The following is a 46002-nucleotide window of genomic DNA, read 5'->3' as shown; positions in this document are numbered from 1 at the left end:
GGGATCATGTATCCCTGACTGGAATAGGCTCTTGAGGCGCCGGCCGAAGTGTTCCCATGCCGGATGGCCTTCTGGAATTCCTGCCTCTGTGCAATAGTCGTTGAGAACCTTTGTCAGCATTGCAAGTTGCTCAGAATCGAGATGATCGTCGGATGACATCGCTTTATCCCTCGTGGGGGCGAAAGCGTGATCGACTCTTCCAAGCGCCAGGCGCCCGTTCAAATTGGCCAGCGACGTTCCTTCAGTACGCTTTAGTCAGGGATTAGCGAGTCAAATCGGGCGTGGAGTGGAGCTTGGGAAATATCTTTCAGCCGACGGAACGTTTGTGCTCGCCCGGTGTTATCACCCTGATCCCCGCATAGGGATCATAAAGGGCCTTGCCCCTCCTGGCCCTAGTTTGAGTCCGCTGTCTCCCCGGCAGCGGACCCGACGCATTTCATTGATCGTCGGCATCCTGTTCCATAGCCTTACGAATCAGTAAGTCGTCGGTCCGCGCAAAGCCAGATAACCATCACCGTTGGCAGCGAACGGCACTTTGCTGCCCGGCGGGCCTCCACCTGCCGAAAATCAAAGGCCCGCTGCCCGCTCTCAGTCTGCTGGCGGCGGGCTTTTCGCCCAAGGGGGCATTGGTGGTGACTACGCAGCGGAGGCGGAACGACTTCATAAAAGCATAGTCCAGCCGAGCATTACCGGGCGCTGCAGCGCACCCACGAAGCGCTGTTGAAGACGGTGAAGGACGTCACCGGCAAGGATTCGCCGTTCATTCAATGGTTCGGGACAGGGCCTGTGCGGCCTCCCAAGGGTGGTAGCGCCATCCATGACCATGAAATATCCGTTCGTCGAAGACACGCTCGGCAAGAAGCTGCAGATCGGGTCGGGGCTTGCCGTCGACTGCATGACGTGTCGCCGGCAAGTTGACCGTCTCGGCGAAGACCATGGCTGTATGCACTGAGATCTAATCAAGGTGCTGTTTTGCCAGCCCTGCCGTAACGCTGGGCGCCCTGACCGAAACATCTCGTTCACCAGCCACCCGAAGACACCGGGGCAGCGACGCTCAGACTAAGCGGCCCGGCATCTCCGCACGGCGGGGGGCCAGCAGACTGTCGGGCCTGACCGGCGCGGGTTGGGGAGCGTGCCGGCTGGTGAAAATATACGCTTTCGCTAATATGTTCGGGACCTATCCGTAAGAACGATGGAAGCAGCAAAAGGTGGAGCACAAACCGGTAAAGATCTAAACGGAAGGCCAAAGCGATGGCGAAGGGGTTCGACGACAAAGGGAGGGAGCACAAATGGCCGCCTATCTTATCGCGGATGTAGACATAAAAGATGCTGCCGCGTTCGAGGAATACCGGCGGGATGTTCCGGCCACCGAGGCGCGCTACGGCGGGCGATACTTAGGTCGTGGCGGTGCGACCAAGGTTCTGGAAGGTGACTGGGAGCCACACCGTTTGGTTATTATCGAATTCCCCGATATGGCGTCGTTGATGGGCTGGTACAATTCGCCGGAGTACGCCCGCCTGATCGAGATTCGAAAACGTTGCGCCAACACCAGGATCATTGCGCTGGAAGGGATCACGACACCCATTGTCTGACGGTGCCGCGCGAAGCGGGCCTTTAGGGCCGGCAGAACAAGGACTTCAGTCTTAATTGCACGATATCTAATATACGATAAACTTAACAGCGCGGGGGGCTTTTCCCGCCAAGGTGGCCGGTGCGGCTTCGCTTCCCCAAGCATCCCCTGCGCCGGCCATTCGCGTCGATAATCGGGAATTGTCAGATTGGATGCTGCACGCGTTAGCTTCGAGGCCAGGCGACGGGCAGACACGGTTGCGCCGCCGCCAAGATTTGATCCTATCAAGGGAAGTGTGGCAGGGGCGGCGATAGCCGGCAGCGTCGTTGCGGTTTTCTATTGGCTTGCAGGCGGAAATCACATCGCGGGTCCGATCGGCCTAGTCACGATTTTGGCGTTTGCGCTGCCGTATCTTCACCTCCGGAGAAAGGAGCGGAAGAACAGTGAGGCCTTTGATACCTATTACATCAGATTGTTGGAACTTGAGAGGGCAAGAGAGAAAAGCTCGGCTGCCGTCAAACCAAGCACCGCTCCCGGTAAGCCCTCATCGCGCCTGGCGCCGCCGCCCCTACATCCTGATCGAGACATACGACAACAGGTAAATGATCGCGATGGAACCCGTAGCGAGTACGACCCATACTCCTAAGCTGCTCATGCTTCCTCGCTTCCCGCCGGCGCACTCGTTGGGCAGGGTGTTGGGGTGGTGGACGCCGTCCCAGACGGAAAAGGTCCTCAAGCACAAGCTAATATAATTGAGATGCAGACGCCTATGGTGTGATCGCGGAACCCATGGCCTAAGCGCTCCCGTCGGTCTCGCCTTCCTCGTCGATCATCCGGACCCGCAATGAAGGCTGATGCCTGATGCCAATGAATGTTTCGCAGAGGTGGATCTTCCCGCGCTTTATCGAAATCCCGATCGGGATTTTCCGAGTCTTTGGTTTGAAGGGCAGCTTTGACAGTCCAGGCCACATCCGTTGCCGAGCCAAACGTCTGCCCACCCACTTCTCACACCCACTGGCGCTCGGAGCGACCAACGCAGCAGCCGCAACGTGGCGGGTTTTTTTGCATTTTAGACGAAACTAATATTATGGCGTCACGTTTGTATACCGGCCAGCTTGTGCCCCTCTCTGGCCTCTCTAGAGAAGCTCGTCATCTGCCCGCAAGGTGGCGGGCTTTTTGTTGTTGCGGCGGAATTGGCTGCGTTGGCCGAAGTTAATTTCCGGCCAAACGCTCCTCCCGAGGTGACAACTGGATTCTCGAGGTCAAGTTCGACGGCTACCGCTCGAAGATCTATCGGCGCGTGAAGGATTCCCATTTTCAGAAGTTGCTGGCACATGTTAGCGCCAGAGCCCTATACTGCGACTCCGAGCGACCGAGCCTTGGCTGTTTGGAAATTAGACGTCCGCGAATGATCTCCGGCTTTGTTAAAGGTCTAAACTAGTGTCTCCAGCAGAACGCAAACGGCGAGAGCGTGCTTATACTGAAGGTAATATGACTTGGTCTTGGAGGGTTTCTCGGCCGATAGTATTGCGAGGCTTGGCGCTGGTTCACGACGGCATAATGGGTGCTGTCGCGATGTTGCTTTCGCTCGTGTTGAGGCTTGATTTCGATATTGTCGTTCAAAACCTGACGTATTTCCTTGGTGCAGCGGCTCTATTCGGGGTCATTGTCAGCGGCGTCGGTTTCTTGTTTGGACTGAACCGTGGTATTTGGCGCTATGCGTCGCTGACGGATCTCCTAGCAATCACCTATGCTGCTAGCGCGTCCGTCGCTAGTTTCACAGTGGCCCAATTCCTGCTGGATCGACTGGGCTCGATTCCCCGTTCTTCGATCTTGATCGCCTGGGCCTTCCTGATCGTGCTGCTAGCCGGGCCGCGTGCCGCGTATCGGCTCTATCGCAATCGCCACGACACCGGTCGCTTGTTCGATCGCGGCACCTGCAAGTTCGTGCTGCTGGTTGGAGCCACCGACAACGCCGACGCCTTCCTGAGGACCACTAAGGAGAGAAATAATGCGTCATTCAATATCCTTGCGATAATCGACGAACGAGGGCGCAGGACCGGACGTTCTATTCGCGGGGTTCCAGTGTTGGGTCCGCTGGAAAGACTACCGCAGATCCTCAATCGATTTGAGGCCCAGGGGCGCCGACCCGAAGCGCTTATCCTGACGCGTTCCCGCGAGGACTATCAACGGCACGCCAGCATCGAGGCGTTGGTTGAGATTGCGGCACAGCAGAAAGTCGAAATCCTGAAGCTCCCGAACCTTCTCGACATGCAAAGCGTCGATGCTGAAATTGAGCCGCGTCCGATCAAGTTGGAGGATCTCTTGCATCGGCCGCCCGTTACACTTGATGCGCCCAAGATCGCGTCGATGATCGAGGGCAGGACCGTCATGATCACCGGCGCGGGCGGTTCGATTGGATCCGAGCTGGCACGTCAGGTTGCGGCCCTGAACCCACGCGGCCTCATTCTCGTGGACGCCAGCGAGCACCTTCTTTACTCTATCGAGACTGAACTCGCTGGCACCCGCCCGAGCCTCAAGTTGCATGCTGGCCTCTGCAACGTGCGCGAAAAGGACGCCGTCAACAGAATCGTTGCCGGCCATAGGCCCGACGTGCTCTTCCACGCAGCAGCACTCAAGCATGTGCCGATCGTTGAGGCTCAGCCGCTTGAAGGCCTTTTCACCAACGCGATCGGAACGCGTAATGTCGCTGAGGCCGCGCTTCGTGCCAACGTCTCCACGATGATTATGGTGTCGACCGACAAGGCTGTGAATCCCTCTAGCGTTATGGGCGCGACCAAGCGGATGGCGGAGATGTTCTGCCAGGCGATGGATCTGGACTCGGCCGTCAACGGCACACGTTTCGTCACCGTTCGGTTCGGCAACGTCCTGGGCTCGGCCGGATCCGTGGTCCCGCTGTTCGAGAAGCAGATCAGGGCCGGCGGCCCTGTGACAGTTACCCATCCAGAGATGGAACGCTTTTTCATGACAATTTCGGAAGCTTGCCTCCTCGTCCTGCAGGCGGCGGCGCATAGCCGCGAGCGGCAGCAGGAGCGCGGCCGAATTTACGTTCTCGACATGGGCTCGCCGGTGAAGATCGTGGATCTTGCTCGAAATCTCATCCGTCTCTCGGGGCGCCGCCCGGACACCGACATTCAGATAGTCTACACCGGGCTTCGGCCTGGGGAAAAACTTTGCGAGGAACTTTTCGACAACAAGGAAACCTTGAGCGGGACCGGTGCGTCGGGGATCCTGGCCGCATCTCCGCGGTCGATCGAGGGAGCGCTAATCGTGCGCATCTTCGACGAAATGAAGCGCAGGATCGACGCCCAAGATTTGCCCGGCGCCCTACGGCTTCTGAAGTCGACCGTCGGGGAGTTTACTCCGGGGAGCGAGATTCACCTGCTGATGAGCGGGGAGGACTCGGGAAAGCACTGATCCTTTTCGCGGGTGCCACCGCCACAAGCTAAAAGCGTATTGCCATCCTGACTTTGTGCAAAGCGTCCCTACCATGTTCGCGTCCATGTCGCCTGGACGCAGGCCTAATCCCTCTAAGCTGCCGGCCGGCCGCCAAGGCACCGGCGCCACAATATTGCCCGGTTCCGGCCATAATCGATTAATACCGTGATAAACAATTCCTGCGCACAAAGGATCGGGGTTCACGGTGTCATTGGTATTGTCGAGTGAGTGCTTTGCTCCTCTGACGGTTAGATGGCGGCGTCTTTCATTGAGACTGTAGGGGACATCTGAAAAAATGCAGGCTGTGACGCACCCGCGTCTTCGTCGCGCTGCTACAGTCGCGTTGTTGGCGGTGTCGGCTGCCTTACTGGCGGCTTGTGCATCGCCTGAACCCAAAGCGATGGTCTACAAAAAGACCCGCTCCAAGGAATATTTCTCCGAATCCGAATACGGCGTGAAGGCAAGCCCGCGTGTGGCCTTCCGGGGCGGGCGGCTGCAGCGTGGCGGCGGCCGGGACCAGCTCGGCAAGCCCTATCAGGTCCGGGGCAGGTGGTATTACCCGAAGGAAGACAAGCACTACGCCAAGGTCGGTCTGGCCTCCTGGTATGGCGATGCCTTCCACGGCCGGCTTACCGCCAATGGCGAAGTCTACGACATGACACACCTGACGGCGGCGCATCCGACCATGCCGTTGCCTAGCTATGCCCGTGTCACCAATCTCAAGACCGGCAGCTCGGTCATCGTTCGCGTCAACGACCGCGGCCCCTATCACGAAGGCCGGATCATCGATGTGTCGGAGCGCGCCGCCCAAATGCTTGATTATGCCAATATCGGCACCGCTCAGGTGAAGGTCGAGTATGTCGGCCGCGCACCGCTCGACGGCGATGACGACCAGTATCTGATGGCCTCCTACCATCCCGGCAACAGGACGCCGGACCCGTCGGATGGACTGCCGACCGGCGTCATGGTCGCCATGAACGGACCGTCGCCGAGCCTTCCCGTTGGTGCCGCCGCCGTACCGTTTCCTGGCCAGTTGACCGATTCGGGGACGGCCCAGGCGGTTATGCCGGCGCAGTCGCCGGCCTATGGCGACCTGGCATTGCCGGATTTCGGCCCGATCGTGCCGGAGCGCCCGGAGATCAGCCTGCCGCCGCAATCGCCGTTTGCGGTGGCCTCGCTCTCCTATGCGGACGAGCGCGTAGAGCGCGCCTCCAACGCCTTCGCCGCACTGGGTGGCGGCGACGGCATGTCACCGGCCGACCTGCTGCAATCGTGGAAGCGTCAGTCGCCGTCGGCCGGTTCGCCCACCGACTATGTTGCGGCAGGTTCGTTCGAGGATGCGGCGGAGGCCAAGCGCGTTGCCGCCCAGCTTGCCGCATTCGGCAAGATCGAGATCCAGCGTTCCGAACTCGACGGCGAGGATTGGTATTCGGTCAATCTCTATCCCGATGGCCACCGCAATCTGGATGATTTGCTGCAGGCGGCCTGGTCGCATGGCGCGCCGGATGCGCTGGCTGTGCGCAACTGAGCGCAAGCAAGGTCGGATCTCCACTGCGCGGTTGATCCGCCACGGAAAAAGCCTGATACTTTTCGCGGGCTAGCCGGACGTGCCGGCCAACGGGTCGAATTTCATGCAATTTCGCTTGCTCCAGCCTTTCGCCGGGCTTCTGTTTTTTTGCCTGCTATTGCTTTCCCTGGCTCCAGCCAGCGCGCAGCTTTTCGAGACCAAGGCCGCGCAGGTCTTCATGATCGACGCCGAGACCGGGACGGTGCTGTTTTCAAAAGATGCCGACAAGCCGATACCGCCGGCTTCGATGGCCAAGCTGATGACCATGGAAGTGGTTTTCAACGCCATAAAGTCCGGACGCCTGAAGCTCGACGACACGTTCGTGGTCAGCGAAAACGCCTGGCGCAAAGGTGGTGCGCCTTCGGGAACTTCGACAATGTTTGCCAAGCTCAAATCGTCGATCCGGCTCGAGGATCTCATTCAGGGCGTAACGGTTCAGGCGGCCAATGACGGCTGTATTGTCATTGCCGAAGGCATGGCCGGCTCGGAGGACAATTTTGCTGCGCAGATGACCGAGCGCGCGCGCCAGATCGGGCTCAAGACATCGACGTTCGTCAATTCGACCGGCCTGCCGGCGGACGGCCAGCAGACGACGGTGCGGGAGTTGGCGCTGCTGGCCGTGCATCTGTGGCGCGATTATCCGGATTTCTATCACTACTACGGCCAGAAGGATTTTGCCTGGAACAAGATCTCGCAGCGGAACCGCAATCCGCTTCTGGGAATGGACATCGGCGCCGACGGCCTGGCGGTCGGCGCGAGCGAGACGTCAGGCTTCGGCATCGTCGGTTCGGTCAACCACAACGGCACGCGGGTGATCGCGGCGATGAGCGGACTGGCCAGCGACAAGGAGCGTGCGGAAGAGGCGCGAAAACTGCTCGACTGGGGTGTTCGCTCTTTCGAGAAGACCGAAATCTTCGCCAAGGACGAGGTGGTCGGCGAAGCCCAGGTTTTTGGCGGCGCGAAATCCGGCGTGACGCTGAAGGCCAAGGGTCCGATCGCCATCTTCCTGCCGATCACCAACCGCGACAAGCTGACGGCCAAGATCGTCTACACAGGCCCGGTTGCCGCTCCGGTGGAGGAAGGGCAGCCGGTGGGCGCGCTGCGCGTCTGGATCGGCGACACGCTCAGCCAGGAAACGCCGCTTTTCGCGGCCGAGTCGATCGGCGTCGGCACGTTGCCGCAGCGCGCGCTCGATGCCGTCAAGGAACTGGCGATCGGCTGGCTGCGCTAGAGCGATTCATCGCTTCACGGAAACGCAGAACCGCTCTATCTCTTGGCTTTGACGCAATTCCCTAGGGAAAGTGCTGCGCTTTTCCCAGGAAAACCGTTTCACACTTTTCCTGGAATTGCGCTAGCGCCGACGGCATAGACGTTTGCCCCGACGCGGACTATCTAGAGCGCTATAACCACCCGCAAGCATGGCAAAGGCTTTTCGATTGGCGCGCGGATTTTTCATCACCTTCGAAGGCGGCGAAGGAGCAGGCAAGTCGACGCAGATCGAGCGGCTGGCCAGGAAGATGCGCGCCAAGGGATATGATGTCCTCCCCACCCGTGAACCTGGCGGCTCGCCTGGCGCCGAAGCTGTCAGGCATGTGCTGCTTTCGGGCGCGGCCGAACCATTCGGGCCGAAAATGGAGGCGCTGCTGTTCGCCGCCGCGCGCTCCGATCATGTCGAGCAGGTCATCCGTCCGGCGGTCGAGCGTGGCTCCATCGTGCTTTGCGACCGCTTCTTGGATTCATCACGCGTCTACCAGGGAGTCACCGGCGGTATCGACCCGGCGTTCATGGATGCGCTGGAGCAGGTTGCCATCAACGGCATGATGCCGGACATGACGCTGATCTTCGACATCGATCCGGCGGAGGGCCTCAGGCGCGCGACGTTGCGGCGCGGCACCGAAGCAATCGCCGACCGCTTCGAAAAGGAGAGGCTGGCGATCCATCAGGCCCGCCGCGAGGCGTTTCTGGCAATCGCGGCGGCCGAGCCGGAACGCTGCATCGTCGTTAACGCCGCCGCCGATCCCGATACGGTCGAGAATGTCGTCACCGCCGCCGTGTTCGCGGCGCTGGAGGCAAGAACGCCTTCGCGCAACAGGCAGGCGACGCCGGCATGATCTTCGAACGCATCGCACCCGAGCAGCACGACACGCTGGACGGCGTGCCCGAGCCATCCGAAACACCGCGCCTGGTTGGACACCGGCAGGCCGCGGGGATGCTGACCGCCGCCTATCGTGCGGGAAAGCTGCCGCATGCGCTGATCTTCTCCGGGCCGGTCGGCATCGGCAAGGCGACGCTTGCCTTCCATCTTGCGCATCATCTGTTGAAGCACCCGGACTTCGCGCAGGCGCCGGAAAGCCTTGCCATTCCCGATCCGGCCTCGTCGCTGTTTCGCCAGATCGCCACCGGCGCGCATCCTTGCGTGCTGCACCTGACCCGTCCGCCCAACGACAAGACCAAGAGCTTCAAGACCGTCGTCACCGTCGACGAGATCCGCAAGGTCAGCCGCTTCCTGTCGCTGACCTCGCATGACGGCAGCTACCGGGTTGTGATCGTGGACCCAGCCGACGACATGAACACCAATGCCGCCAATGCCTTGTTGAAGAATCTCGAAGAGCCGCCGGCACGAACGCTGTTCATCCTGATCGTCCATGCGCCGGGCAGCCTGCTGCCGACGATCCGGTCGCGCTGCCAGGTGGTGCGATTGACGCCGCTCGATGCCGACGACCTGATGGCGGTGCTGGAAACGACCGAACCGCCACCGCCGGACGATCCTGCCGCGCGCGCGGCGCTGGCCGAGCGGGCAGGGGGCAGCGCGCGCAGCGCGATCCTGTTGACGCAGTATGGCGGGCTGGAGATCGCCTCAACGCTCGACGCCCTGGTGGCGGCAAGAAAGAACGATGTCGGCGGCGCGTTTCGCCTTGCCGAGGCTGTCGCCGGCCGCGACCAGGCAATCCAGTTCGACATCTTCAACCGCCGGGCGCTGGAGCTGTTGTCGGATGCGGCAAGCCAGGCAGCGCTGGCGGGTGACCTCACACGGGCCAAAACACTGTCGGACACTTGGCATGAGGCGCTCGACGCTATATCTGAGACGGACACCTACAATCTCGACAAGAAGCAGCACGCCTTGACCATGATCGACCGCCTGAATTCTGCAATGCGAATGTGACGGTTTCTCCATGCATGCCGTGCCCCAAATCCGGGGCCACTTTTGGGCGGCATGCATTGGCCCCGGGATGGCAATCGCCGCCCCGATGCGATATCCACCGCCACGCCTTTCCATTCAGACATTCATGACGGTTCATTCATGTCACGCGACAAGTTCTACATCACGACGGCGATTTCCTATCCGAACGGCAAACCGCATATCGGCCATGCCTACGAACTGATCGCAACCGATGCGCTTGCCCGCTTCCAGCGGCTCGACGGCAAGCAAGTCTTTTTCCTCACCGGAACCGACGAACACGGCATCAAGATGCTGCAGACCGCCAAGCGCGAAGGCATTTCGCCGCGCGAACTGGCCGATCGCAACTCGGCTGAGTTCAAGCGCATGGCGGAGGCGCTCAACGCCTCCAATGACGATTTCATCCGCACCACGGAAGAGCGGCATTACGCGTCGTCGCAGGCGATCTGGAAGGCAATGGCCGCCAATGGCGACATCTACAAGGGCGGCTATGCCGGCTGGTACTCGGTGCGCGACGAAGCCTACTACGGCGAGGAGGAGACGGAGGTCCGCCCGGACAATGTCCGCTACGGGCCACAGGGAACGCCCGTCGAATGGGTCGAGGAAGAGAGCTATTTCTTCCGCCTCTCGGCCTATCAGGACAAGCTCGTCGCGCTCTATGAAAACCAGCCCGACTTCATCGGCCCGGCTGAGCGCCGCAACGAGGTGATGAGCTTCGTCAAATCGGGACTGAAGGACCTGTCGATCTCGCGCACCACCTTCGACTGGGGCGTGCCGGTGCCGGGCGACGAGAAGCACGTGATGTATGTGTGGGTCGACGCCTTGACCAATTACATCACAGGTGTCGGCTATCCCAATGAAAATGCTGACGATTGGCATTTCTGGCCTGCGGATGCGCACATCATCGGCAAGGACATCGTCCGATTTCATGCGGTGTATTGGCCGGCCTTCTTGATGTCTGCCGGCATCCCGCTGCCGAAACGTGTCTTCGGCCACGGCTTCCTGTTCAACCGCGGCGAGAAGATGTCGAAATCGGTCGGCAACGTCATAGACCCGTTCACCATGATCGAGCACTACGGTCTGGACCAGGTGCGCTACTTCTTCCTGCGCGAGGTGCCGTTCGGCCAGGACGGCAGCTACAGCCATGAAGCAATCGTCAACCGCACCAACGCCGATCTTGCCAATGGCCTTGGCAATCTGGCGCAGCGCTCGCTGTCGATGATCGCCAAGAACTGCGGCGGCGTGGTGCCGCAACGCGGCACCCTGGCGGATGAGGACAAGGCGATCCTCGATCAGGCAACTGCCGTGCTCGCCGTGGCGCGCAAGACCATGGCCGAGCAAGGCATCCATCTGGCGCTGGCGGCGATCTTCGGCGTGGTGGCGGAAGCCGATCGTTATTTCGCGGGCCAGGCGCCATGGGCGTTGAAGAAGAGCGATCCGGCGCGCATGGAAACCGTGCTGTGGACGACTGCCGAACTCGTCCGGCGCGTGGCGCTGTTGTGCCAACCCTTCATTCCGGGATCGGCCAACAAACTGCTCGACCTGCTGGCGGTGTCGGCGGACAGCCGCGATTTCGTGCATGTCGCGGCAGACCACGCGCTTGTCTCCGGGGTTGCCTTGCCCGCGCCGGAAGGGGTGTTTCCGCGTTACGTCGAACAGCCGGATGCGAACGCCTGATGCTCGTCGACAGCCATTGCCATCTGGATTTTCCAGACTTCGCCGAGGAGCGGGCGGCCATAGTCGCCCGCGCCAGGGCGGCCGGTATCGGCCGCATGGTGACGATCTCGACGCGCGTGAAGCGGTTTCAGCAAATCATTGAAATCGCTGAAACCTTCGACGAAGTGTACTGTTCGGTCGGCACCCATCCGCACAATGCCGCCGAGGAACTCGACGTCACCGCCGCGGACCTTGTGCGCCTGTCAGCTCATCCGAAGGTGGTGGCGATCGGCGAGGCGGGGCTCGACTACTTCTACGACAAAGCGCCGCGCGATGCCCAGGCGCAGGGGTTTCGCGCCCACATCGCCGCCGCTCGGGAAACCGGTCTGCCGCTGGTCATCCATTCGCGCGATGCCGATGACGACATGGCGGCCATCCTCGAGGACGAAACAGGGAAGGGCGCCTTCCCCTTCATCCTGCACTGTTTTTCGTCCGGGCGCCGGCTGGCGGAAATCGGCGTTGCGCTCGGTGGCTATGTATCGTTCTCGGGTATCCTGACCTTCAAGAATTCGGCCGAGTTGCGCGCCATCGCAGCCGATGTGCCGCACGACCGCTTGCTGGTCGAAACCGACGCACCTTATCTGGCGCCCGTACCGTTTCGCGGCAAGCGCAACGAGCCGGCCTATGTCGCGCACACGGCCAAAGTGCTGGCCGAAACAATCGGCGTCAGCGAGGCTGACATCGCTGATCTGACGACGAACAATTTCTTCCGCCTGTTCGGCAAGATGCCGCGACCTCCCGAGCAAACTGCTTGGCCCAAGCAAAGTGCCTGAACGATGACCGACCGGCTGCGCCTCACCATTCTCGGCTGCGGCTCGTCGCCAGGTACGCCGCGCATCACCGGCGACTGGGGCAATTGCGACCCAGATAACCCGAAGAACCGGCGCACCCGCGCCGCCGCACTCGTCGAACGGATTGCTGCGGATGGCGGTCGCACCAGCGTCGTCATCGACACTGGACCGGATTTCCGCCAGCAGATGCTTATGGCCTCCGTCAGGCGCATCGATGCGGTCGTCTACACGCACCCGCATGCCGACCACATCCACGGCATCGATGATCTGCGTGGTTTCGTCCTCGATCAGCGCCAGCTGATCGATATCCATGCCGACGAGCCGACGATGCTGCGCCTGCGGCAGGCCTTCGGCTATTGTTTCGAGACGCCGGCGGGCAGTTCCTATCCGCCGATCGTCGACGCTCATATCATCCATCACGCCAAGCCGGTCGTCATCGAAGGAGAGGGGGGTGCCCTCACCCTTGAGCCGCTGCCGCAGGTGCATGGCGACATCATATCGCTCGGTTTCCGCATCGGCACGCTCGCCTATTGCCCTGATATCAGTGACTTTCCGGAGGCCACCGTCGAACGGCTGCGCGACCTCGACGTGCTGATCATCGACGCGCTGCAGTACCGGACGCACCCCAGCCATCTGTCGCTTGGCGAAGCACTGGAATGGATCGAGCGGCTGGCGCCACGGCACTCCGTGCTGACGCATATGCATGTGCCGCTCGACTACGCCACGGTGATGGCCGAGACGCCAGCCAACGTCGAGCCAGCCTATGACGGCATGGCGATAGATATCCCATATGATTCATGGTGATGAAGCCAATCCTTCATCGCTGGCCGCACTGGAATTTCGACAATGAATGACGCCCGGCCAAATCGTCTGGTCAACGCGGATTTCAGCTGCCGTGCATGCCGGATCGACTTGCCGCGATAGACACGACGCAATCGAAGAGATCTTGAGGTTGCGGGTTGGCGTGACCGCCATAGCGTTGTGGGCATCATCTATTTGCTGCAGCCGGATGGGCGCCAAACGGCTGATAATGCGGGAAAATCACCGTCTGCCGTCATACGCTTCAGTTCCATAATCTATCTTATGCGACTTTCTGATGTGCGGTAATGCCACCCAGCTAGAGCAATTGGCCGCAGCGCAACGAGAACGCCGCAAGCCAATTGACCAGTCACCGACTGGCGATGCACACCGCCCGCGCTAATCAAGCACGACCACGGCCTCCACCTCGAACAGCATGGGGTCAATTGCAAGCTTGGGAACGGGAACCAGAGTCTGCGCCGGCAGCGCCTCGCCGAACATTGCCTTGACGTTCTCGGTCAGCACCTCAAGCTTTGACATATCGTGATCGACCACGAAGACCGTCAGCTTGGCGACCTGACCCGGTTTCGCGCCGATCCCGTCCAACGCGGTACGCAAATTTGCGTAGGCCTGCTTAACCTGGATGGCGAAGTCGGGCGACAGCGCTCCCGCGCTGTCCTGGCCGCCCTGCCCGGAGATATAGGCGACCCGGCCTTCACGGGGTGTGATCACCGCTGTGCTGTAGCCATTCGGCGACGGGTCGTAGAGGTTTTGGGGATTGACGATGGTCAGCTTGCGATCGTTCTCATTGGCTGTAGCCGCCGTGGGAACTGCGATGGTCATGATGATTAGCCCTCCAATAAGCAGACGCTTGATTGCGCGTGACATGATTTTCTCTCGGCTCCGCGGACTGCGAGCGACCTACCCTCGCAGCCGGCATGATTGAACTTTAACCACATCGCCCTTACGATGACTCGTGCGATGTACGAGCAGTCGTATGGTACGTCGTACGAGTCAATCGTTCAAGATCGACATTCGTCGCGTTGCCGGTCAAAATCGATGTCCTGAACAGCGAGGAAAGTTGGATGGCAGCCAAGCGTAGCGGCGCCCGGAGCAAACGACCTCAACAGGTCGGTGTCTCGCACCAGCCCGTGCAGGAGGCGAGCAGTGAACCGCCTCTCACGCGGGAACGTATCGTGGCGACGGCGGTAGAACTGCTGGACGCCCAAGGCGTCGACGGATTGACGATGCGTCGGCTGGCCGATCGCCTCGGCTCGGGCGTGATGAGCCTATATTGGCACGTCGACAACAAAGAGGATGTCTTTGATCTGGCGCTCGACTCGGTGCTCGAATATCGCGAACCGCCGCAAATGGCTGAGTCTCAAGACTGGCGCGGAGAAGTCGTCCATATGCTCGAAGACTGGCGCACCGGCATGCTGCGCCATCCCTGGTCGGCATCGTTGTTGCCGCGCAGGGCGCTCGGCCCGGGCATCCTCAGCCGCCTGGAGCTGCTGAGCAAGACCTTGTCCAGCGCCGGCGTGGCGGACGCAAATCTGAACGTCGCGATATGGTCACTCTGGAACTATGTGATGGGCGCAACCATCACCCGGGCGAGCTTTGACCTCTCGGACGACAACAGGGCCGCCGCGCAGCAGCGCCTTGCGCATCTCAGCGGACGCTACCCGACAATCGAACGCTCTCGTCTGCTGTTGGATGACGATTGGCTCGGCGCTTTCAGGAAAGGCCTCGACTTCCTGCTTGATGGCCTCGCTCCACGATAAAGTTCCGCCGGCCGACTTTTATTCCTCGCCTTCCTTGGCCTTAGCTTCCGCAATCTGTTTGCGTACCACCGCATCCCTGGCGGCAGCCGCACTTGCCCCATGGTCCTCATTGCCGGCTGCGACCTGCACTGTGGGCGAAGCAAACTCGATCCCGTTTGCCGCGAACGCTTCGCGGATCATGACATAGGCCCGGCGACGGATCGTGAATTGGTGTCCCGGCTTGGTCGTCATCGCGAAACTGAGGTTGATGCCATAATCGCCGAAAGCCTCGACGCCCTTCATCTTCAAGGTCTCGATGATCTGCGGACCGAATTCCTCATCTGCCAGCAGTTCGGCGCCGACGCCCTTGACCAGTTTTTTGACCTTGGCAATGTCCGTGTCGTAGTTGACCGAAATGAAGAACTTATCGATCACCCAGTCGCGGCTCATGTTCTGGACGGCGCCCAACGAGCCGAATGGAACTGTGAAGATCGGGCCGCGGTGATGGCGCAGCTTGACCGAGCGAATGCTGAAGGACTCGACCGTGCCCTTGTAGGTGCCGCTCTGGATATACTCTCCGACGCGAAACGCATCGTCGGTCATGTAGAACACACCACTGATGACGTCCTTCACCAGCGACTGCGATCCGAAGCCGATGGCAACGCCGAAGATGCCCGCGCCCGCGATCAATGGACCAATCTCGACGCCAAGGCCGGAGAGAACCATCATGATCGCAATGGCGGCAATGAGTGCGGCGAGAAAATTCTTCAGGATCGGCAGCAGCGTCAAAAGCCGCCCGCTGCGGGCAAGCGCTGCCTCGTCGCCGCCCTCGGTGCGGGCACGATCGATGCGACCGCCAATAAGACCCTTCACAAGTTGCCAGATGAGATCGGCGGCGAGCAGCACCACGATGCCGCTCAATACACCTCGGACGATGCGGTCTACACTTTCGTCGCCCATCATTCCGCTGGCGCGCAAACGCACGACGGTCGCAAGCCAGGCGACAGCGAGCCCGATGACGATCGCCCTCGCCCCACGCTCAACGAGCACTTCGAAGATGGCATTGTTCGACTTCGTCGTCTCGTCGGAGCTGGCGAAAAACGACTTGGTGATTGAGCTGGTGGATCTCAGGATTGGTGGGAGGATCAAGCCATAGATGCCAATCCACAAAAGCGTGCTCATCCCCACGACCCACAAGAGCCAGAGCACGCAAAGGAAAAATGTCAGCAGCCATTCCTTGAGCCGATAAACCTTGGAAGGCTCGATCGCCGCCGGCCGCCGCCATACGGATTCGATCGACACCGCGAGGAGACCGAGACCGAGTATGTAGACGATGAGATTCCTGACGTTCGGCGTGAAGTGGAGGATGTTCATCTCGCCTGCGAGCGCCCATCCAAGGAAGAATATGCCAGCAAACAACGCGACGCGGCGGCGCCAGAAAGCAGCGGTGACATCGTCCATCGGAATAAGCCGGACCTTCGGCTGGTCTCCAAGGTTCAAATTGCCGTCCGCCGTGCCGAGAATAACTGACGTGATCCGCATGATCACGCGCCAGGCGATGACAGCGATCAGCAAAGGCAGCACCAGCGCAGAAAGCAGTGGTGGCCAGGTAAACGCCAGGAAGGCGCCGACACTGGCCATTGCGAACACGACGAGCGGCGCGATGGCGACGAACAACGTTCGGGCGATCACATGATGTCGGGCGGGTGCGCCCGATTCCGGGCTTTGAGCTGGGTTGCGGCGGTGAGCCCTGCCGACGATACGGCGGAAGATGAACTCGGCACCTAACCCAAGCGCCACAAAGGCCGCGAACAGGACGAGGATCGCTCCCGGCCCTCGCCCGTGAATCTCGGTCATAATCGTCGAGCTTGCGCCGGAAATCTCGTCAGGGACCTCAGGAATCGCATTGCCAATGCCCTGCAAATGCTCGCGAATGGCATTGGACCAGACCATGAAGTCAGTGGCGGAAGCGCCCATTGGCATTGCCGAATCGGCCGCGGGTGCCGCGCCCTTCTCGGCGATCCACGCCTTGACTTCGGGATCGTTCAGCAATTTCAGCAACTGCTCGACTTTTTCAGGTGGAGGGGGCGGCGCCGCAGTCGTCTGCGCCCGGGCGATCGCAGTGAATGCGATCAGGGACGCCATCAGCATTGCAAACAACACGCCGGTTCTGCCAGCCCGGAAAACCATCACACTCATCTGCTGACCCCCGATGGACTCACTTTCACTATGCCCACAACATACTGCCTCACGAACAAAATAATGTAGCGATGCAATACGCCCGAACAGGGCCGGAATTGTCCGTCGAGGCGGAGCGCCAAGGGAGCTCGGCCATCAATCGCCAGTCCCCGCTCAGGTAAGGCAATTTCGCGTTTCAGCTGGGGTGGCGCGTTTCGCTCCACAGAGCTTCGCCAAACTGATACATCCGCATTCGACAAAATTTCAGCCAGACCATCATGAAGACCAAATGACAGCATCTCTCTTTCTCGGCTTTCCCGATCGCCTCGCCGGTGGCCGCATCCCCAGTGCGGTGATCTTCGGAGCCGGTCACGGCAGCACCTATCCCGGCAAGGACAGCAGCGGCCATGCCTTGGCCGCCGATGCCATCCGCGCCGCGAGCCAGGGCGATGCCGCGCTCGTCGAGCACTGGGATTTCGATCTCGGCGGCCCGCTGTTCGACGGCAAGCCGGACAACTGCATCGACACAGGCGATATCCCGACCATTTTGCATAACAATGCCGGCAACCGGACCCGGATCGAGGCGAAGACGCGCGAGGTCCTGGCATTGCCGGCCGTACCGATCCTGCTGGGTGGCGACTGTTCCGTGACCTTTCCCTTCCTCGCCGGCTTTGCGGATCACGGACCGGTCTGGATCCTGCAGATCGACGCCCATATCGATTGGCGCGACGAGGTGTCTGGCGAGCGACACGGCTATTCGAGCCCGATGCGTCGCGCGAGCGAGATGCCGCATGTCGCCGGCATGGTGCAGGTCGGCCTTCGCAGCGTTGGCAGCGCAGGCATAACCGAGATCGAAGCGGCGCGGCGCTATGGCAGTCGCTTCGTGACCGCCCGCGAGATTCACGCCCAGGGCGTCGAAGCCGCGCTGCGGCATATTCCGGAAGGATCGCAGGTTGTTGTCACGCTCGACTGCGACGCCCTCGATCCCAGCATCATGCCGGGTGTGGCGGCGCGTACGCCCGGCGGCCTCACCTACACGCAGGTGATCGACCTGATCGCGGGCCTCGGCAGGCGGGCCAGGATCGCAGGATTCGATCTTGTCGAATTCTATCCTCCCGCCGATATCGACAGCCTGTCGGCCCTGACCGCGGCGCGCCTTCTCGTCAATGTGATCGGCACCATCGTCCGGCAGGTTTGAAAGCCGGCTTCCTCTCGTAGCATGACGGCCCGACAAGGTTCCCTCCGCTGCCGAGAGGATACCCAGACTCGGGCCTCACCCTCGGACCGGCAGCAATTCAGGCGCATCCGTTGGGCTTCCCAGAGGGAAGTCCTCCCTTCGACCAGATCTGCCCGGACTTCCCTAGAGTTGCTATAGGTTCCGGCCGCGTGCGGCTACATCCGCCGGCGCCTCATCCGCCAGATAGCCGAGATCCTTTTGTTCCGGCAGAGACAGGCCGGCAAGTGCCCTGCGCTGCCTGAAATCCTGATATCGGCGTCGAAACCTTGCGAAGACACGCGCGATATGCCCGGCGAGCAAAACGGAAAAACGGGAGGTCGGCTGGAAGGTCCTGAGGCTGGTGGAGGTCATTTCATTCTCCCTCGTTCGAATTCATGAGGGCAGTGTCCCACCGGCGCGCTTTGTCGATGTTCATCTAGGCGTTAAACCGGAGGAGAAACCACTGCCGAAGCCGCTAAATCGTCGTTAAGTCGGCGCGGGGAAGTGATATTCTACCCGAGGCTGCTACAGGGGGGTCGGGGTGCACATCGGATTGCTTGGCGGTATCGAGGTTGTTTCTTCAGGCGGCCAATCGCTGCACTTCGCGACGCGCAAGACGTCGTTGCTGTTTGCTCCGCGCTCGTTCTGGCCGGGCCCAAGGGCCTTCGCCGCGAGAGGGTGGCGGCGATGCTATGGGCAGACAGCGGCGAGCAGCAGGCGCGGAACAGCCTGCGCCAAGCGTTGGTGGACATCAGGCGGCTGTTTCCGCCCACCGGCGACGAGGCCATACGTGTCGAAGGCAATGCCCACACCATATGGCTGGCGGCAAATGCCGATGAGGCCGACATCTGGATGTTCGACCGGAATATCCTAGCCAGTGACGGCGCCAGCCTAGCGACAGCGGCGAGCCTCTACCGGGGAGACTTGCTCGACGGTCTGTCGTTTCCCGGCGAGATCGACGAATGGCTTGCGCCGCTTCGGGCGAACTATGCCCGCAAGGCGCTGGACCTCGCCGAGCGGCTGAGCCTTCTGCCGGAGACGGACGCCAGCGAGGAAATGGCTTGCGAAAGGCTGGCGGAGCGGCTGGTGGCGCTCGATCCATGCGCCGAGCAGGCCCACCGGGCGCTTATCCGCATCTTCCGCCGTCGCGGCAAGACCAACGACGCCTTCCGCCAGTTCCTGGCCTGCGAGGAGGCGCTGAAGCGCGAGCTCGGCGTCGCCCCTGAAGAGGCGACGCAGGCGCTGGTCGAGCGTATCGAGGCGCCTGAGGCAAAGCATCGGCACGAGCAGGCGTCCAGCAGCTCCGGCCCGCCCGAAGCCGGGGCGCCGCGGCGGGAAACGGTGGCCGAACCGGCGCGCCCCGTCGTTTCCATACCGGAAAAGCCGTCGATCGCGGTGCTACCGTTCCAGAACATGAGCGGCGACGCCGAGCAGGACTATTTCACCGACGGCGTGGTCGAGGAGATCACCACGGCGCTGTCTCATGTGAGCTGGCTGTTCGTGATCGCGCGGAATTCCGCTTTCGCCTATAAGGGCCAGGCTGTGGATATAAAGCGCGCGGCGCGCGAGCTGGGAGTGCGCTACGTGGTTGAGGGCAGCGTGCGCAAGGCGGGTAGCCGGCTCCGCGTTGCGGGCCAGCTGATCGAGGCAGCAACGGGCGTGAGCCTGTGGGCCGACCGTTTCGAGGGCGACGTCGCCGACGTGTTCGAACTGCAGGACCTCGTCGCCTCCAGCGTCATAGGTGCGATTTCGCCCAGGCTCGAACAGGCCGAGATAGCGCGGGCCAAGCGCAAGCCGACCGAGAGTCTCGACGCCTACGACAATTACCTACGCGGCGTGGCGAGCCTTTACCGCTGGACGAGAGCGGGATTGGAGGAGGCGCTGCCGCATTTCTACAAGGCAATTGAGCTCGACCCTGACTTTGCCGCGGCACAGGGCGCTGCCGCTTGGTGCTACTTCTGGCGAATGGCGAACGGCTGGATGACGGACCGGCAGAAGGAGGCCGCCGAAGTTTCCCGGCTGGTCGGCAACGTCACCATAGCAGGCCAGGACGACGCGGTAGCGCTGGCTTTCAGCGGCCTCGCACTGGGCTATGTCATCGGCGACTACGAGGCCGGTTCGGCACTGACCGACCGGGCGCTCGTGCTTAACCCCAACTGCGCCGCCGCATGGAGCGCCAGCGGCTGCCTAAAAGCCTGCCATGACGACCCGGACATCGCGATCGAGCATCTGTCGCGGGCAAGGCGGCTGAGCCCGCTCGATCCGCTGACTTTCTTCATGCAGTGCTTCACGGCCTTCGCCCATTTCGTGGCCGGCCGCTATGATGCCGCCTGGCCGATCGCGGAGGCGGCATCCCGCGCGCAGCCCTATTATCTCACCGGTCTACGCGTGGCCGCAGCCAGCAACGCCATGGCCGGCAGGCTGGATGCCGCGAGCAAGCACATCGCGCTGTCACTGCAGCTCGATCCCGAATTGACCCTCTCCAACCTCAGGCACCGGGTGGGGCAGATCAGGCCAGCCTATTTCGTCAGATATGTCGAGGCACTGCGGCTAGCCGGCCTGCCCGATTGAGCCGGGCGGCGTGAGCCCGCTCCCTGACCGCCCCGCGCCTTCTCGTCAATGTGATCGAAACCATCACCCGGCAGGTTTGAACGCCGGCTTCCTCTCGTAGCATGACGGCCCGACAAGTTTCCCTCCGCTGCCGAGAGGATACCCAGACTCGGCCTCACCCTGGGACCGGCGGCAATGCGGGCGCGTCCAATCCCTTGAAGGGATCGCGCCAGGCCTCGATCTCTTCAAGCCGACGATACCAGCGGCCGACAGAGGGATAGTCATCCAGCGGCAGTCTGGCGGCCTCGTTGAACGGCAGAAAGGTCGCCATGCGGAAGTCGGCGTAGGAAATCGAATTTCCGACCAGCCATTCCCGTGCGAAAAGCTCCGTATCGAGTATCGCGGCGGCCGTGCGGAAATGCGTCAGCCCCTCCTCCACGCGTTGTTGATCAATCGGGCCTATGCCGTACCGCTGTTTGGTGCCACGTTCGAAATGCACCGTGTCGCAGGCGAATGCGAAGTGCTCCTTGCCCCAACTCAACCACCGGTCTCGGGCTCGTCATCGCCGGTGCGCCAGAAATCCGAACGCACGTCGCGCGACAGCCGGCAGGCTATGGCGTCTGCCTCCCAGAGGCTTTTTCCGCCGTCGTCCACAAGTATGGGCAATGAGAGATTGGGGTTTAGCAGGCGATATTTCTCGGCCTGCCCCGGAGCGAATGGCGAGGCGAATTCAAATTCGACATTCGCGTCGAGATAGCGTGCCACCGCGACGGCGAGCCGAGGATTGGGATTGCGGCTGAAGTATAGCTTCATTGGACACCTCCGGTGTGGCTGGCCAACGCTATTGCCTCAGCTGTCAATGACGGGCGTCACAAAAGCCGGATTTGATAGCTCAGCACCCGCTTGGCGGCCGGCGCGATCAGCATCAGGCCCGGCTTGTCGACAAGATCGCCGTCGAAGCCCACCGGACTTGCGATGCCGTGCCAGGGCTCGATACACAGGAACGGCGCGCCGCCCGGCTTTGACCAGACGCCCAATTCCTGAAATCCCTGCCAGGCCATCTCGATCGCCGGACCACGCTCGCCGGCATAGCGCACGCTGGTGCTGGCGGGGTGGTCGAGAATGACCGCGTCCTGGTCGAACAGCCGCTCGGAGAGCGCGAGGATGTTGCCTTCGACGGGCGTCGGCTGCGGCGTCTTCAACAGCAGGCCGTCTTTCAGGCGACGGACCGGAGCAGGTTCGGCAGCAGCGAAAGTCAGCTGGTAGTCCGTCTTGGCCAGGTCGGGCAGCAATGGCCAATTGAATGCCGGATGCGCCCCGATGGACGCCGGCATCGGCTCTTCGCCGGTGTTCGTGATGTCGAAGGTGACGCCAAGCTGCCGGCGGTCCAGCGTGTAGGTCACGGCGAGACGGAAGGCGAATGGATAGTGCGTGCGGGTCTCGGCATCGTCGGTGAGAACCAGCGTGCAGGATCGTGGCCCGCTCTGCGCCCAGGCAAACGGCTTGTCGCGCGCGAACCCGTGCTGCGTCATCGGGTAGGTCCGGCCGCGATGGCGCAGCCGATCTCCGTTCAGCCGGCCGACGATCGGAAACAGCACCGGCGAATGGCGCCGCCAGGCCGGCCCGGCCTGCCACAGGAACTCAAATCCTTCGGCATCTTGCAACGAAACCAGTTCGGCGCCCTGGGCGACGATGGTCGCCGAGATGCCGTCGCCCTGAAGCGTCTGGCTGTCTTGTGCCACATATCCTCGCGCGGTCGGTATTGAAGGGCGGTGCGGTGGCAGACTAGCAAAAGCTCTTGAGGACTCAAGGTGTAGCCGGTCCTGCCAGAACGAATTGTGGCCGGAGGATCTCCCTCCGGCCACCTCCCCGCATCAGGGGCGATAGTCCTCGCCCCTGCCCACAGCGGACAGTCGTTACTCGCGTTCGCCGGTGAAGTTCAGCAACAGCTGGAAGATGTTGATGAAATTCAGATAAAGCGAGAAGGCGCCGAAGACGGCCAGCTTCTGGCGCGATTCCGCGTCGACATTCTCGGCATACTGCTCCTTGATCGTCTGCGTGTCCCAGGCAGTCAGGCCGATGAACACGGCGATGCCGATCACCGAGATGGCGAACTGCAGCGCGGTCGAGCCGAGGAAGATGTTGACGATGCTGGCGATCACCACGCCGATCAGGCCCATGATCAGGAACGACGAGAACTGGGTCAGGTCACGCCTGGTCGTGTAGCCGTAGAGGCTGGTGGCGCCGAACATGGTGGCGGCGATGAAGAAGGTGCGCGCGATGCTGGTTCCGGTGAAGACCAGGAACACCGAGGCCAGCGACAGGCCCATGACCGCGCAGAAGGCCCAGAACATCGCCTGGGCGCTGGCCGCCGACATGGTCTGCATCTTGAACGAGAACAGCATGACGAAGGCGAGCGGCGCCAGCATCACCACCCATTTCAGCGGGCTGGAGAAGATCGGCACGTAGAGCGCGGGCGTCGATGAGATCATGAAGGCGACCAGGCCGGTGACCACCAGGCCAACGCCCATGTAGTTGTAGACGCGCAGCATGTGCTGGCGCAGGCCCTCGTCGTAGACCGCGCCGGTTTGGGCGCCGGCGCCCACGCGGTATCCCAGATTGGGGGTGTTCATATGAATTCTCCTTTGTGTATCGGTCAGCAAAGCGTGGGTCGGTCAGTAAAGCGTTTTGGCGAGCGTCTCGGCGGCGCGGTCGAGATCGCGGACCTCGCTTCGTCCGACCACCGCATAGGCGACCTCGCCGATCTGGAAATAGGCCGAAGAAATGTCACCCGTAGGCGCGACGGTCGGCTTGACGACGTCGAAATTGCCCGGCCGGATCGCAAACAGCGAGACCAGGCCCATCTCCTTCGTCTCGACAGCCATCTCGACGCTCGGACCGAAGCGCGACGGATAGATCTGCACGTCGCGCACCTTCCAGTCCTTGGGCAGCGACGGCATGACGATCGCGGTTGCGGCGCGGATCTCGCCGGCATTGTAGTTGGGTGCCTCGGGCTGCGACGGCATGGTCTCGCGCACCAGCGTCGTTCTATGGGCGCGCACCGCTTCGTCGACATAGGCGGGCGGCTGCGGCGAGGCGACGACCTTGGTCACCGACATCGGCCCGATAATGCCGTTTGCCAGCCAGCCGGCAGCGACGAAGGCGGCCACTGCCGCCGCACGCTGCAGCACACCGAAGATGCGGCCGCGGAAAAGCCCCCTCTCCAGCCGCCGCGCGGCGTCGGCGGTCGCCGGCCGCGCCATGCCCCCGGACCCGGCAAGAGCCACACGCAGTTCGTCGCGCGTCCGCAGATCCGACATCACGCGCGCCGCCGCCTCCGGACGGGTGGACAAAAACGCCTCGACCTCGATGCGACGGGTGACATCGAGCTGGTCGTCGACATAAGCGTCGAGCTCGGTATCGGCCACGGGATCGACAGTTCCAGTCATGRCGGTCCTCCAACGATCCTAAGGTGGTTTTTCGTCTTCGAGGGCGCCGCGTCCTCCATCTTGCGCAGTGCGGCGCGCGCCCTGCCGATGCGCGACATCAGCGTTCCCAGCGGCACGCCGCTGGCATCGGCCGCCTGTTGATAGGAAAGCCCTTCGATGGCGACGAGATGCAGGGCCGAACGCTGTTCTTGCGGCAGGCTGAAGAAGGCTTCGCGAACCTGGGCCAGGCGCACGGAGTGTTCCTGCGGCGCCGGTGTGCTGGCTTCGGCAAGATATCCGGCCTGTTCGAGGCGAGCGGCTTCGGATTTGCGGGAGCGCATTTTGTCGATGAATGTGTTGTGCACGATCGACAACAGCCATGCGCGCAAATTGCCGCTAGAGCGGAAAGTGGCGCGCCGTTCATAGGCCCGCACCAGCGCGTCATGCACGAGATCCTCGGCGTCCGTGCTGTCATGCGTCAGCGAGCGCGCGTAGCGGCGCAGCGAACCGAGCTGTCCTATGATGTCAAAGCGCGGCATCGACCGTTTCATGTCCTGTTTACGGAGCATGTGGGGATTTTAATCCCAGCCGCGCCATCTTTTTCGCGGATCGCTGGAGGACATCGTTCGCAACCGCCCTCGCCTCGCCGGCAAACCGGGCAATCTCGCGATACCGGCGCAGGGTGCTGCAATGCAGGTGGCACTCGGCCGAGTGAACGATCAGGGCCTTTCGCCGCGCCGCAGCTTGCCTTCAATCGCGGCAATCACGGGCAGCAGATCGGCGAGGCCCTTGACGACGAAATGCGCGCCGGCGGCCGTGAGCTTGGCCGATGCCTCGGCCCGTTTCATCCTGAACACATCCGCAGCCATAGCCTGCGTCTCCGCCAGCGTGTGACCAAAGACATTGCCGGTCACCGCCACTCCGACGGTCCAGGCGCCCGCATTGATCCCCTCGCCGATGCCGACCTCGGTGTCATCGACCTTGACACACAGCCACGGCGGATAGACGCCGAGTTCGGTCAGCGCCTTCCAGAGCATGAACGGCGTCGGCCTGCCGTCGGGTGTATCGCCGGTGCAGACCAGGCAATCCGGCGAAAAGCCCTGCGCGGCGGCAACCGGCAGTATCTCCGCCATGATGTCGCGCGTATAGCCAGTTGTCGTGCCGATCTTGAGGCCGCGCTTCCGCAGCGCCTTGACCACGTCGACAACACCGGGAATGACATCCGAGAACCGCGCCGCCAYAGCCCGGTTCCTCGGCACAAATACGTCATAGATGGCGTCGATGTCGGCATTCGTCGGCGCATGACCGTGCTGCTCCGTCCAGGCGGCGGCGATCCTGGGCTGTGCCAGCAGTGCTGCGATGTGCGGGCGCTTGGCCATTCCCATTGGCCCCCTCGCCTCGTCGACGCTGATCGCCACGCCGAATTCGGCGAAGGCCTCGACAAAGACACCCATCGGCGCCAGCGAACCGTGATCGACAAYGGTGCCGGCCCAGTCGAGGACGACGGCGCGAAGCAAACCTTGAGTGGGCATCATGCGATCTTCCTGGCGTCGGCCTTGGTTGAACCGAAAAGCTCGTCGACCACCTCTTCGGCGATCGCGAACGAGGTGCTGGCGCCGGTACCGCTGGTGATCATGACCAGCCGCACGCCCTCCCGCGGCGCGTCGGCGAACATTGTCTGGCCGGTTGCTGAGGCATAGATGCCGGTCCAGCGTTCCAGCGCGGGCGGCGGCGGGCCACCGAAGACGGCGCTGAACTCCTCAAGGATGAGGTCGTCGACACGCCCCGAGGCGAACGGATCTGGCGTTGTCGCATAGTGGTGTGAATCGCCCACCACGAGCGTGCCATCGGCACTCTGGACGACGATTAGATGCACGCCGTTGTCGAGCGCGTCGCCTTGCTCGACTTCCAGCCGGCTTCGCAAAGCGGCGGCTTCTGGCAAAGCGGCGTAACCGCTGTAACGCGCCAGCCCAAGATCCGACATCACCGCTGCCGGCAACCGGAAGCCGGGATCGGCAAGGCGCATCATCTGCAATTTGCAGCGCGTGACGCCGTATCGCGCGATGCGATCGGGGTACAGCGTGGCCAGGTCGTCGCCCGGGCAGACGATCACCTTGTCGGCGAAAACCGGACCCCGGCTTGTCTCGATATCGGGCGGCTCGATAGAGCGTACCGCCGTCTCGCGCCGGAATTCGACGCCATGCTTTTCGGCGAGGAAGGTTGCCAGTTGCGGGATGGCCTGGCGCGACTCGACACGCACATCGTGCGGGCTCCACAGGCCGCCGGCAAAATTCCGGCCCGCCAGTTCGGGATGGTCGCGGCGAAGCACATCGGGTTCGAGCAGCAGGCAACCCTCGCCCATCTCGGTTTGAAGAAACGCCTCGATCACCGAGAGCGCTTCCGGACGGCGCGCGACGACGACCAAGCCGTGCTGGATGACCTTGATGCCGGCGGGCGCGGCCAGTTCCAGCCAGATGTCGCGAGATCGCATGGCACGGCGCCATACCTGGCCGCGTTCCTGACCACTGACCGTAACAAAGCCGAAATTACGCACTGAAGCGCCGTTGGCCTGAGCGTCGCGGTCTATGACGACGACGCTGAGACCACGACGGACGGCGGCGAGCGCATGGGCGAGGCCGACAATGCCGGCGCCAACGATGGCGAGGTCGAATTTTTCTTGCCGGCTCATCGTTGTCTCACACCATCATTCTCAGGCTTCGTGCTGGAAAGGCTATTCAGACTACGCCGATGTGACAGTAGCGTGTAGGTCCTGATGGCCTTGTCGTCTCGGACAACGTCCATGCACAGCCACGCCGAGGCGGCAGGAAAAGCTCTGGCGAAATACGTTCGATTTGCGTATCACTCCGCCGCGTCAACGGAACCTTTGCCAATGTTCGAAGATCTGCAGCCCGCCCCCGCCGACAAGATCCTGGCCCTGATCGGCCTCTATCGCGCCGATCCGCGTCCCGACAAGGTCGATCTGGGCGTCGGCGTCTACAAGGATCGCGATGGCAAGACGCCGGTCATGCGCGCCGTGCGCGAGGCCGAAAAGCGCCTGCTGCAGGGCCAGGACACCAAGACCTATCTCGGCCTGGCCGGCGATGTCGGCTTCAACGCGGTGATGGCCAAGCTTGCCTTCGGCCCAGGCGCCGACATGACGCGCATCCGCGCCGCACAGGCGCCCGGCGGGTCCGGTGCGCTGCGGCTGGTGGCGGAATTGCTGAAGCGGACACGTTCGGACGCGACAGTCTGGCTTTCGGACCCGACCTGGCCGAACCACATGCCGGTGATGCGCGCCGCTGGCCTGCAGATCCGCGAATACCCCTATTTCGATGCGGCTTCGGGTGCCGTTCGCTTCGACGACATGCTGGCAGCGCTGCGGACGGCAAACAGCGGTGACGTGGTGCTGCTGCATGGCTGCTGCCATAACCCGACCGGCGCCAACCTGGACAGCGCGCAATGGGCCGCCGTTGTCGATCTGGTGGTCAAGCGCGGCCTGCTGCCGTTTGTCGACATCGCCTATCAGGGCTTTGGCGATGGCCTTGAGGCCGATGCTCTCGGCTTGCGCCTGCTGGCCGCGAAGGTTCCGGAAATGGTCGTCGCGTCGAGCTGCTCGAAGAACTTCGCCGTCTACCGCGACCGCGTTGGCGCGGCGATGATCCTGGCCAAGGACAGCGCCCAGGCCGATCTGGCGATGGGTCAAATGCTATCGGCGGCGCGCGCCATGTACTCGATGCCGCCGGATCACGGCGCTGCCGCTGTGCGCATCGTGCTGGAAGACACCGCGTTGCGCGCGGACTGGGAGGCCGAACTCGAGGAGATGCGGCTGCGCATGCTCAGGCTTCGGGTTCAGTTCGCCGACGCGCTGCGCCGGCAGTCCAATTCCGACCGTTTCGATTTCGTTGCCAGCCACCGGGGCATGTTCTCCCGCCTTGGCCTCACGGAAACGCAGGTCGAGCGGCTGCGTGCCGAGCACGGCATCTACATGGTCGGTGACAGCCGCATCAATGTCGCGGGTCTGCCCGAGGACGGGATGGACGAACTCGCCAAGGCGATCGTTTCCGTTCTTGATTGACAGGCCGGGTACCCAGCGCCTGTGGACAAGGCCCCCTCGCCGGCTGACAACGTTGGCCGCGCGAGTGGCCGCGCGGTAGCATCGGTCGCATGACGCCATCGAAAGACATTTCGCGCCTGATCGAGATCATGGCGGCGCTGCGAGCGCCGAAAACCGGTTGTCCATGGGACATCGAGCAGGATTTCTCGACCATCGCGCCCTATACGATCGAGGAGGCCTACGAGGTGGCGGATGCCATCGCGCGCGGTGACCTCGACGACCTGCGCGACGAACTCGGCGACCTTCTGCTGCAGGTCGTCTACCACGCGCAAATGGCCGAGGAGGCCGGTGAATTCGCCTTCGGCGATGTGGTCCGGGCCATCACGACGAAGATGATCCGTCGCCATCCGCATGTCTTCGGCGACGAGGAGGCCCGCAGCGCCGGCATGGCCAAGGGCATGTGGGAAAAGATCAAGGCCGAGGAAAAGGCGGAAAAACGAGGCGCCCGCCTCGCCCGAGGTCTCGACCCCGAGGACAATGGCAAGGGGTTTCTGGACAGTGTTCCGGTCAACCTGCCCGCGCTGACGCGAGCGCTGAAACTGCAGGAGAAGGCCGCCCGCGTCGGCTTCGATTGGAGCGAGGCAGCGCCTATCCTCGACAAGATCGAGGAAGAGATTGGTGAGTTGCGCGAGGCGCTGGCCAATAGCGACACCGCGTCGATCAAGGACGAGTTCGGCGACATGCTGTTTGCCGTCGTCAATCTCGGCAGGCACCTCAAGCTCGATTCAGAAGCCGCGCTGAGCGGCACCAATGAGAAGTTCCGCTCACGCTTCCACTATGTCGAGCAGGCCCTGGAAAAGTCGGGTAACACGCTGGACAAGGCGAGCCTGGCCGAGATGGAAGCGCTCTGGCAGGAAGCAAAAACCGCGAAGTAAGCGACGTTACCCTTTGGTTTTGGTGCGCAATCTGCTTTCTATCTCTTCGCGGGCGCTTTGTGTCGCCTTGAGCGAGATGGTGGCGCTGCCGTTGTCATTGTCGGTTCGCGAAACGACGTCGCCATTGCGGTAAAGCCAGTCGACAAGACCGAACTGTGCCGGCTCGATCGTCACCGTCAGGTCTTCGAGTTCGCCCGCCATGCGCGTTTCGATGATCGCCTTCAGCGCATCGATGCCCTCGCCGGTCACCGCCGACACCGCGACCGGCGGCGCCTTGCTGGCGTCAGTGCCATCGGCAAGCAGCCGGTTCCTGTTGCCTTCGTCGAGCCTGTCGATCTTGTTCCACACTTCGATGACCCGCTTGGCGTCGCCGGCATCGACACCGAGGTCGGCCAGGATGCGCTCGACATCCTCGGCCTGTGCGGCTGTATCGGGATCGGAAATGTCGCGCAGGTGGATGACGAGGTCGGCCTCGACCACCTCTTCCAGCGTCGCGCGGAAAGCGGCGATGAGATGCGTCGGCAGGTCCGAGATGAAGCCGACCGTGTCCGAAAGGATGATCGACGTGCCGTGCGGGAGGCGCACGCGGCGCAGCGTCGGGTCGAGGGTGGCGAACAGCATGTCCTGAGCCAGCACGCCGGCTCCGGTCAGCCTGTTGAACAAGGTCGACTTGCCGGCATTGGTGTAGCCGACGATCGCCACCACCGGAAACGGCACCTTCTTGCGCTTGGCGCGGTGCAGGTCGCGGGTGCGGCGCACGGTTTCCAGCTCGTGCTTCAGCTTGATGATCTTGTCCTGAAGGACGCGCCGGTCCGATTCGATTTGCGTTTCACCGGGACCGCCGAGGAAGCCGGCGCCGCCGCGCTGGCGCTCGAGGTGGGTCCAGCTGCGCACAAGACGGCCCTTCTGGTAATTGAGATGGGCAAGCTCGACCTGCAACGTGCCTTCCTTGGTGCGCGCGCGCTCGCCAAATATCTCAAGGATCAGGCCGGTGCGGTCCAGCACCTTGGCATTCAGTTCCTTTTCGAGATTGCGCTGCTGCACCGGGGTCAGCGGATGGTCGACGATGACCACTTCCGCATGACCTTCTTTGACGATTTCGGCGAACTCGGCGACTTTGCCGCTGCCGAGCAACGTCGCCGGGCGCGGATCGTTGACGGTCACCACCGCCGTGTGGATCAGGTCAAGGTTGATGGCGCGGGCAAGGCCGACGGCCTCGTCGTGACGAGCGTCAGCCGAACGCGTCAGCCGCGGACGGTTAGTATCGTCGTCACCGCGCGGCTGGCGCGTAAGCACCGGCACGATGACAACGGCCCGGGTCGGGCCCTTGGCTTCCGTCCCGGGATGATGTGCTGGTTTTCCGCGAACTGGTGCGTCCGCGTCTTTCTCACGTGCCAATCAGGCGCCCTGGCTTTCCTCGCCATCGAACATCTGAACCGGCTGGCTCGGCATGATCGTGGAAATGGCGTGCTTGTAGACGAGCTGGGAATGACCGTCGCGGCGCAGCAGGACACAGAAATTGTCGAACGAAGTGACCACGCCGGTCAGCTTCACGCCGTTGATAAGGAAGATGGTGAGCGGGTTCTTGCTCTTGCGAACTGAATTCAGGAACAGGTCCTGAAGGTTTTGCGATCGTTCCGCCATTGTTCTTGTCTTTCGCCGATCCCCTTCGGTTTGCAAGCCAATGCGCCAAATTAACGGGCACATGTCAAGCGCGCAAACACCCTCTTGTCGTCAGTAACGACAAGCAGAACGAGATAAATTGATGTTCATTCCACCTGTGCGGTTATCAGGCTGGACTTTTTTCCGCAATGTCAAAAAAGGCCTTACGCAAGGAAAGTGTTACTGAGCCGGGGTGTCCATTGGCAACCGGATCGCCGTCGATGGCCACCACCGGCATGGCAATTGTCGTCGCGGAACTGATGAACGCCTCACGCGCTGCCTTGGCCTCGGCGACGGAAAAGCCACGCTCCTCGATCTTCAAGCCGAGGCTGGCCGCCACCTCGAACATGGTCGTGCGGGTGATGCCGCGCAGGATACCATGCTCGGCCGGTCTGGTGACCAGAACGCCATCCCTGGTGACGATCCAGGCGTTCGACGAGCCGCCTTCCTTGACCATGCCGTCGCTGTCGACGAACCATGCCTCCTGSGCGCCGGCTTCCTTGGCCTTCTGCTTGGCCAGCACGTTAGGCAGCAGTCCGACGCTCTTGATGTCGACCCGATCCCAGCGATTCTCMGGCACTGTGATGACCGCAATGCCGGTTTCAGCCCGCTTTGCTCCGGCGGCAGGATCGGCTTTCCTGGCTGTGACCACCAGGGACGGCCTGGTGTCCGCCGACGGGAAGACAAAGTCGCGGCTGGCGACGCCACGCGTGACCTGGACATAGACCAGGCCATTGGCGACATGATTGCGGTTGACCACCTCGCGCAGGATGAGCGGCAGGACACCGCGCGTGACCGGCCAGGCAATCGACAGTTCGGTCAGCGAGCGGTTCAGCCGGGCCAGATGGCGCGGCATGTCGACGATGAAGCCACGCGCCACCTCGCAGACCTCGTAGACACCATCGGCGAACTGATAGCCGCGGTCCTCGATATGCACGGAAGCGTCCGCGTGAGCGACGTAGCGCCCGTTGACATAGGCAATGCGCGGCATTGGCGACCCCTGGATAATTCTCGGGCTTTCTTATGCGATTCCGCCGCTGCCGTAACGGGCAAATGGTTGGCCCAAGCGCGGCCGATCGGACGTCGCGGCGGTCAGACGCCCAGCGACTTCAGCTTGCGGTGCAAAGCGGAGCGCTCCATGCCGATGAACTCGGCGGTTTTCGAGATGTTGCCGCCAAAGCGGTTGATCTGGGCGATCAGATAGTCCTTCTCGAACTGTTCGCGCGCCTCGCGCAGCGGCAGCGCCATGATGTGCTGGTCGGATTGATTCGGCGTGCGCGGCATGACATCGCCGATCTCGGACGGCAACAGGTCGGCGGTGATCGGCGCATCGACGTCATCGCCGCGCGCCAGGATCATCAGGCGCTCGACATTGTTGCGCAGTTGGCGGACGTTGCCCGGCCAGTTGTGCGCCTGCAGCACGGCCAGCGCGTCATCGCCGATGCGGCGCGGCTTGATGCCGGCCTGGCGGGCGATCTGCTTCATGAAATTGTCGACGAGGTAGGGAATGTCCTCGCGCCGCTCGGCCAGTCCCGGCACCATGACCGGAACCACCGCCAGGCGATGGTAAAGATCCTCGCGGAAACGGCCGTCGGCAATCATCGCTTCGAGGTTCTGCGAAGTCGAGGAAATGATGCGAACGTCGACCTTGACCCGCTTGGTGCCGCCTACCCGCTCGAACTGCTGCTCGACCAGCACGCGCAGGATCTTGTTCTGCGTCTCGCGCGGCATGTCGGCCACTTCGTCGATGTAGAGGATGCCGCGATGCGCCTCCTCAAGCGCGCCGACCTTGCGCTCGACACCGTTCGATTCGGTGCCGAACAGCTCGATCTCCATGCGTTCCGGCGTGATGTTGGCGGCGCTCAATGTCACGAACGGCGCGCCCTTGCGTGCCGACAGCGTGTGGATGGCACGCGCGGCCAGTTCCTTGCCCGAACCTGACGGGCCGATGATCATGACGCGGCTATTGGTCGGCGCGACGCGCTCGATGGTCTGGCGAAGCTGGCTCATCGCCGACGACATGCCGATCAGATCGAAGGTTTCGCCGCTGCGCAGCTTGAGGTCGGAAACCTCGCGCCGCAATTTCGAGGTTTCGAGCGCACGCTCGGCAATGAGGATCAGCCTGTCGGCCTTGAACGGTTTTTCAATGAAGTCATAGGCGCCGCGGCGAATGGCGGAGACCGCGGTTTCGATGTTGCCGTGACCGGAGATCATCACCACCGGCAAGGTCGGGTGCATCGTCTTGATCTCGTCGAGCAGCGCCAGGCCGTCCAGACGCGAGCCCTGCAGCCAGATGTCGAGGAAAATCAGCCGCGGCGCCCGGTCGGCGATCGCCGCCAATGCGCTGTCGGCATCGAATGCCGTGCGGGTTTCGTGACCTTCGTCGCTCAGGATGCCCGCGACGAGTTCACGGATGTCTTCCTCGTCATCGACGATGAGAATATCAGACGCCATTACCGACCTTTTCAGTTTCTCGTTCGTTTTCCGACCTGCTTTCGCCACGCGGAAGCGCGACCGCCACAGGCGGCAAGATGATGCTGATCATCGCGCCGCGCCCGCCGTGGAAATCCGCGGGCGCATCATGAAGTTCCAGCCTGCCACCATGGTCCTCCACGATCTTCTTGACGATAGCGAGACCGAGCCCGGTGCCCTTCTCGCGTGTGGTCATATAGGGCTCGAGCAGCCGTTGGCGATTCTCGCGCGGCAAACCTTTGCCATTGTCGATGACGTCGATGCGAATCGCGCCATTCTGGCGGCCGGCTTGAATCCGGATTATGCCGTGCGAACCATCCTTCTGTTCCAGCCCATCGATCGCTTCGGCGGCGTTCTTGATCACATTGCCGAAAGCCTGCGCCATCAGCCGGCTGTCGAACGTGCCCTTGAGCGGCTCGCTGCCGAATACCCGTTCGAAGGTGATGTCGGCGCGGCTGACCTCGACCAGGAACGAGGCCTCGCGCAGCGATTCGCGCAGGTCGATGGCCTTCATTTCGGGCTTCGGCATGCGGGCGAACGCCGAGAACTCGTCGACCATGCGGCCGATGTCCTCGACCTGCCGGATGATGGTGTCGGTGCACTGGTCGAAAACCTCGCGGTCCTCGGTGATGACCTTGCCGTAGCGGCGCTTGATGCGCTCGGCCGACAGCTGGATCGGCGTCAGCGGGTTCTTGATCTCATGCGCGATGCGCCGCGCCACGTCGGCCCAGGCGGAGGAGCGCTGCGCCTGAACCAGATCGGTGATGTCGTCGACCGTCACGACATAGGATTTTTCCTCCGCGCCGTCGTCGCCGGCCTCGATGGTGATCTGCACGTTGAAGGTCCGCTCGGCACCGGCGCGATAGAAAGTGACCTGTTCGCGGTAGACCGGTTTGCCGGACTTGCGGCCGATCTCGAAGACGCGGCCGACATGCGGCAGCACGGCGGAGAGGTTCTGTCCAAGTGCCGCGTTGGCGGATATGGCCAGCATCGCCTCGGCCGAGCGGTTGACGATGGTGACGATGCCATAGGGGTCGACGCCGATGACGCCGGCGGTGACACCGGCAAGCACCGCTTCAGAGAAACGGCGCCGTTCGTCGATCAGGTCCTTGGCGGACAGAATCTCGTTGCGCTGTGATTTCAGTTCGAGAAGCATCTTGTTGAACGTGTCGCCGAGCGAGGCGACATCGCCGTCCGATGGCCTGACAGGAACCGCGACGTCGAGATTGCCGGTCGCCACCTCGTCGGCGGCGCCGATAAGCTGGCGAATCGGCCGCACCAGGCGATCGGCAACGGCAATGCCGGTCCAGATCGCGGACAGGATGATGATCAGCGTCAGCGACAGATAGGGCAGCGCGAAGGCCACCTGCGAAGTGCGCCTGTTATCTTCCAGCCCGCGATATTCGTCGGTGTTGGATCTGACGATCTGCCGCGCCTTGATCACTTCGGGATCGACGAGGCGAATGGTGTAGAGATAGAGCCCATCGATCTCGCGCAGCTTGACGATGGCGCCCATGATGTTGCGCGTTTTCGGCTCGATCAGCACCGGCTTGCCGTCGGAGGCACTGGCCACGGCGCCTTCCGGCGGCTCGGGCATGGCGAAATCTGTGTCGGTCTTGGCGCTCATGACGAACGAGCCGTCGGGTTTGATCAGCGCTGCATGGGCCAGCGACCGGCCCACGGCTTCCTTGTTCATCAGGTCGAGAAAGCCAGTCCGATCAAGGCCATAGAGCGTCCTTGACGCGTCGAGATCATAGGCCATCGACAGCGTCGTGCCCTGGAGGTTGCGGGCATTTTCCTGGACATACGCATCGGCGATCGACAATGACGAATTGACGATCGTCTTGGTGCGGATTTCGAACCAGCGGTCGAGGCCGATGTCGAGCGTGATCGAGGCGATGATCGCCACCATGATGGCGGGAATTGCGGCGACCAGGGCAAACATTGCGACTATGCGCACGTGCAGCCGCGAGGCCGCCTTGCCGTGCCGGCGCGCCATCAGGATGCGGTGCACTTCGCGTCCGACCAGCGCGATGAGGAACAGGACGAATATGGCATTGAGGGCGATCAATGCGAGCGTCGTCGACTCGTTGGGCGTAATCGGCGTGGCGCCGACGAGGATGGTGAACGAGATCGCCGCCGTCACCAGCGCGCCGCCGACCGCGACCACACCGGGCAGCGCAAGCAGCCTGCGCCCGTCGCGTGCGCCGGGTTCGCTGAAAAGCGGTTGGTTGAGTGTCGGTGCCTGCGGAGCCATGTCGCCGTCTAGAGCCATCATTGCGTCGGATGTATGCAACGCATTGTGGCGATTATGCAACAAGTGTGACCGAGACGGAAATCTTTCGCGAGATGGTCCCCTGAAAAGAGCCCGGGCTCGGGTCAGGGCTCAGGGCTGTCGCGATGATTTGTAGACGTTGACGCCGAGGTCGCGAATCTTCTTGCGCAGCGTGTTGCGGTTCAAGCCCAGCAGTTCGGCGGCCTTGATCTGGTTGCCGCGGGTTGCCGTCATCGAGGCCAGGACCAGCGGATACTCGACCTCGGACAGAATGCGCTGATAGAGACCGGCAGGCGGCAAATCGCCGGCGAATGAGGCGAAATAGCGCTGCAGGAAATGCTCGACCGCCTGGCCGATGGACAGGTCGTCGGGAATGAGGTTGCCGCCGCCCGGCACCACCGGGCGCTCGCCGGTCTTGAGTTCCGCCTCGATGATCTCGGCCGAGATCTCGTCCTGCGAATAGAGCGCGGCGAGCCTGCGGACGAGGTTTTCCAGTTCGCGCACATTGCCCGGCCACGGGTAGCGCTTCATCAGTTCGATGCCGCCCGACGAAATGCGCTTGGTCTGCAGGCCTTCCATCTCGCCGAGCTTGAAGAAGTGCCGGACGAGGTCGGGCACGTCCTCGGAGCGCTCGCGCAGCGCCGGCAGCCTGAGCGGCACGACGTTGAGGCGATAGAAAAGATCCTCGCGGAAAAGCCCCTGGTTAATCAGCGTGCGCAGATCCTTGTTGGTGGCGGCGACGATGCGCACATCGGTCTTGATCGGCGTGCGCCCGCCGACGGTCGTGTACTCGCCCTGCTGCAGGACGCGCAGCAGGCGCGTCTGCGCTTCCATCGGCATGTCGCCGATCTCGTCGAGGAACAGCGTGCCGCCTTCGGCCTGTTCGAAGCGACCGGTGGAGCGGTTCTGCGCGCCGGTGAAGGCGCCCTTCTCGTGGCCGAACAGTTCCGATTCGATCAGGTCGCGCGGGATCGCCGCCATGTTGATGGCGACGAACGGGCCGCCGCGGCGGCGGCCATACTCATGCAGCGCACGCGCCACCAACTCCTTGCCGGTGCCGGATTCGCCAGAAATCATCACCGTTAGGTCGGTCTGCATCATGCGCGCCAGCATGCGGTAGATGTCCTGCATGGCCGCCGAGCGGCCGACCAGCGGCATCGCATCAGGTTGCTCTTCCGGCCGCGCATCGATCTTCGGCCGCCGCGGCTCGGAAAGCGCCCGGTTGACGATGTTGAGCAGTTCGGTCAGGTCGAATGGCTTCGGCAGATATTCATAAGCGCCGGTTTCGGACGCGCGGATCGCCGTCATGAAGGTGTTCTGGGCGCTCATGACGATAACAGGCAGCTCCGGCCGCGCCTTCTTGATGCGCGGCAGCATGTCGAAGGCGTTCTCGTCCGGCATCACCACATCGGTGATGACCAGATCCCCCTCGCCCGCCGCCACCCAGCGCCACAATGTCGAAGCGTTGGAAGTGACGCGCACCTCGTGACCGACGCGCGAGAGCGCCTGGTTGAGGACGGTGCGGATCGCCGCATCGTCGTCGGCGACGAGAATATTGCCGCGAACGGTCATTTGCGGTCTCCTTCACCGTCTTCATCGGCGCCGTATGGCACTTCTTTCCAGGCCGGCATCAGGATGCGGAAAGTGGTCCCGCGCGGCGTCGATTCGCATTCGATGATGCCGCCATGCTCGCCGACGATCTTGGCGACCAGCGCCAGCCCCAGCCCCGAGCCATTCGGCTTGGTGGTGATGAAGGGATCGAACAGGATCGGCAGGATATCTTCCGAGACGCCGGAGCCATTGTCGCGCACGCAGAATTCCAGCGGCAGCGATACACGATCCTGCGTGCCCGGAACGGAAACACGGATGCCCGGCCGGAAGGCCGTCGACAGCACGATCTCGCCCTGCGGGTCACTGCCGATCGCCTCGGCGGCGTTCTTGACCAGGTTGAGGAACACCTGGATGAGCTGGTCGCGGTTGGCAAACACCGGAGGCAATGAAGGATCATAATCCTCCATTATCTTGATTCTCTTGGCAAAACCGTTCTTGGCAATCGCCTTCACATGGTCGAGAACGACGTGGATGTTGACGGGGTAGCGATCGATCGGCCGCTCATCGGAAAACACCTCCATGCGGTCGACCAGCGACACGATGCGGTCGGTCTCGTCGGTAATCAGCCGCGTCAGCGCGCGGTCCTCGTCGGAAGCCGACAGTTCGAGCAGCTGGGCAGCACCGCGGATGCCGGAGAGCGGGTTCTTGATCTCATGGGCAAGCATCGCCGCCAGACCGGTCACCGAGCGCGCAGCGCCGCGGTGCGTCATCTGCCGGTCGATCTTGTCGGCCATCGACCGCTCCTGGAACATCACCACGACCGAGCCCGGAAATTCCGACACCGGCGCGACATAGAGATCGACGACCTTCTCGATGCCGAGGCGCGGCGACGATACGTCGACCCGGTACTCGTTGACCGGAGCCCGACGCTCGCGCACCTGATCGACCAGCGTCAGCAAAGGGCTGCCGAAAGGAATGAGTTTCGACAGCGTGTTGCGCGCCAGCATCGTCGCGCTCGAGCGGAAGAAGTCTTCCGCGTCGGCATTGGCGAAGGTGATGAACCCTGCCTCGCTGATCATGATCACAGGGCGGCGGATGGTGTTGAGCACGATCTGGGCGGCATCCGCCATTTCAACACCCTGGCCAGCGGCGGCGATCATGCGGCGCTCCGCAGGTTCAGCGGTTGCGCATCGCGCGAAAACACATCGCGCAGCATGGCGATGACGCGCGCGGGCTCGAATTCGGTCAGTATGGCCTTTCGGCTGTCGTCAGCCATGCCGCCGGCATGACTGTCGAGATACCAGCCAAGATGCTTGCGCGCCTGGCGCAGGCCACTTTCGACGCCATAGAGCGCCAGTATGTCCTCGTAGTGGGCCACGACATAGTCGGCCAGCGCCATCCGGTTCTGCGGCACCTTGGCCGCTGCCTCGCCCGTCGCGGCCGCCGCGATGCTGCCGGCGATCCACGGCGCACCGTAATGCGCGCGGCCGATCATGACGGCATCGGCACCGGATTGATCGAGAATGGCAGCCGCTTCCGCCGGCGAAGAAACATCGCCATTGGCGACGACCGGGATCGACACCGCTTCCTTGACGCGGCCGATGGCGCGCCAGTCGGCCTTGCCCTGGTAGAACTGGCAGCGCGTGCGGCCATGCACCGTCACCATCCTGACACCGGCCTGTTCGGCGCGGCGTGCCAGCATCGGGGCGTTGAGTGCGCCTTCGTCCCAGCCCAGCCGCATCTTGACCGTGACCGGCACCTTGACCGCGCCGACCACGGCGTCGATCAGCGACAGCGCGTGGTCGAGATCCAACATCAATGCCGAGCCGGCATAGCCACCGGTGACCTTCTTGGCCGGGCAACCCATGTTGATGTCGATGATGTCGGCGCCCTCGCCAGCAGCGATCCGCGCGCCTTCCGCCATGTGCGCCGCCTCGCGGCCGGCAAGCTGCACCATGTGAACCGGCAGGCCGGAATGACGAATGCGCAGGTCGCAACCGGCCCTGCCCTTGGCAAGCTCGCCGCTGGCCACCATTTCGGATACGACAAGACCGGCGCCATGCGCATGGGCGCGCTGCCGGAACGCCTCATCGGTGATGCCCGACATCGGCGCCAGGAACACGCGATTGCGAATTTGCACGCCGCCGACGTCGAGTGGCGCGGCCAATTTGGTCAAATCAGGCATGCACAAAAACCAAGCATATTAGTTCGTTGCACATTCTCTAGCCAGAACCGGTGCAATGTGCAACGCGGAATGACGCCACATTAAGGCGCAATTGGGAAAAATGCTGGCCTTCTGAATTGGCGCCAGGCGCCCCTCAGAACGCAAAGAACGCTTTAGAAGTTCATATTTGGCGCACGATCTTTTCCGAAAACCGATTACACTTTTCGGGATCGTGCGCTAAGCCAATCTGCATGACTGATGCAAGTGAAAATTCGAGTGACGATGGCAAGGTCGCCGTGGTGATCGTCGCCGCCGGCCGCGGCGCTCGCGCCGGGCAGGCCAACGGACCCAAGCAGTATCAAAGTATTGGCGGCCACGCCGTCATCGCCCACACGATTGAGATTTTCCTGGCCCACCCGCGGACCAGCGAAGTTGTTGTCGCCATTCATGCCGACGACCACGAGTTGTTCCAGCAGGCAGCAGGCGTCAACGCCGAGCGGGTCATCGTCATCATGGGCGGGGCGACCAGGCAGGCTTCGGTGCGGCTGGGACTACTCGCACTGAGAGGCCACGCGCCGGGCCGGGTTCTGATCCACGACGCCGTCCGCCCGTTTGTCGATGCGGAGTTGATTGACCGCACCATCGACGCCATCGGCGAGCGCGAGGGCGCGCTGCCCGCCCTGCCCGTCGCCGATACGCTGAAGCGCGAGTCGGCCGCTGGCGTCGTGGGAGAAACCGTTTCCCGCAACGGACTTCACGCCGCGCAGACGCCACAGGGCTTTCCGTTCTGGCCCATTCTTGCCGCGCACGAGAAAGCCCATCACCTGGGGAAAATGGACTTCACCGACGACGCCGCGATCGCCGAATGGGCGCATATTCCGGTAAGGATCGTTCCGGGTTCACCGGACAATGTCAAACTCACCTGGGCACGGGATATTGCAATGGCGGACCAGCGGCTTTCCGGCGAACGTGTGCGCTTCCCCGACATCAGAACCGGCAATGGCTACGACGTCCACGCCTTCGAACCTGGCGACCACGTCACCCTGTGCGGCGTCGCCATCCCGCATGACAAGAAACTTTCGGGCCATTCCGACGCCGATGTCGGCCTGCATGCCTTGACCGATGCGCTGCTGGCGACCTGTGGCGCCGGTGACATCGGCACGCATTTCCCGCCGTCCGATCCGCAGTGGAAAGGCGCTGCATCTCGTATCTTCGTCGAACATGCGGCAAAACTGGTGCGCGAGCGCGGCGGCCGCATCGCCAACGCCGACATCACGCTGATCTGCGAGGCGCCGCGCGTCGGCCCGCATCGCGAGCCGATGACGGCAGCCCTGTCACAGATGCTGGCAATTTCCCCTGATCGCATCTCGATCAAGGCGACAACCAACGAAAAGCTCGGCTTTGTCGGCCGCGAGGAAGGCATAGCGGCCATAGCCACCGCCAGCGTGGTGTTTCCCGGCGAGGTGCCGGAATGACCAACAACGAGCTGGCAAACGCGCTGCTTCAGGCCTGCCAGCAGCGCGGCATCATGCTGGCAACGGCCGAAAGCTGCACGGGCGGCATGATCATCGCCGCGCTCACGGACATTGCCGGCTCGTCCGCCGTGGTCGATCGCGGCTTCATCACCTATTCGAACGAAGCCAAGATGGACATGCTCGGTGTTTCCCCCGCCACGCTTGAGGAGTACGGCGCGGTTTCACGCGAGACGGCAATCGAAATGGCAAAGGGCGCGCTCGACCGTTCGCGCGCCAAGCTGACGCTCGCGGTCACCGGCATCGCCGGGCCTGGCGGCGGCTCGGCGGAAAAGCCTGTCGGCCTGGTCTGGTTCGGGGTCGGGCTGGACGGCGAGACCGTGGCTGCGGAACACAGGCTGTTTGCCGACAAGGGGCGCGATCTTATCCGCCGTGAAACAGTTGGGCATGCGCTGGAACTGGGACTGCGTGCGCTTGGCCAGCGTTAAAGCGCGACGCGCTTAAAGTCTTTGTATTTATGCCCTGTCGTTGTTCCGCTGCGCACTTTTGGGCGACATGCATCAGGCCGACGATACAACACCGTAGATGAAGTCGGCGCGCTTCTCGAAAGCCTCGGCGAACATGCGGAAGGCCCGATCGAACATGGTGCCCATCACCGCGCCCAGAATGCGGCTCTTGAATTCATAATCGATGAAGAAGCGGACAATACAGCCTCCGCCATCGGGTTCGAAGCGCCAGACATTGCTTAGATATTTGAACGGGCCATCGATGTATTTCACGTCGATAGTGTTCTCGTCGGGTTTCAGCAGCACCTGCGTGGTGAAGGTTTCGCGGATCGCCTTGTAGCCGATGCTCATGTCGGCGACGAGAACGGTGCGTCCGTCACGCTCCTTGCGCGAGCGCACCGTCAGCGCTTCGCAAAGCGGCAGGAACTGCGGATAGGCCTCGATATCGGCAACCAGTGCGAACATCTGTTGCGGCGTATGGGCAACCCGGCGGGTGGCTTCGAATTTCGGCATGAACCGGCCCTAAAGCGCGTTGCGTTGAAACGGATTCAAGCGACGCGCTTTAGATTCCTTGTTTTTATGCATGTCGTTCTCCCAAAACCGACGTCACTTTTGGGCGACATGCATTAGAGCGATTTCTTGAGAAGCGCTTCCCGCGCCGCACGCAACCTAGCGAAATCGTCGCCGGCGTGGTGCGACGAGCGCGTCAGCGGGCTCGACGCCACCAGCAGAAAACCCTTGGTCCGGCCGATCGTCTCGAAGGATTTGAACTCCTCCGGGGTGACGAAGCGGATCACCGGATGGTGCTTCTTGGACGGCTGCAGATACTGGCCGATGGTCATGAAGTCGACATTGGCCGAGCGCAGATCGTCCATCAACTGCAGGATTTCGTTCCGCTCTTCGCCCAAGCCCACCATGATGCCGGACTTGGTGAAGATCGACGGGTCGAGTTCCTTGACCCGCTGCAACAGTCGGATCGAATGAAAATAGCGGGCGCCTGGACGAACCGTCAGATAGTTCGACGGCACGGTCTCGAGATTGTGGTTGAAGACGTCGGGCTTGGCCGCCACGACGATCTCCAGTGCGCCTTCCTTACGCAGGAAATCGGGCGTCAGGATTTCGATCGTGGTCAACGGCGTGGCCGCCCTGATGGCGCGGATGACCTCGGCAAAATGCTGCGCACCGCCATCGGCAAGATCATCGCGGTCGACCGAGGTGATGACGACATGGGTCAGGCCCATCTGCTTGACCGCGTGCGCGACGCGGGCCGGTTCATCGGGATCGAGTGCGGTCGGGATGCCGGTGGCGACATTGCAGAACGCGCAGGCGCGTGTGCAGATCTCGCCCATGATCATGAAGGTGGCGTGCTTCTTCTCCCAGCACTCGCCGATGTTGGGGCAGCCGGCCTCTTCGCAGACGGTCACCAGCTTGTGCGACTTCACGATCTCGCGGGTCTCGGCATAACCCTTCGAGACCGGCGCCTTGACGCGGATCCAGTCGGGCTTGCGCAGCACGTCCTGATCGGGCTTGTGCGCCTTTTCCGGGTGCCGCAAGCGCGGTGCGTTGGCAATCGTATCGAGGACAGTGACCATCTGGAAACCTGGTTTGTTCGCGACAGCCAGTCCGGCTTTCGCTGTCATAACGTCATCTAAGACTTTTCAACTCAAAGAAAAAGGCCGCCGCAGTGCATGCCGCGGCAGCCCTTTTCGCATAGCAGCTGTTCAACGATATTAACGGCGCACCAGGCGTCCGACCCAGATCAGCAGGCAGGCGCCGATAAAGCCGGTGATCAGATAGGCGGTCCAGCCGATGCCGAAGACACCGACGTTGAGCGCCTGCAGGATGGCGTTCAGCACGATCGCACCGACGATGCCCAGAACAATATTCATGAAGATCCCGGTGTTGCTCTTCATGACCATTTCGGCGAGCCAGCCTGCCAGGCCGCCGATAATGATTGCTGCTATCCAACCGACGCCATTCAAGTGCATATGCCCTCTCCTTGTGTGATGGGTGAAAATGCATCCGCAAACGAACATCCTTGCCGCCGGGTTCCATCGATTACCCGCGGGCCTGATTTATCACGCGTTGAGCGCCCGGCCATAGGCGTCGAGCACGCTTTCCTTCATCATTTCCGAGAGCGTGGGATGCGGGAAGATGGTGTGCATCAGTTCTTCCTCGGTCGTCTCCAGGTTCATCGCCACGACAAAGCCCTGGATCAGCTCGGTCACCTCGGCGCCAACCATATGCGCGCCGAGCAGCTGACCTGTCTTCTTGTCGAAGATGGTCTTCACGAAGCCCTGGTCCTCGCCAAGCGCGATGGCCTTGCCGTTGGCGGCGAACTGGAACCGTCCGACTCGGATATCCCAGCCCTCGGCCTTGGCCTTGGCCTCCGTCAGGCCGACGGAGGCGACCTGCGGATTGCAGTAGGTGCAGCCCGGAATCTTGAGCTTGTCGGTGGCATGCACGCCGGGAAAGTTGGCAATCTTTTCGACGCACACCACGCCCTCGTGCTCTGCCTTGTGGGCAAGCATCGGCGGGCCGGCGACATCGCCGATGGCATAAATGGCGGGCACATTGGTCTTGCCGTAGCCGTCGACGACGATGCAGCCGCGGTCGGTCTTCACGCCGAGCGCCTCAAGCCCGAGGTTTTCGATGTTGCCCTGCACGCCGACGGCCGAGATCATGCGGTCGGCGGTGATCTTCTCGACTTTGCCGTCCTTCATCTCGACATGCGCGGTGACCGAGTTCGCGCCCTTCTCGACCTTGGTTACCTTGGCCTCGAGAATGATCTTCATGCCTTGCTTCTCGAACTGCTTTTGCGCGAATTTCGAGACTTCGGCGTCCTCGACCGGCATCACCGCAGGCAGGAGTTCGACAACCGTCACTTCGGCGCCCATGGTGCGGTAGAAGGAGGCGAATTCGATGCCGATGGCGCCTGAACCCATGACCAGCAGCGATTTCGGCATCTCCTTCGGCACCATGGCTTCGAAGTAGGTCCAGATGAGCTTGCCATCCGGCTCGATGCCGGGCAGCGCGCGCGGCCGGGCGCCGGTCGCCAGAATGATGTGCTTGGCGGTGTAGGTGCCCTCGCCCTTGACGCCTTTCGGTACCGGCGGCTGCGGCTCCATCGGCGTCTTGGCCGTCTTGGACACGACGATCTCACCCGGCTTCGAGAGCTTGGCTTCGCCCCAGATCACGTCGACCTTGTTCTTCTTCATCAGGAAGGCAACGCCGCCATTGAGCCGCAGCGAGACTTTTCGCGAACGGTCGACCACGGCAGCCGTGTCGACGCTGACCTTGCCATCGAGCTTCAGCCCGTAATCCTTCAGATGATCCGAATAGTGCATGATCTCGGCCGAGCGCAGCAGCGCCTTGGTCGGAATGCAACCCCAGTTGAGGCAGATGCCGCCGAGATGCTCGCGCTCGACGATCGCCGTCTTGAAGCCAAGCTGGGCGGAACGCACCGCCGTGACATAGCCGCCCGGGCCGGAGCCGATGATGATGACGTCGTAGTTCTCAGCCACGATTTTCTCCTTGATTCACGATTCCAGCATGCCGCGCAAGAGGGGCGCTAACGCCTTGCCGATGTTGCGCGTATTTTCGGCATCGAGATGGACGCCGTCGAGCGGTGTACATCTAGCGACGCTCGCTGCATCAAAAAAGCCGCAGCCCATCTCGTTGGCGGCGGTTTGATAAAAGCTGGCGAGCTTGGGCGACTCGATTGCACCCGTTCCCAACATTTCGGCGTAGTCCACCTTGCGGGTTTCCACGATATGCGGCGGCGCAACCAGAATAATCCTGGGGGCGGCACCGCCGAATGGATAGGCGTGCCCCCGCACAATTTCGACGAGGCGTCGCATGCCATAGGACGCTATGACTGCGCTGCCATGAATCGACGGCTTCATGTCGTTGGAGCCAAGCATGATGACGATCAGATCGATCGGCGAATGCGTGCTCAGGATCGTCGGCAATATTCGCGCGCCGTTTCGGTCCGCGCCCGACAAGAAGTCGTCATAGGCCGTGGTGCGGCCGCCCAGTCCCTCGGCAATGACGTGGAAGCTCGGTCCGAGTGCTCTCGCCAGTGTGGTTGGCCACTGGTCTTCGTGTTCATGTCGACCCAAAGTTTCCGGGTTGTGTCCCCAGGTCAGCGAATCGCCGTAGCACAGAACTGTCTTCATGCACCCACACCCACCTGTGCCTTGGTCAAACCGCGTCTCACCCGCCAGCGCACGAACAGCCATTGCACAACGACGGTCACCAGCCCCGGCAGGCCAAAGCCGACCACCATGGGAATGTCCTTCTTCACCACCGCGGCACCGTTGTCGGCGTAGAGGATCAGCGCGACCAGCAGGGCAAGCAACACCGCAAACATGATCATCAGCCACTTACCCGTCCTGGCCACCGCCGCGACCGGATCCGTCATGAACTGCGCCACGAAGAAGACGAAGGTAACCATGAAGGTCACCAGCACCGAGAACATGAAAACGAGGATGTATTCTTCCTCGGCGCCAGTGGCGATGGCCAACCACTGCGCGACCAGCCCGCCGGCCAAACCGGAAAGAATGAAAGCGAAAAGGCTGGTGAAGAATGTCCGCACCGCCCTTTCCCTTCCTAGACCAGCATGCCCATCGGGTTCTCGATCAGGCGTTTGAAGGCAACCAGCAATTCGGCCCCCAGCGCACCGTCGACGGCGCGATGGT

At 62.3% G+C, this 46002-nt stretch carries 40 protein-coding genes and 1 pseudogene; 17 read left to right on the top strand and 24 right to left on the bottom strand.

All coding sequences use genetic code 11. From position 1 onward, the window contains the following. Positions 1 to 817: 817 nt before the first annotated feature. The 10 genes from AC1DZP_RS32870 (at position 818) to AC1DZP_RS32825 (ending at position 13085) form a co-directional block, all read left to right on the top strand. Positions 818 to 952, top strand: coding sequence for a hypothetical protein (locus tag AC1DZP_RS32870; RefSeq protein ID WP_477308161.1), 135 nt, complete (start codon positions 818 to 820; stop codon positions 950 to 952). 337 nt (positions 953 to 1289) lie between these two features. Continuing rightward, a complete protein-coding gene (locus tag AC1DZP_RS32865; RefSeq protein WP_095091592.1) occupies positions 1290 to 1592 on the top strand; it encodes a DUF1330 domain-containing protein in 303 nt (100 codons plus the stop codon). A 1538-nt stretch (positions 1593 to 3130) separates the two neighbouring features. Beyond that, positions 3131 to 5008, top strand: coding sequence for a polysaccharide biosynthesis protein (locus tag AC1DZP_RS32860; protein WP_477308159.1), 1878 nt, complete (start codon positions 3131 to 3133; stop codon positions 5006 to 5008). A gap of 316 nt (positions 5009 to 5324) precedes the next feature. Continuing rightward, positions 5325 to 6557, top strand: a complete 1233-nt coding sequence (locus AC1DZP_RS32855; RefSeq protein WP_477308157.1) for a septal ring lytic transglycosylase RlpA family protein — start codon at positions 5325 to 5327, stop codon at positions 6555 to 6557. A gap of 103 nt (positions 6558 to 6660) precedes the next feature. Then, entirely contained in the window at positions 6661 to 7827 is a 1167-nt protein-coding gene (locus AC1DZP_RS32850; RefSeq protein ID WP_477308155.1) for a D-alanyl-D-alanine carboxypeptidase family protein, read from the top strand. A gap of 205 nt (positions 7828 to 8032) precedes the next feature. After that, complete coding sequence (gene tmk, locus AC1DZP_RS32845) at positions 8033 to 8707, top strand: dTMP kinase (RefSeq protein WP_457153016.1); 675 nt, start codon at positions 8033 to 8035, stop codon at positions 8705 to 8707. After that, positions 8704 to 9759, top strand: a complete 1056-nt coding sequence (locus AC1DZP_RS32840; RefSeq protein WP_477308152.1) for a DNA polymerase III subunit delta' — start codon at positions 8704 to 8706, stop codon at positions 9757 to 9759. Before tmk ends, AC1DZP_RS32840 begins: the two co-directional genes overlap by 4 nt. A 138-nt stretch (positions 9760 to 9897) precedes the next feature. Beyond that, on the top strand, positions 9898 to 11451 hold the full coding sequence (gene metG / locus AC1DZP_RS32835) for a methionine--tRNA ligase (RefSeq protein WP_457153018.1): 1554 nt from the start codon (positions 9898 to 9900) through the stop codon (positions 11449 to 11451). Beyond that, positions 11451 to 12263 (top strand): TatD family hydrolase, encoded by an 813-nt coding sequence (locus AC1DZP_RS32830; RefSeq protein ID WP_457153019.1) that lies wholly within the window; start codon positions 11451 to 11453, stop codon positions 12261 to 12263. Before metG ends, AC1DZP_RS32830 begins: the two co-directional genes overlap by 1 nt. A gap of 3 nt (positions 12264 to 12266) precedes the next feature. Then, positions 12267 to 13085, top strand: coding sequence for an MBL fold metallo-hydrolase (locus AC1DZP_RS32825; protein ID WP_477308150.1), 819 nt, complete (start codon positions 12267 to 12269; stop codon positions 13083 to 13085). Positions 13086 to 13478: 393 nt separating this feature from the next. Here the strand turns inward: AC1DZP_RS32825 and AC1DZP_RS32820 are convergent, their stop codons facing one another. Further along, positions 13479 to 13967, bottom strand: coding sequence for a RidA family protein (locus AC1DZP_RS32820; RefSeq protein WP_457155078.1), 489 nt, complete (start codon positions 13965 to 13967; stop codon positions 13479 to 13481). Between the two features lie 197 nt (positions 13968 to 14164). On the opposite strand from AC1DZP_RS32820, the gene AC1DZP_RS32815 reads away from it, so the two are divergent. Beyond that, positions 14165 to 14860 carry a TetR/AcrR family transcriptional regulator gene (locus AC1DZP_RS32815; protein WP_477308147.1) on the top strand — a complete coding sequence of 232 codons (696 nt, stop codon included), beginning with the start codon at positions 14165 to 14167 and terminating at the stop codon, positions 14858 to 14860. Between the two features lie 18 nt (positions 14861 to 14878). Here AC1DZP_RS32815 and AC1DZP_RS32810 read toward each other — a convergent pair whose 3' ends face one another. Then, complete coding sequence (locus tag AC1DZP_RS32810; RefSeq protein WP_477308145.1) at positions 14879 to 17038, bottom strand: mechanosensitive ion channel family protein; 2160 nt, start codon at positions 17036 to 17038, stop codon at positions 14879 to 14881. A gap of 268 nt (positions 17039 to 17306) precedes the next feature. On the opposite strand from AC1DZP_RS32810, the gene AC1DZP_RS32805 reads away from it, so the two are divergent. Beyond that, positions 17307 to 18215 (top strand): agmatinase, encoded by a 909-nt coding sequence (locus tag AC1DZP_RS32805; RefSeq protein ID WP_477308143.1) that lies wholly within the window; start codon positions 17307 to 17309, stop codon positions 18213 to 18215. 171 nt (positions 18216 to 18386) lie between these two features. On the opposite strand, the gene AC1DZP_RS32800 is transcribed toward AC1DZP_RS32805, so the two are convergent. Then, complete coding sequence (locus AC1DZP_RS32800; protein WP_457154605.1) at positions 18387 to 18605, bottom strand: hypothetical protein; 219 nt, start codon at positions 18603 to 18605, stop codon at positions 18387 to 18389. A 315-nt stretch (positions 18606 to 18920) separates the two neighbouring features. Here AC1DZP_RS32800 and AC1DZP_RS32795 point away from each other — a divergent pair, with 315 nt between their 5' ends. Beyond that, positions 18921 to 20804 (top strand): BTAD domain-containing putative transcriptional regulator, encoded by a 1884-nt coding sequence (locus tag AC1DZP_RS32795; protein ID WP_477308141.1) that lies wholly within the window; start codon positions 18921 to 18923, stop codon positions 20802 to 20804. Positions 20805 to 20958: 154 nt separating this feature from the next. On the opposite strand, the pseudogene AC1DZP_RS32790 reads toward AC1DZP_RS32795, so the two are convergent. The 7 genes and pseudogenes from AC1DZP_RS32790 to AC1DZP_RS32760 all read right to left on the bottom strand — a co-directional run bounded on the left by AC1DZP_RS32790 (position 20959) and on the right by AC1DZP_RS32760 (position 26900). Then, positions 20959 to 21596 (bottom strand): annotated as a pseudogene (locus AC1DZP_RS32790) (glutathione S-transferase family protein). 56 nt (positions 21597 to 21652) lie between these two features. Next, entirely contained in the window at positions 21653 to 22525 is an 873-nt protein-coding gene (locus AC1DZP_RS32785; RefSeq protein WP_477308139.1) for an aldose 1-epimerase family protein, read from the bottom strand. Positions 22526 to 22699: 174 nt separating this feature from the next. Continuing rightward, positions 22700 to 23416, bottom strand: a complete 717-nt coding sequence (locus tag AC1DZP_RS32780; RefSeq protein WP_477308137.1) for a Bax inhibitor-1/YccA family protein — start codon at positions 23414 to 23416, stop codon at positions 22700 to 22702. A 42-nt stretch (positions 23417 to 23458) separates the two neighbouring features. Continuing rightward, positions 23459 to 24232 (bottom strand): anti-sigma factor family protein, encoded by a 774-nt coding sequence (locus AC1DZP_RS32775; protein WP_457152304.1) that lies wholly within the window; start codon positions 24230 to 24232, stop codon positions 23459 to 23461. Beyond that, on the bottom strand, positions 24229 to 24762 hold the full coding sequence (locus tag AC1DZP_RS32770) for a sigma-70 family RNA polymerase sigma factor (protein WP_477308165.1): 534 nt from the start codon (positions 24760 to 24762) through the stop codon (positions 24229 to 24231). Before AC1DZP_RS32770 ends, AC1DZP_RS32775 begins: the two co-directional genes overlap by 4 nt. 168 nt (positions 24763 to 24930) lie before the next feature. After that, positions 24931 to 25746 carry a phosphonoacetaldehyde hydrolase gene (gene phnX / locus AC1DZP_RS32765; RefSeq protein WP_477308134.1) on the bottom strand — a complete coding sequence of 272 codons (816 nt, stop codon included), beginning with the start codon at positions 25744 to 25746 and terminating at the stop codon, positions 24931 to 24933. Continuing rightward, complete coding sequence (locus AC1DZP_RS32760; RefSeq protein ID WP_477308132.1) at positions 25743 to 26900, bottom strand: TIGR03364 family FAD-dependent oxidoreductase; 1158 nt, start codon at positions 26898 to 26900, stop codon at positions 25743 to 25745. The genes phnX and AC1DZP_RS32760 overlap by 4 nt, the downstream gene beginning before the upstream one ends. A gap of 201 nt (positions 26901 to 27101) precedes the next feature. Here AC1DZP_RS32760 and AC1DZP_RS32755 point away from each other — a divergent pair, with 201 nt between their 5' ends. Together AC1DZP_RS32755 and mazG are read left to right on the top strand one after the other, a co-directional pair. Continuing rightward, a complete protein-coding gene (locus AC1DZP_RS32755) occupies positions 27102 to 28286 on the top strand; it encodes an amino acid aminotransferase (protein ID WP_477308130.1) in 1185 nt (394 codons plus the stop codon). 89 nt (positions 28287 to 28375) lie between these two features. Then, the gene (gene mazG / locus AC1DZP_RS32750; protein ID WP_477308128.1) at positions 28376 to 29200 is read left to right on the top strand and encodes a nucleoside triphosphate pyrophosphohydrolase; all 825 of its coding nucleotides are present in this window, start codon (positions 28376 to 28378) and stop codon (positions 29198 to 29200) included. A gap of 6 nt (positions 29201 to 29206) precedes the next feature. Here the strand turns inward: mazG and hflX are convergent, their stop codons facing one another. From hflX to dusB, 8 genes are all read right to left on the bottom strand, one after another. Next, positions 29207 to 30598: a GTPase HflX gene (gene hflX, locus AC1DZP_RS32745; RefSeq protein ID WP_477308126.1), complete on the bottom strand. Its 1392-nt coding sequence runs from the start codon at positions 30596 to 30598 to the stop codon at positions 29207 to 29209. Beyond that, positions 30599 to 30844: an RNA chaperone Hfq gene (hfq, locus tag AC1DZP_RS32740; protein WP_006202172.1), complete on the bottom strand. Its 246-nt coding sequence runs from the start codon at positions 30842 to 30844 to the stop codon at positions 30599 to 30601. It abuts the gene before it with no gap. Between the two features lie 145 nt (positions 30845 to 30989). Continuing rightward, positions 30990 to 31853 (bottom strand): D-amino-acid transaminase, encoded by an 864-nt coding sequence (locus AC1DZP_RS32735; protein WP_477308124.1) that lies wholly within the window; start codon positions 31851 to 31853, stop codon positions 30990 to 30992. 101 nt (positions 31854 to 31954) lie between these two features. Beyond that, entirely contained in the window at positions 31955 to 33316 is a 1362-nt protein-coding gene (gene ntrX, locus AC1DZP_RS32730; protein WP_095091615.1) for a nitrogen assimilation response regulator NtrX, read from the bottom strand. Continuing rightward, positions 33306 to 35591 carry a sensor histidine kinase NtrY-like gene (locus AC1DZP_RS32725; RefSeq protein WP_477227111.1) on the bottom strand — a complete coding sequence of 762 codons (2286 nt, stop codon included), beginning with the start codon at positions 35589 to 35591 and terminating at the stop codon, positions 33306 to 33308. The genes ntrX and AC1DZP_RS32725 overlap by 11 nt, the downstream gene beginning before the upstream one ends. Positions 35592 to 35720: 129 nt before the next feature. Next, positions 35721 to 37181, bottom strand: coding sequence for a nitrogen regulation protein NR(I) (ntrC, locus tag AC1DZP_RS32720; protein ID WP_095091616.1), 1461 nt, complete (start codon positions 37179 to 37181; stop codon positions 35721 to 35723). After that, a complete protein-coding gene (locus AC1DZP_RS32715; RefSeq protein ID WP_477308122.1) occupies positions 37178 to 38320 on the bottom strand; it encodes a two-component system sensor histidine kinase NtrB in 1143 nt (380 codons plus the stop codon). Before AC1DZP_RS32715 ends, ntrC begins: the two co-directional genes overlap by 4 nt. Further along, a complete protein-coding gene (gene dusB, locus AC1DZP_RS32710) occupies positions 38317 to 39345 on the bottom strand; it encodes a tRNA dihydrouridine synthase DusB (RefSeq protein WP_477308120.1) in 1029 nt (342 codons plus the stop codon). The genes AC1DZP_RS32715 and dusB overlap by 4 nt, the downstream gene beginning before the upstream one ends. A gap of 230 nt (positions 39346 to 39575) precedes the next feature. Between dusB and AC1DZP_RS32705 the strand changes: the two genes are divergently transcribed. Together AC1DZP_RS32705 and AC1DZP_RS32700 are read left to right on the top strand one after the other, a co-directional pair. Further along, positions 39576 to 40799, top strand: a complete 1224-nt coding sequence (locus AC1DZP_RS32705; RefSeq protein WP_477308118.1) for a bifunctional 2-C-methyl-D-erythritol 4-phosphate cytidylyltransferase/2-C-methyl-D-erythritol 2,4-cyclodiphosphate synthase — start codon at positions 39576 to 39578, stop codon at positions 40797 to 40799. Next, entirely contained in the window at positions 40796 to 41284 is a 489-nt protein-coding gene (locus AC1DZP_RS32700; protein ID WP_477308117.1) for a CinA family protein, read from the top strand. Before AC1DZP_RS32705 ends, AC1DZP_RS32700 begins: the two co-directional genes overlap by 4 nt. A gap of 72 nt (positions 41285 to 41356) precedes the next feature. On the opposite strand, the gene AC1DZP_RS32695 is transcribed toward AC1DZP_RS32700, so the two are convergent. The 6 genes from AC1DZP_RS32695 to AC1DZP_RS32670 form a co-directional block, all read right to left on the bottom strand. After that, complete coding sequence (locus AC1DZP_RS32695; RefSeq protein WP_477308115.1) at positions 41357 to 41815, bottom strand: type II toxin-antitoxin system RatA family toxin; 459 nt, start codon at positions 41813 to 41815, stop codon at positions 41357 to 41359. 113 nt (positions 41816 to 41928) lie between these two features. After that, entirely contained in the window at positions 41929 to 42894 is a 966-nt protein-coding gene (lipA, locus tag AC1DZP_RS32690; protein ID WP_379025166.1) for a lipoyl synthase, read from the bottom strand. Between the two features lie 138 nt (positions 42895 to 43032). Further along, positions 43033 to 43290: a GlsB/YeaQ/YmgE family stress response membrane protein gene (locus tag AC1DZP_RS32685; RefSeq protein WP_095091622.1), complete on the bottom strand. Its 258-nt coding sequence runs from the start codon at positions 43288 to 43290 to the stop codon at positions 43033 to 43035. Between the two features lie 90 nt (positions 43291 to 43380). Then, positions 43381 to 44826 carry a dihydrolipoyl dehydrogenase gene (gene lpdA, locus AC1DZP_RS32680; protein WP_477308113.1) on the bottom strand — a complete coding sequence of 482 codons (1446 nt, stop codon included), beginning with the start codon at positions 44824 to 44826 and terminating at the stop codon, positions 43381 to 43383. Positions 44827 to 44841: 15 nt separating this feature from the next. Then, on the bottom strand, positions 44842 to 45480 hold the full coding sequence (locus tag AC1DZP_RS32675; RefSeq protein WP_477308163.1) for an SGNH/GDSL hydrolase family protein: 639 nt from the start codon (positions 45478 to 45480) through the stop codon (positions 44842 to 44844). Continuing rightward, positions 45477 to 45899: a hypothetical protein gene (locus AC1DZP_RS32670; protein WP_477308111.1), complete on the bottom strand. Its 423-nt coding sequence runs from the start codon at positions 45897 to 45899 to the stop codon at positions 45477 to 45479. The genes AC1DZP_RS32675 and AC1DZP_RS32670 overlap by 4 nt, the downstream gene beginning before the upstream one ends. Positions 45900 to 46002: the final 103 nt, after the last annotated feature.

Source organism: Mesorhizobium sp. P2_F8, from assembly GCF_056403655.1.
Note: the sequence above shows the minus strand (reverse complement) of the source record. Positions and strands in the feature narration are given on the sequence as shown.

Coding starts and splice junctions, on each gene's coding strand:
- AC1DZP_RS32870 (WP_477308161.1), top strand. CDS start 818: ATGACCATGAAATATCCGTTCGTCGAAGACACGCTCGGCAAGAAGCTG.
- AC1DZP_RS32865 (WP_095091592.1), top strand. CDS start 1,290: ATGGCCGCCTATCTTATCGCGGATGTAGACATAAAAGATGCTGCCGCG.
- AC1DZP_RS32860 (WP_477308159.1), top strand. CDS start 3,131: ATGGGTGCTGTCGCGATGTTGCTTTCGCTCGTGTTGAGGCTTGATTTC.
- AC1DZP_RS32855 (WP_477308157.1), top strand. CDS start 5,325: ATGCAGGCTGTGACGCACCCGCGTCTTCGTCGCGCTGCTACAGTCGCG.
- AC1DZP_RS32850 (WP_477308155.1), top strand. CDS start 6,661: ATGCAATTTCGCTTGCTCCAGCCTTTCGCCGGGCTTCTGTTTTTTTGC.
- AC1DZP_RS32840 (WP_477308152.1), top strand. CDS start 8,704: ATGATCTTCGAACGCATCGCACCCGAGCAGCACGACACGCTGGACGGC.
- metG (WP_457153018.1), top strand. CDS start 9,898: ATGTCACGCGACAAGTTCTACATCACGACGGCGATTTCCTATCCGAAC.
- AC1DZP_RS32830 (WP_457153019.1), top strand. CDS start 11,451: ATGCTCGTCGACAGCCATTGCCATCTGGATTTTCCAGACTTCGCCGAG.
- AC1DZP_RS32825 (WP_477308150.1), top strand. CDS start 12,267: ATGACCGACCGGCTGCGCCTCACCATTCTCGGCTGCGGCTCGTCGCCA.
- AC1DZP_RS32820 (WP_457155078.1), bottom strand. CDS start 13,967: ATGTCACGCGCAATCAAGCGTCTGCTTATTGGAGGGCTAATCATCATG.
- AC1DZP_RS32815 (WP_477308147.1), top strand. CDS start 14,165: ATGGCAGCCAAGCGTAGCGGCGCCCGGAGCAAACGACCTCAACAGGTC.
- AC1DZP_RS32810 (WP_477308145.1), bottom strand. CDS start 17,038: ATGAGTGTGATGGTTTTCCGGGCTGGCAGAACCGGCGTGTTGTTTGCA.
- AC1DZP_RS32805 (WP_477308143.1), top strand. CDS start 17,307: ATGACAGCATCTCTCTTTCTCGGCTTTCCCGATCGCCTCGCCGGTGGC.
- AC1DZP_RS32800 (WP_457154605.1), bottom strand. CDS start 18,605: ATGACCTCCACCAGCCTCAGGACCTTCCAGCCGACCTCCCGTTTTTCC.
- AC1DZP_RS32795 (WP_477308141.1), top strand. CDS start 18,921: ATGCTATGGGCAGACAGCGGCGAGCAGCAGGCGCGGAACAGCCTGCGC.
- AC1DZP_RS32780 (WP_477308137.1), bottom strand. CDS start 23,416: ATGAACACCCCCAATCTGGGATACCGCGTGGGCGCCGGCGCCCAAACC.
- AC1DZP_RS32775 (WP_457152304.1), bottom strand. CDS start 24,232: ATGACTGGAACTGTCGATCCCGTGGCCGATACCGAGCTCGACGCTTAT.
- AC1DZP_RS32760 (WP_477308132.1), bottom strand. CDS start 26,900: ATGAGCCGGCAAGAAAAATTCGACCTCGCCATCGTTGGCGCCGGCATT.
- AC1DZP_RS32755 (WP_477308130.1), top strand. CDS start 27,102: ATGTTCGAAGATCTGCAGCCCGCCCCCGCCGACAAGATCCTGGCCCTG.
- mazG (WP_477308128.1), top strand. CDS start 28,376: ATGACGCCATCGAAAGACATTTCGCGCCTGATCGAGATCATGGCGGCG.
- hfq (WP_006202172.1), bottom strand. CDS start 30,844: ATGGCGGAACGATCGCAAAACCTTCAGGACCTGTTCCTGAATTCAGTT.
- ntrX (WP_095091615.1), bottom strand. CDS start 33,316: ATGGCGTCTGATATTCTCATCGTCGATGACGAGGAAGACATCCGTGAA.
- AC1DZP_RS32725 (WP_477227111.1), bottom strand. CDS start 35,591: ATGGCTCCGCAGGCACCGACACTCAACCAACCGCTTTTCAGCGAACCC.
- ntrC (WP_095091616.1), bottom strand. CDS start 37,181: ATGACCGTTCGCGGCAATATTCTCGTCGCCGACGACGATGCGGCGATC.
- AC1DZP_RS32715 (WP_477308122.1), bottom strand. CDS start 38,320: ATGATCGCCGCCGCTGGCCAGGGTGTTGAAATGGCGGATGCCGCCCAG.
- dusB (WP_477308120.1), bottom strand. CDS start 39,345: ATGCCTGATTTGACCAAATTGGCCGCGCCACTCGACGTCGGCGGCGTG.
- AC1DZP_RS32705 (WP_477308118.1), top strand. CDS start 39,576: ATGACTGATGCAAGTGAAAATTCGAGTGACGATGGCAAGGTCGCCGTG.
- AC1DZP_RS32700 (WP_477308117.1), top strand. CDS start 40,796: ATGACCAACAACGAGCTGGCAAACGCGCTGCTTCAGGCCTGCCAGCAG.
- AC1DZP_RS32695 (WP_477308115.1), bottom strand. CDS start 41,815: ATGCCGAAATTCGAAGCCACCCGCCGGGTTGCCCATACGCCGCAACAG.
- lipA (WP_379025166.1), bottom strand. CDS start 42,894: ATGGTCACTGTCCTCGATACGATTGCCAACGCACCGCGCTTGCGGCAC.
- AC1DZP_RS32685 (WP_095091622.1), bottom strand. CDS start 43,290: ATGCACTTGAATGGCGTCGGTTGGATAGCAGCAATCATTATCGGCGGC.
- AC1DZP_RS32675 (WP_477308163.1), bottom strand. CDS start 45,480: ATGAAGACAGTTCTGTGCTACGGCGATTCGCTGACCTGGGGACACAAC.